Origin of the sequence: Pseudoduganella namucuonensis, from assembly GCF_900116645.1 — a bacterium.
GTDB classification, from domain to species: domain Bacteria; phylum Pseudomonadota; class Gammaproteobacteria; order Burkholderiales; family Burkholderiaceae_D; genus Rugamonas; species Rugamonas namucuonensis.
Window position 1 is genome coordinate 114,576 of sequence record NZ_FPBO01000014.1, and the last position, 43,032, is coordinate 157,607.

The 43,032-nt window shown below is 68.7% G+C and carries 32 protein-coding genes and 1 pseudogene (1 of these 33 cut by a window edge); 9 read left to right on the forward strand and 24 right to left on the reverse strand.

The annotated features are described in order from the left end of the window. Nucleotides 1–1,225, forward strand: partial view of an acetyltransferase domain-containing protein gene (locus tag BM436_RS16350; protein ID WP_093556599.1) — the 3' portion only. The gene continues 5 nt to the left of window position 1, outside the view; the window shows 1,225 of its 1,230 coding nt (coding positions 6–1,230); its start codon lies beyond the left edge, outside the window; the stop codon is at nt 1,223–1,225. Continuing rightward, entirely contained in the window at nt 1,207–1,932 is a 726-nt protein-coding gene (locus tag BM436_RS16355; protein ID WP_143133178.1) for a hypothetical protein, read from the forward strand. Before BM436_RS16350 ends, BM436_RS16355 begins: the two co-directional genes overlap by 19 nt. 6 nt (nt 1,933–1,938) lie before the next feature. Here the strand turns inward: BM436_RS16355 and BM436_RS16360 are convergent, their stop codons facing one another. From BM436_RS16360 to BM436_RS16390, 7 genes are all read right to left on the reverse strand, one after another. Further along, complete coding sequence (locus BM436_RS16360) at nt 1,939–2,514, reverse strand: TerD family protein (protein WP_093556601.1); 576 nt, start codon at nt 2,512–2,514, stop codon at nt 1,939–1,941. A gap of 152 nt (nt 2,515–2,666) precedes the next feature. Further along, entirely contained in the window at nt 2,667–3,620 is a 954-nt protein-coding gene (locus BM436_RS16365; RefSeq protein ID WP_093556602.1) for a M14 family metallopeptidase, read from the reverse strand. Between the two features lie 5 nt (nt 3,621–3,625). Further along, nucleotides 3,626–5,119 (reverse strand): NAD-dependent succinate-semialdehyde dehydrogenase, encoded by a 1,494-nt coding sequence (locus BM436_RS16370; protein WP_093556603.1) that lies wholly within the window; start codon nt 5,117–5,119, stop codon nt 3,626–3,628. 169 nt (nt 5,120–5,288) lie between these two features. Next, complete coding sequence (locus tag BM436_RS16375) at nt 5,289–5,786, reverse strand: Lrp/AsnC family transcriptional regulator (RefSeq protein ID WP_093556604.1); 498 nt, start codon at nt 5,784–5,786, stop codon at nt 5,289–5,291. A gap of 97 nt (nt 5,787–5,883) precedes the next feature. Beyond that, the gene (locus tag BM436_RS16380) at nt 5,884–7,263 is read right to left on the reverse strand and encodes an aspartate aminotransferase family protein (RefSeq protein ID WP_093556643.1); all 1,380 of its coding nucleotides are present in this window, start codon (nt 7,261–7,263) and stop codon (nt 5,884–5,886) included. Nucleotides 7,264–7,413: 150 nt separating this feature from the next. Then, complete coding sequence (locus tag BM436_RS16385) at nt 7,414–8,355, reverse strand: 2-hydroxyacid dehydrogenase (protein ID WP_093556605.1); 942 nt, start codon at nt 8,353–8,355, stop codon at nt 7,414–7,416. A gap of 2 nt (nt 8,356–8,357) precedes the next feature. Next, nucleotides 8,358–9,218 carry a GNAT family N-acetyltransferase gene (locus tag BM436_RS16390; protein ID WP_371859645.1) on the reverse strand — a complete coding sequence of 287 codons (861 nt, stop codon included), beginning with the start codon at nt 9,216–9,218 and terminating at the stop codon, nt 8,358–8,360. Nucleotides 9,219–9,481: 263 nt separating this feature from the next. On the opposite strand from BM436_RS16390, the gene BM436_RS16395 reads away from it, so the two are divergent. Then, a complete protein-coding gene (locus tag BM436_RS16395; RefSeq protein ID WP_229490361.1) occupies nt 9,482–9,853 on the forward strand; it encodes a copper resistance CopC family protein in 372 nt (123 codons plus the stop codon). Continuing rightward, complete coding sequence (locus BM436_RS16400; RefSeq protein ID WP_093556607.1) at nt 9,854–10,774, forward strand: CopD family protein; 921 nt, start codon at nt 9,854–9,856, stop codon at nt 10,772–10,774. It abuts the gene before it with no gap. 48 nt (nt 10,775–10,822) lie between these two features. Here BM436_RS16400 and BM436_RS16405 read toward each other — a convergent pair whose 3' ends face one another. Beyond that, complete coding sequence (locus tag BM436_RS16405; RefSeq protein ID WP_093556608.1) at nt 10,823–12,217, reverse strand: glycoside hydrolase family 88/105 protein; 1,395 nt, start codon at nt 12,215–12,217, stop codon at nt 10,823–10,825. A gap of 469 nt (nt 12,218–12,686) precedes the next feature. On the opposite strand from BM436_RS16405, the gene BM436_RS16410 reads away from it, so the two are divergent. Together BM436_RS16410 and BM436_RS16415 are read left to right on the forward strand one after the other, a co-directional pair. Next, nucleotides 12,687–15,836, forward strand: a complete 3,150-nt coding sequence (locus BM436_RS16410) for a TonB-dependent receptor (RefSeq protein ID WP_093556609.1) — start codon at nt 12,687–12,689, stop codon at nt 15,834–15,836. A 57-nt stretch (nt 15,837–15,893) separates the two neighbouring features. Next, the gene (locus BM436_RS16415) at nt 15,894–17,864 is read left to right on the forward strand and encodes a family 43 glycosylhydrolase (RefSeq protein WP_218164876.1); all 1,971 of its coding nucleotides are present in this window, start codon (nt 15,894–15,896) and stop codon (nt 17,862–17,864) included. 62 nt (nt 17,865–17,926) lie between these two features. Here BM436_RS16415 and BM436_RS16420 read toward each other — a convergent pair whose 3' ends face one another. Beyond that, nucleotides 17,927–18,733 carry a Crp/Fnr family transcriptional regulator gene (locus BM436_RS16420; RefSeq protein ID WP_093556611.1) on the reverse strand — a complete coding sequence of 269 codons (807 nt, stop codon included), beginning with the start codon at nt 18,731–18,733 and terminating at the stop codon, nt 17,927–17,929. A 288-nt stretch (nt 18,734–19,021) separates the two neighbouring features. Between BM436_RS16420 and BM436_RS16425 the strand changes: the two genes are divergently transcribed. Both BM436_RS16425 and BM436_RS37560 read left to right on the forward strand, forming a co-directional pair. After that, a complete protein-coding gene (locus tag BM436_RS16425) occupies nt 19,022–19,774 on the forward strand; it encodes a polysaccharide deacetylase family protein (protein ID WP_093556612.1) in 753 nt (250 codons plus the stop codon). Between the two features lie 465 nt (nt 19,775–20,239). Continuing rightward, the gene (locus tag BM436_RS37560) at nt 20,240–21,682 is read left to right on the forward strand and encodes a hypothetical protein (RefSeq protein WP_143133180.1); all 1,443 of its coding nucleotides are present in this window, start codon (nt 20,240–20,242) and stop codon (nt 21,680–21,682) included. Nucleotides 21,683–21,818: 136 nt separating this feature from the next. On the opposite strand, the gene BM436_RS16435 is transcribed toward BM436_RS37560, so the two are convergent. The 12 genes from BM436_RS16435 to BM436_RS36240 all read right to left on the reverse strand — a co-directional run bounded on the left by BM436_RS16435 (nt 21,819) and on the right by BM436_RS36240 (nt 37,468). Further along, a complete protein-coding gene (locus BM436_RS16435) occupies nt 21,819–22,103 on the reverse strand; it encodes a hypothetical protein (RefSeq protein ID WP_093556614.1) in 285 nt (94 codons plus the stop codon). Next, nucleotides 22,100–22,864, reverse strand: a complete 765-nt coding sequence (locus tag BM436_RS16440) for a WecB/TagA/CpsF family glycosyltransferase (RefSeq protein WP_093556615.1) — start codon at nt 22,862–22,864, stop codon at nt 22,100–22,102. The genes BM436_RS16435 and BM436_RS16440 overlap by 4 nt, the downstream gene beginning before the upstream one ends. Then, a complete protein-coding gene (locus tag BM436_RS37890) occupies nt 22,854–24,194 on the reverse strand; it encodes a glycosyltransferase (protein ID WP_229490363.1) in 1,341 nt (446 codons plus the stop codon). Before BM436_RS37890 ends, BM436_RS16440 begins: the two co-directional genes overlap by 11 nt. Before the next feature lie 84 nt (nt 24,195–24,278). Next, a complete protein-coding gene (locus BM436_RS16450) occupies nt 24,279–26,255 on the reverse strand; it encodes an acyltransferase family protein (protein WP_093556616.1) in 1,977 nt (658 codons plus the stop codon). After that, nucleotides 26,245–27,555 (reverse strand): O-antigen ligase family protein, encoded by a 1,311-nt coding sequence (locus BM436_RS16455; RefSeq protein WP_093556617.1) that lies wholly within the window; start codon nt 27,553–27,555, stop codon nt 26,245–26,247. Before BM436_RS16455 ends, BM436_RS16450 begins: the two co-directional genes overlap by 11 nt. After that, nucleotides 27,536–28,480 (reverse strand): glycosyltransferase family 2 protein, encoded by a 945-nt coding sequence (locus tag BM436_RS16460; protein WP_093556618.1) that lies wholly within the window; start codon nt 28,478–28,480, stop codon nt 27,536–27,538. Before BM436_RS16460 ends, BM436_RS16455 begins: the two co-directional genes overlap by 20 nt. Beyond that, nucleotides 28,431–29,798 carry a polysaccharide biosynthesis protein gene (locus tag BM436_RS16465; protein ID WP_093556619.1) on the reverse strand — a complete coding sequence of 456 codons (1,368 nt, stop codon included), beginning with the start codon at nt 29,796–29,798 and terminating at the stop codon, nt 28,431–28,433. Before BM436_RS16465 ends, BM436_RS16460 begins: the two co-directional genes overlap by 50 nt. A 10-nt stretch (nt 29,799–29,808) precedes the next feature. Then, complete coding sequence (gmd, locus tag BM436_RS16470; protein WP_093556620.1) at nt 29,809–31,095, reverse strand: GDP-mannose 4,6-dehydratase; 1,287 nt, start codon at nt 31,093–31,095, stop codon at nt 29,809–29,811. Between the two features lie 52 nt (nt 31,096–31,147). Beyond that, nucleotides 31,148–32,812, reverse strand: coding sequence for an FAD-dependent oxidoreductase (locus BM436_RS16475; RefSeq protein ID WP_093556621.1), 1,665 nt, complete (start codon nt 32,810–32,812; stop codon nt 31,148–31,150). A gap of 34 nt (nt 32,813–32,846) precedes the next feature. Next, complete coding sequence (locus BM436_RS16480) at nt 32,847–33,968, reverse strand: GNAT family N-acetyltransferase (RefSeq protein WP_093556622.1); 1,122 nt, start codon at nt 33,966–33,968, stop codon at nt 32,847–32,849. 29 nt (nt 33,969–33,997) lie between these two features. Continuing rightward, complete coding sequence (locus BM436_RS16485) at nt 33,998–36,271, reverse strand: polysaccharide biosynthesis tyrosine autokinase (RefSeq protein ID WP_093556623.1); 2,274 nt, start codon at nt 36,269–36,271, stop codon at nt 33,998–34,000. 30 nt (nt 36,272–36,301) lie between these two features. Then, nucleotides 36,302–37,468 (reverse strand): polysaccharide biosynthesis/export family protein, encoded by a 1,167-nt coding sequence (locus BM436_RS36240; RefSeq protein WP_177307261.1) that lies wholly within the window; start codon nt 37,466–37,468, stop codon nt 36,302–36,304. A 238-nt stretch (nt 37,469–37,706) separates the two neighbouring features. Between BM436_RS36240 and BM436_RS16500 the strand changes: the two genes are divergently transcribed. Then, nucleotides 37,707–39,908, forward strand: a complete 2,202-nt coding sequence (locus BM436_RS16500; RefSeq protein WP_177307263.1) for a glycosyltransferase family 4 protein — start codon at nt 37,707–37,709, stop codon at nt 39,906–39,908. 94 nt (nt 39,909–40,002) lie between these two features. Here BM436_RS16500 and BM436_RS16505 read toward each other — a convergent pair whose 3' ends face one another. The 3 genes and pseudogenes from BM436_RS16505 to BM436_RS16515 all read right to left on the reverse strand — a co-directional run. After that, a complete protein-coding gene (locus tag BM436_RS16505) occupies nt 40,003–41,088 on the reverse strand; it encodes a GDP-L-fucose synthase family protein (RefSeq protein ID WP_093556625.1) in 1,086 nt (361 codons plus the stop codon). A gap of 24 nt (nt 41,089–41,112) precedes the next feature. Then, nucleotides 41,113–42,522, reverse strand: a complete 1,410-nt coding sequence (locus BM436_RS16510; protein WP_093556626.1) for an undecaprenyl-phosphate glucose phosphotransferase — start codon at nt 42,520–42,522, stop codon at nt 41,113–41,115. Nucleotides 42,523–42,732: 210 nt separating this feature from the next. Further along, nucleotides 42,733–43,032: pseudogene (locus BM436_RS16515) on the reverse strand (ABC transporter permease); the annotation flags it as partial.

The window sequence follows — 43,032 nt, forward strand, 5'->3', positions numbered from 1 at the left end:
CAATACAAGCATACTTAAGTCGAACCCTTGGCCAGGCAAGAAAAACGCTTCGGCCGCGCCGGCGGCCTCCCTGGACGCGGCCGGCCAGACCATACGCTCGCGCATCGCCGTGATCGATTTCATGCGCGGCTTCGTCATGCTGATCATGTTGTTCGACCACGTGCGCGAGACGCTGTACCTGCACATGCAGGTGACCGATCCCATGACGGTCGCCGAGACGGCGCCGGAGCTGTTCTTCACCCGCATGGCGGCCCATTTCTGCGCGCCGATGTTCGTCTTCCTCACCGGCCTGTCGGCCTGGCTGTACGCCCATCCGGCCGCCGGCCCGCGCGACGCCACCGGCTTCCTCGTCAAGCGCGGCCTGCTGCTGGTGGCGCTGGAACTGGTGGTGGTCAATTTCGCCTGGGCCGGCAAGTTCCCGCCGCCCGTGATCTATCTGCAGGTGATCTGGGTGATCGGCCTGGCCATGATCTTCCTGGCGCTGGTGCACAAGCTGCCCCTCAAACTGCTCGGCGGCGTGGGCCTGGCCATCGTGTTCGGCCACAACGCGCTGACCTGGATCAGCTTCGCCCCGAACGAGACCGGCTACAGCCTGTGGACCATCCTGCTGCATCGCGGCTTCCTGGTCGCCGACGGCGCCGTGAAGTTCAAGGTCACCTATCCGCTGCTGCCATGGATAGGCGTGATCCTGGTGGGCTACGCCGCCGGTCCGCTGTATGGCCGCGCCATGGCGCCCGGGCGCCGCAGGCGCTTGCTGCTGGCGCTGGGCGCGGGCGCGCTGCTGTTGCTGGCCGTGCTGCGCGGCTTCAACATCTACGGCGAGGAATTGCCGTGGGTGTATGGCGAAACCACCGTGCGGACCGTGATGTCCTTCTTTAACTTCACCAAGTACCCGCCGTCGCTGGACTTCCTGCTGATGACCATAGGCTCCAGCCTGTTGCTGATGGCGTGGCTGGAACCGAAGGACAACTGGTTCACCCGCGCCTGCGTCACGTTTGGCGGCGCGCCCATGTTCTACTACCTGCTGCACCTGTATGTCGTGCTGGCCATGCAGCACATCCTGGTTGCGGTGTTCGGCGCCAACCACGGCGAGCGTTTCGGCATCGACGTGTTCTGGCCGATCTGGGTGGTGTCGCTGGCGCTGATGCCGCTGCTGTACGTTCCCTGCCGCGCGTTCGCCAACTACAAGCGCACCTCGGAGCGGGCATGGGTACGTTACTTCTGAAATCGCTGGCCTGCGTGTCGGCGCTGGCCTGCTGCCAGGCGCTCGCCACGGAGGACAGCGGCACGCCGGGTCCGGGCCGCTGGGAAATCAACACCGGCGCGAGCCTGGAGTTGCTCGACGGGGCCGGGACGCTGGCGCTGCCGGACACCGAGGTCAACTATGGCATCGGCGAGGCGCTGCAACTGACGCTGGCCATGCCGCTGGTGCGGCTGCGCGAGGATGGCGCGCGCGCCCGCTCCGGCTGGGGCAGCGCCACGGCGGGCGCCAAATGGCGCTTGCTGGAGGACGAGGGCGGCATGTCGCTGGCCTTGTTCCCGCGCTTCACCTGGAATCCCGCCTCCAGCGCGGCGCGCCGCGGCCTGGCCTCCCCCGGGCACAGCCTGCTGATGCCGGTGATCGTGGGTTTCAGCCATGGCGGCAGCGCCGTGTACGCGGAACTGGGGCGCAATCTGGTCCAGCGCGGCCCGCACGAATGGCAGGCGGGCCTCAAGGCGACCAAGCAGTGCACCGAGACCTTCGAATGCATCGCGGAGCTGGAACACAGCCGCGTCCCGCGCGATGGCAGCCAGACCATGGCCAGCGCGGGCGGCAAATGGCGCTTGAGCGACAGCGTGATCGTCGAGGGCAGCGCCGGCCGGGATATCGGCGGGGGCCGCGAGGGGCGGCGCCGCCTGGTGCTGTACCTGGGCCTGCAGCTCCTGCGCTGAGGCGTCCTACACGTTCACGCCGAACGAGGAGGCCAGCGCGCCCAGGCCGCCCTTGTAGCCCTGGCCGACGGCGCGGAACTTCCAGTCGCCGCCGTAGCGGTAAATCTCGCCGAATATCAGCGCCGTTTCGGTGGAACCGTCCTCGGACAGGTCGTAGCGCGCGATCTCGGTGTTGTCGGCCAGGTTGACGCAGCGGACGAAGGCGCGCTGCACCTGGCCGAAATTCTGGCGGCGCGCGTCGGCCTCGTGGATGGTGACGCAGACGGCGACGCGGTCCACGTCGGCCGGCACCCTGGCCAGGTCGATGGCCACGGTCTCGTCGTCCCCCTCGCCGGCGCCGGTGCGGTTGTCGCCCGAATGGGCGACGGAGCCGTCGGGCGATTTCAGGTTGTTATAGAAGATGAAATCGGTGTCGGCGCGCACCTTGCCGTCCACCTTCAGCAGGAAGGCCGAGCCGTCGATGTCGAAGGCCGCGCCGTCGGTGTTGCGCACATCCCATCCCAATCCCACGACGAGCTTGGACAAGCCGGGCGCTTCCTTGCTCAGGTTGACGTTGCCGCCTTTTTGCAGACTGATAGCCATGATGTGGTTTCCTCAAGATAGTCGATGCCGAAACGTTACCACAAGCGCCGCGGCAAGGAAAACCGGAGGGGATGGCAAGCGGGCCGAGCCCCATTTGGGGCCAGGCCCCAAATGGGGCTCGGCCCGCTTGACGGGGAGCCCGGCCGGGGAGCTCAGTCGAGCAGGCGGCCGAAGCGGACCACGGTGACGCCGGCGCGCAGCTGGCGCAGCGAGGGCATCACCAGCACGCAGTTGGGATAGGGGGTGTACACGGGTTCGACGCCGTTCCAGCCGATCACCGTGCCGGCCTCCTCGAACAATTCCAGGCCGGTGTAGTCGGCGGCGAAGCGGAAGTCCACGCCGTCGGCCACCACGGGCTCCGTCACGCGCACCAGCAGGCAGCGCTCGGGCAGGGGCTTGAGCCAGCCTTCGGGGACGTCGGACAGGTCCAGGTTGCCGCACAGGACCAGGAAGCGCGCGCAGCAGTTCTTGGCCACCGCCACGGCCGAGGCCTCCCAGTGCTGGCCGCATTCGACCAGCAGCGCGTTGCGGGCGCTGGCGGGATCGCCGAAGGCGCCGTAGTCGCGCATCCGGCGGCCCTCCGGGTGGCCCTCGTCGCTGACGATCCAGGCCGGCGTGGCGAGCCGCCGCGCCAGGGCGATGCCCTTGTCCAGCGGGCCGCACACGTTCAGCGGCGCGCTGCGCTCGTGCATGGAATGCAGGTCGAGCAGGAAATCGACCTCGTCGATCAGCGGGCGCATGGCGCGGGCGCGGCGCAGTTCCGACGAGTCCAGTTCCAGATTGTCCAGCGTGGCGGGATGCCACACGCGGTTGAAGTCCTGGTCGACGAAACGCGAGGCGTCCGGCGCGGCGGGGTCGAAACGCCGGTAGGCCTCGACGTTGGCGAAGGCCAGCGTGACGCGTCCGCGGCGTGGACGGACGCGGCCGTCCAGCAGGGCCTTCACGGCGATGGCGCCGCACACCTCGTTGCCGTGCGTGAGCGCGTTGATCATCGTGTGGCTGCCGGGCACGCCGCTGTCGAAACTGTACACGTAGGGCACGCCGGTGTTGCCCTCGGCGTAGGCGCCGATGTCCGGGAAGTCGACCTCGATCGGATAGGGGACCATGTTCGTCACTTCAAGCCTCCGAGGCAGAGATATTTGGTGTGCATGTAGTCGTCCAGGCCGTAGCGCGATCCCTCGCGGCCGTAGCCGGATTCCTTGACTCCGCCGAACGGCGCCACCTCGGCCGCCAGCGCCCCTTCGTTGATGCCGACGATGCCGGTCTCCAGCCGGTCCGCGACGCGCCAGACGCGGGCGATGTCGCGCGTGTAGAAATACGCGGCCAGGCCGAAGGGCGTGTCGTTGGCCAGCGCAACCACGTCCTCCTCGCCGTGGAAGCTGAACAGCGCCACCAGCGGGCCGAAGGTCTCCTCGTGCGCCAGGCGCATGGCCGGCGTGGCCTCGGCCAGCACGGTGGGCGCGAAGTAGCGCGGCTGGCCGTCCGCCATGGCCAGCGGCTTGCCGCCGCACAGCACGCGGGCGCCGTGCGCCAGCGCGTCCTCGACGTGGCTGGCGACCTTGTCGAGCGCGCGGCTGTTGATCAGGGGGCCGATCTGGGAGGCCGGATCGCTGGCCGGGCCGACCTTGAGCGCGGCCACGCGGGCGGCCAGCCTGGCCGAGAAGTCGCCGTACACGCCCTCCTGCACGTAGACGCGGTTGGGCGAGACGCAGGTCTGGCCGCCGTTGCGGAACTTGGCGGCCATCAGGCCGTTGACGGCGGCGTCCAGGTCGGCGTCCTCGAAGACGATGAAGGGCGCGTTGCCGCCCAGTTCCAGCGACAGCTTCTTCAGCGTGGCCGCGCCGTCGCGCGCCAGCGTCTTGCCGACCGCGGTGGAGCCGGTGAAGGTGATTTTGCGCACGCGGGCGTCCTCCATCCACGCGCCGGCCACCAGCGGCGTGTTCTCGCGCGAGGCCACCACGATGTTCAGGACCCCGGGCGGGAAACCGGCCTCGTGGCCCAGCTGGACCAGGGCCAGCGCCGTCAGCGGCGTGTCTTCGGCCGGTTTCGCCACCACGGTGCAGCCGGCGGCCAGCGCGGGGGCGATCTTGCGGGCGATCATGGCGAGCGGGAAGTTCCATGGCGTGATGGCGGCCACCACGCCGACCGGTTCCTTCACCACCATCAGCTTCTTGCCGCGCGCCGGTTCGGGGATCATGTCGCCGTAGGCGCGCACGGCCTCCTCGGCGAACCATTCGACGTAGGAGGCGCCATAGGCCACTTCGCCGCGCGCCTCGGCCAGCGGCTTGCCCTGCTCGCGCGAAATGATGCGCGCCAGGTCCTCCGCGTTGGCCTGGATCAGGGCGTGCCAGCGTTTGAGCAACTGGGCGCGCTCGCGCGCGCTGCGGGCGCGCCAGGCCTCGAAGGCCGCGGCGGCGCTGTCGGCCGCGTCCCGCGCGTCCCGCGCCGCGCTGTCGGGGACGTCGGCGAATCGGGCGCCGGTGGCCGGGTCGCGCACGTCATAGCGCGCGCCACTGGCGCAGGGCAGCCAGGCGCCGCCGATGTAGTTGCCGCTCCGGACCAGCTCTGGACGGTCCAGGCCGGCGAGGTCGTAGGTTTGGGTCATTTGTGTCTGCTCTTGTTGGTGGAGGGGCGGCCAGCGGCCGGTCATGAACAACTGTGTCCATGGTAGTACGGGGGAGGGGGAGGGGGAGGCCGAAATCGGGGCCGGAGAGCGGGGGAAATTGCGATTTTCGGACGGCGGCGGCATTTTCTGCCGCGCCGTCCGCGCCTGGTCAGCAGGGCTGGGTGAACAGCTTTTCGACCGGGTAATAGCCCTTGGTGAAGGGCGATTTGATGACGATGTAGCTGAAGTATTTCTCGATGCCGATGTGCTGGTCGAGCAAGCCTTCCATGATGGTCTGGTAGTGCACCACGCCGGTGGTGACGAACTTCAGCAGGTAGTCGAAGCCGCCGCTGACAAGGTGGCACTCGAGAATCTCGTCGACCTTGCGGATGCTGGCCTCGAACTTGGCGAAGTCCTCGCGGCGATGGTCGGACAGCGTGACCTGGGTGAACACCAGTTGCACGTTGCCGATCTTTTCCAGCTCGATATGGGCGCCGTAGCCCGTCACATAGCCCGCCTTTTCCAGCCGCTTGACGCGGATCAGGCAGGGACTCGGCGACAAGCCGACCGCGTCGGCCAGGTCGACATTGGCGATCCGCCCGCTTTGCTGCAGATGGGACAGGATGCGGATGTCTATCCTGTCCAGTTTGAACGCGCCTTCTAGCATAAATCCCCTGGTTGCGTCTGTGGGTTGCGATCTCGATTGTAGCACGCTGGAAACACTCAGCGGGACCCGTGTTGCGGCGCCGGCGGCGCGCTTCCTCCTACGTCAGCGCGCGCGCGACCTCCGGCTGCGCCAGCACCTGGTCCAGCGTGGCCTTCAGGCGCGTGAACAACAGGCTGAATTCGTCCTCCGTGTAGCACAGCGCGGGCGCGAAGCCGAGGATGTTGTCGCCGAAGGCGCGGAACACCACGTTGTTCTCGTAGGCCGCCTGCGCGATGCGCTCGTGCAGCCGCAGCGCCGGGTCGAACTGGCGCTTGTCCTCCTTGTCGGCCACCAGTTCCAGCGCGCCGAGCAGGCCGCGGCTGCGGGCGTCGCCGACCAGGGGATGGGCGAGCAGGTCGCGCAGCCCCCGCTCGAACTGAGGCGCGCGGGCGACGCCGTTGGCCAGCAGGCCGCCCTCCTGGTACAGGCGCAGCACCTCCAGCCCGATCGCGGCGCTGACCGGGTGCGCCGAATAGGTCTGGCCGTGGCCGACCGCGAGCTCCGGTCCGGCGCCCTCGGCGATGGCCTGGTAGATGGCGTCCGACATCATCAGCGCGCCCATGGGGGCGTAGCCGGCGGTCAGGCCCTTGGCCAGCGTCATCATGTCCGGCGCCACGCCCTCGGCCTCGCAGGCGAACATCGGGCCGGTGCGGCCGAAGCCGGTGATCACCTCGTCCAGCACGAACAGGATGCCCAGCTCGCGGCAGGCGTCCGCCATGGCTTTCAGCCAGCCCTTGGGCGGCACGATGACGCCGCCGGAGCCCTGGATAGGTTCGCAGAAGAAGGCGGCCACCGTGTCCGCGCCCAGTTGCGCGACCTTGGCGCGCAATTCCGCGACGGAGGCGGCGATCAGCGCTTGCGGATCGGCGCCCAGCGGGTTGCGGTAGGGGTAGGGCGAGGAGATGTAGTGCTGGCTGGGCAGCGGCAGGTTGAAGTGGCGCTGGAACAGCGGCAGCGCGGTCAGCCCGGCGCCCACCGACGACGAACCGTGGTAGCCGCGCTGCAGCGAGATGAACTGGGTGCGTCCCGGCTGGCCGATGGCGTTATAGTAGTAGGCGATGTAGCGGATGGCGGCGTCCACCGCGTCCGAGCCGCCCTGGGTGAAGTAGACATGGCTCAGCGACGGGGGCGCCAGCTCCACCAGCCGCGCGGCCAGCCGGATGGCCGGTTCGGAACCGTAGCTGAAGTAGCCGGTGGCGTAGGGCAGGCGGCGCATCTGCTCGGTGGCGGCTTGCACGATGCTCTCCTGGCCGTAGCCGGTGTTGACGCACCACAGGCCGGAGAAGGCGTCCAGCAGTTCGCGGCCGGAGGCGTCGCGCAGGAAGGCGCCGCTGCCCGATTCCAGTATCGTGGCGCCGCGCTTTTCGTGGGCGCGGAAGTTGGTGACGGGGTGGATCAGGTGCTGGCGGTCGAGGTCGAGAAGGGTGGGCTTGGTCATGATGGGGTCCATGTGTGGGTATGTCATCATCTTAGGGCCGGTGGCGCAGCGTGAGCTTGCGAATCGGGGGGGCGGGTTTCGGCGGAAGTTGCGTATTTCGGGTGGCAGCGGCATTTTGTGCCGCGCCCCTTTTCCCCTCCCGCGGGGCCTTCAATAGCCGCGCCGCCGCTCCACCAGGCCCTCCAGCGGCTCGCCGGCCCGGTGCCGCCGCAGGTTCTCCAGCACGGCGCGCACCGCGCTGTCGGGCTGGGTCATGCTGGCGATGTGCGGCGTCAGCATGATGGCGGGATGCTCCCAGTACGGGTGGCCGGGCGGCAGCGGTTCGGGATCGCACACGTCCAGCACGGCCCGCGCCAGTTGGCCGCTGTCCAGCGCGTCCAGCAGATCCTGCTGGACCAGATGGGGGCCGCGGCCGGCATGCACCAGGGCGGCGCCGGCCGGCAGGCGCTCGAACAGGCGGGCGTTCAGGATGCCGCGGGTCTCGTCCGTCAGCGGCAGCAGGCAGACCAGGATGTCGCAGCGGGCGGCGAAGCCGGGCAGCGCGGCGTCGCCGGCGTAGCAGTCCACGCCTTCCACGTCGTGCTGCGAGCGGCTCCAGGCGGAACAGGGGAAGCCCAGGCCGCGAAGCTGCGCCAGCACGGCCCTGCCCAGCACGCCCAGGCCGAGCACCCCCACCCGGCGCGAAGCGGCCGGACGCACCCGCAGCGCGCGCCAGACCTCGCAGCGCTGCTGCGCGGCGTAGGTTTGCCAGTCGCGGTGTATCGACAGCACGGCCAGGGTCGCGTATTCGACCATGCCGCCGACGATGCCCGGTTCGACCATGCGCACCAGCGGCAGGCCGGCCGGCAGCGCCTCCAGGTCGAACTGGTCGATGCCGGCGCCGACCGAGAACAAGAGCTCGAGGCCGGTGTAGGCGGCCAGGTCGGCGGGCGGCTGCCAGGCCGCCAGGAAGCGCACCCGTGCCGGGTCGCCGACGTCGGGCCAGATGCGGAAGTCGACCTCCGGCGCGAGCTCGGCGAACAGGCCGCGCCATTCGGCGCCGCGCACCGGGTCGGCCTTGTAGACGAAAGTGCAAGGCGGGGTGTCGCTCATGGTCAGCCCAGCGCCTGGTTGATGATGGCGAACTGGCGCACGCTGGCGTCGTGCAGCGGCGCCTCGCCGCGCGCCATGGCCAGCACCCTGTCCACCTGCATCAGGCCCAGTTCCGTCAACCAGGGCCCGAGGCCGGAGTCGCCGGCCACGTCGACGCGGATGAAGGCGCCGGCGTAGGTGCCGGTCCAGTGGCTGATCAGCGCCTTGGCGCGCTCGATGTCGGGCGCGATCACGGGGCCGATCACGTAGCCGTGGCCGAAACGGCGCAACAGGGCGCAGCCTATGACCTCGTCGTAACGGTCGATGACCACGCCCTCGCTCACTTCCAGCAACGCCGCCAGCACGGTGGCGCGCGGCATGCCGGCCGCGCGCGCGGCCAGCGCCGCCAGGCGCGGACCGTCGCGGGAGCCCAGCGGCCGTATGCGTTCGCCCGGCCGCAGCGGTATCAAGGGCGAATTGAACACCGTGCCCTGGTGCTGCTCGACCGCGCCGATGGTTTCGAAGCCCATGCTCTCGTACAGCGCCTTGCCGGCCTCGGTGGCGTGCAGCAGCACCGTGCGTTCGCCCAGTTCGGCCATCACCAGCGCCATCAGCTTGCGTCCGATGCCGTTGCCTTGCCAGGCCTCGGCCACGATCACCATGCCCAGCGAAGCGAATTCCTGGCCATGGCTCCAGCACATCACGGTGCCCACCAGGCCTGTCTCGTCCTCCGCCACGTAGCCGGTGCCGAGCCGGTGTATCAACTGCCAGTCCTCCAGGCGGTGCGGCCAGCGCACCGACAGCGATAATCGCTGCGCCGCGTCGAGATCGTCCTCCGTCATGCGGCGATAACGCAGCGCCGCTGCTGCTTTTTTGGTTGTCACGTTCTTCCTCCAGTTCGAGCCGTGTTCCAGGCACGGCATGCGACCATGCTACCGCGGCCCGCGCGGCCCGCGCCAGCGCTGAAAACAGAACGCAAGTAAGTCCCGGGGAGGCCCGCCGTTTCAGCACTTTGTGCCGAAACGGACGGTGTTTTTTCCCATCCCTGTCAAGTGTGCGCGCGGCGGCGAAAAGGGCTTGACCTTACCATGGGGGAAGGGATTATCGTGTCTCCTGCGTACACTTCCCGACACGACAAGGAACCATCATGATGAAACGATTGCATACCCTCTCGCTGGCCGCCATGCTGGCCGCCGGCGCGCTGGCCAGCCCCCTGGCCGCCGCCCACGCCGCGCTGAAGAATTCCAACCCGGCCGCCAATGCGGTGCTGGAGCAGGCGCCGCGCGAGATCGTCCTCACCTTCAACGAGAAGGTGGAGCCGGCGTTCAGCTCCATCGCCGTGCTGGAGGCGGGCGGCAAGGATATCGCGGCCGGCAAGGCGCAGGTGGACGCCGCCAATCCGCTGCTGATGAAGCTGGAGTTGCCCGCGCTGGCGGCGGGCGCCTACAGCGTGCGCTGGGTGGCGGTCGGTCCCGACGGGCATCGCCGCACCGGGCAGTTCGGCTTCACGGTGAAGTGATTGGACACGCCCGCGCTGTTGCAGTGCCTTGCCACTTTCGCGCTGAACCTGGCGCTGGCCTGGATGGTGGGCGCGCTGACGGCCCGCTGGTGGCTGCGGCGGCATGACGGCTGGGGCGCGGCGGCCGGCGCCCGCTTGCTGGCGTCGCTGCGCTGGGCGGCGCCGCTGTGCATGGTGGCCGCCGCCGCCGCGCTGTGGGCCGCCGCGGCGGCCATGGCGGGCGCGCCGCTGCTGGAATCCGGTGAAGCCTTGCGCCTGCTGCTGACGCAGACGGCGTTCGGCAAGGCGGGGCAGGCGGGATTGGCGGCGCTGGCGGTGCTGGCCGCGCTGGCGTGGCTGGCGCCGTCGTGGCGCGGCTTCGACGGCGCTGCGTCGGCGCTGTTGCTGGCCTATGCCGCCAGCCGCGTCGCCAACAGCCACGCGGCCGAGCAGGGCCTGTTCAGCCTGGGCATCCTGGTGGAATACGTGCATCTGCTGCTGATCGCGCAGTGGACGGGCAGCGTGGCGGTGGCGGCCTGGGTGGTGCTGCCGCGGGCGGCCGCCGCGCGCGGCCAGGCGGGCCTCGCCACGGTCGCGCCGAACCGGCCGCTGTGCCGCTATCTGTGGCCCTTGTCCGACACGGCCGCCGCGGCGCTGGTGGGCATCGTCGCCACCGGCCTGTACAACGCCTGGCACGCGCTGGGCGCGCCGTCCGCCGCCATCGGCAATCCCTATGGCACGGCGCTGATCGTCAAACTGGTGCTGGTCGGGGTGGCGATCGCGCTGGGCGGCTACAACAAGATGGCTGGATTCCCCGCCGCCGCGCGCGGCGACAGCCCGGGACCGGCGATGGCGGTGCTGCGGATCGAATCGGCGGTGCTGATCGGCGCGATGCTGGCCGCCGCCGCCCTGGTCGGACAGCAGCCGCCGGCCGCCGGGTGAGGAGACGCCGCCGCGCCCGCGCGGCGGGCGCCGGGACCGTGGCGGAGCTTACTGGCGCGGTCCCTGGTACATGAAGCCGCTGTCGTTCAGGCCGAACTTGTGGTTCTTCGTCAGCGTCGTGATTTCCGCGCCGGCCAGCAGCACCGGGCCGTAGCCGTGGGCGGCCAGCGTGCTGACCGGGCGGTAGTAGTAGAACGCCGGGTCGAAGGCCATGCCGGTGCCGACGCAGATGTCCTCGACCTGTCCCTTCGCGTTGACCTTGTTGGCCACGGCGTTCCAGGCCAGGATGGCCATCGGGCCGTACATCTCCTTGTCCACATAGCCGCGGTTCACCGAGCGCGCGATGGCGTAGGCGTAGATGGCGGTGGCCGAGGTTTCCAGGTAGGAGTCGTTGCGGTCCAGCAGCTGGTGCCAGGAGCCGATCCTGGACTGGTAGGAGCCCAGGCCCTTGATGTGCGCGCGCAGTTGCGCCAGCACCTTAGGATAGCCCGGGTGGTCCTTGGGCAGCACCTCCAGTACTTCGACCATGGCCATCACGGCCCAGCCGTTGGCGCGCGCCCAGTGCATCTCGGGGTGGTCCTTCATGCCCTCGACCCAGCCGTGCATGTAGATGCCCAGCTGCGGATTGAACATGCGCTTGGAGATCTGCAGCACCTGCTTGACGGCGTCGTCATAGTACTTGCGCTCGCCGGTGGTCTTGCCCAGGTAGGCCATGGTGGGCACGCCCATGAACATGTCGTCCAGCCAGACGGTGTTGAGCAGCGGACGCTTGCGCGCCAAGGTGCCGTCGGCCAGGCGGTATTCCTTCTTGGTGACGAAGGTGCCGCAGATGTCGAGCATGGTGCTGAAGTCGGTGGTGGAACCGGCCAGCTTGGCCTGCATGAAGCTGGCGCACAGCGCGCCCGCGTCGTCCAGCGCGTGCGGATTGAGGAAGCTCTTGATCGGCGCGGCGCTGTTCTGGCGGTCCGCCTTGACGCGCGGGTAGTACACCTTGGTGAGGTCGGACAGCAGCTGCATGCGCTTGAAGGCGTAGTCGGTGTAGCGCTTGTCGCCAGTGGCGGCCCCGGCGGCCAGCATGCCGCTGTAGGTGACGCCCCACTCGTAGCTGGTGAGGCGGAAGTCGCCCGGCATCAGCACCGCGTCAGGATCGCCGGCGGCGATGTCGGTGATCTCGGCGTGGGTGGTCTTGTTGATAACCTTGGCCGGGGTCACGCTGTCCAGATAGTTGAACACGCGGTCCAGCACCGCCTTGACGTCGGCCGCCTCGGGCGCCTGGTAGGGGGTCGGGTATTGCACAACCAGTTCGTGCAGCAGGCTGTCCTTGGCGGCCGGGCCTTTTTCCTGCGCGGTGGGCGCGCGCTGCGCCGATGCGTTGAACGCGACCGGCAACAGGCAGGCTATGAGCATGCCGATCATGGAACGGCGTGGCATCGTAAACTTCATCAACGTGTCTCCTTCGTTTGGGGATGGTGCAAGGCTCACATTGTGGAGCCACTTGCGCGCTCAAACCAATCAATATGTTGAATATTTCGCTCACCGGCGGTTCAGCCGGGATACCGCATCGGGTATCGGTCGATAACTTAATGTGATTGTACGTATTGGCCGGGAATGAGCATCATATGGCCTCGGCACGCGCGCGCCCTCGGGGCGGCGTGCTTTATGTGTATGGGGAATAACGTTATAAACGGTTTATATTATTCTTCGTCGTTCCGGCTTTTATTATGCCGCACCGCGGCGAGCCTTGTCCAGGTTGGGTTTCTTTCGGAAAGTGGTTTGAGCGGCAACTGATCATCATTGTGATTCTTTCGGCGGACGCGAAAAAATCCGATCATCGCTCACATAGAATGCAATCTGAAAGTTGGTCAAAAAATGGACAGGCCGATCAAAGGCCGACACACGGAGGAGTTTGAAAATGAGTGAACGTTTTAACGCCGCCCGCTCGGGCATACGTCTGAATAGCGGTGCGCTGCTGGTGATCGCGTCGCTGCTCGCCGCGCAGGGCGCCGCCGCCCAGGAAACCCAGGCCCAGGCCGCCCAGGAGGCCAAACCGGCCGCCGCGGCGCCGGCCTCGCAGGACAACGTGGTGATGGTGGTGGGCACCCGCAAATCGGTCGCCTCGGCGATCGACCGCAAGATCCGCAACGCCACCGTCTCGGACTCGCTGGTGGCCGAGGATATCAATCAATTCCCCGACAAGAACGTCGGCGAGGCGCTGTCCCGGATCACCGGCGTGCAGCTGTCGCGCGAGTTCGGCGAGGGCTCGCAGGTTTCCATCCGCGGCGTGGAGCCGGACCTGAACCGCATCGAGATCAACGGCATGTCGGTGCTGGGCACCAACGGCGGCGCCGGCCGCGGCGCCGAGCTGCGCGAGCTGGCCTCGGAGCTGATCGCGTCGATCGACGTGTACAAGGGCGTGACCGCCGACATGACCGAGGGCGGCGTGGGCGGCACCGTCAGCATCAAGACGCGCAAGCCGCTGGACTTCAAGAAGCCGACCGTCGCCACCACCGTCTCGGCCGAGCAATCGTCCAGCCGCGGCGGCGTGCAGCCGCGCGTCAGCCTGTTGCTGGCCGACAAATACCTGGACGGCAAGCTGGGCCTGATGGCCAACATCGTCTACGACAAGGTCTTCACCCGCAACGACTACGCCCGCAACACCTCGTGGCGCTTCCTGCGCGACTGGGACGGTTCGGCCGAGAAGACCATCACCAGCCGCGATCCGGTGGCGGCGGCCATCACCAGCCAGGCCGGCTGCGGCGCCAGCACGCTGACCGCGGCGCAGCGCACCGCCTGCCAGCAGCAGTGGTTCGACTACAACCCCGGCATTTCGCGCTACGGCATCTGGACCCGCGACCACGAGCGCTCGTCGGCCGAATTGACGGCGCAGTATAAATTCAGCAACGAGTTGAGCGCCTGGGCCAGCTACCAGGCCAACACACAAGACCAGCGCCTCAACGACCGCAACTTCGGCACGTCCTTCGAGAACGTCAACCGTCTGGCCAACGCGGGCAACGCCCCGGTGTACAACCAGGCCACCGCCGTGCAGAGCGCCGCGGGCACCTGCGTCGCCGCGCCGACCACCGGCCTGCCGGCCGGCATGGTGGTGGAGAACCATTACGTGACCCAGTTCACCGCGGGCAATTGCCTGAACCTGGCGGGGCAGGGCGGACAGGGCGCGTTCAGCACCCAGGCGCGCGACTTCGCGCTGAACATCGAATCGAAGTACGCTTCCGGCGGCTTCAACTACAAGAAGGACAACCTGGAACTGGAAGGCTTGCTGGTCAAGTCCAGTTCGGACTACAGCAGCAACAGCAACAGTGTGGTGGCGACGCAGAACGCGCCCGGGCTGGTGGTCAACCTGGACAAGCAGGGGCTGCCGCACTTCACCTTCCCGAGCGCCTACTCGCCGGACAGCCCGAGCTCCTACACCCAGGTCCAACTGCAGTACCGCCCCTCCGAAACCAAGAACACGGAAGACCAGTTCAAGCTGGACGGCAAATACCGCGTGGACCAGGGCATCCTGACCAAGCTGTGGTTCGGCGGCCAGATGCGCAAGTCCACCGCCAAGCAGTACAACGGCGGCGGCTACCTGGCCAGCAACGGCGCCAACCTGGCCTCGACGGCGGACGACGTCAGCGTGCTGACCGCGAACGTCAACCAGACGCTGGTCTACGATCCGCTGTACACCGGCGGCGCCCAGCGCGCGGCGGACGGACAGTCCTACCTGAACTCCAGCTTCTCGACCAAGTACACCAACGCGGCCGGCATGGCGCAGTTGATCTCGGCCATCAGCGGCCGCTCGCCCGGCACCTTCTTCGACGGCTACGACAAGGTCAGCGGCATGCCGGCCGGCTGGATGTCGCCGAGCTACGCGGCCGCCGCGCCGTTCTTCGACACGTCCAAGTTCAACCACGACAGCCTGTACCAGGCGCTGGGCAGCGACGGCAAGATGTACCAGCAACTGCCGGCCTTCGCCGCCGACGAGCGCGTGCGCTCGGGCTACGCCCGCCTGGACTGGGAGAGCGAGGTGTTCGGCCTGGGCGTCAGCGGCAACGTCGGCGCGCGCTACACCAACACCCGCAACACCGCCACCGGTTCGTACCGCAACCAGGTGCGGGTGGCGAACCAGCCGGGTTCGTCGACGTTCACCGACTACATCATCTCCAACGAGGTGCTGAGCCTGAACAACAGCTACCACGACGTGCTGCCGAGCGCGAACGCGATGATGTGGGTGGTGCCGGACGCCTTGCTGGTGCGGGTGGGCTGGGCCAAGGTGATGGCGCGTCCGCGCATCGACCTGCTGGCGCCCAACGCGACCTGCACGCTCAACAGTGGCAGCGTGCAGTTCGGCGGCGACGGCTCCGACGATTGCACGGCCGGCAATCCCGACCTGAAACCGTTCCGCGCCACCAACACCGACCTGAGCGTGGAATACTATCCAAGCCAGGATTCCCAGATCAGCATGGCGCTGTTCGGCAAGGACATCTCCAGCTACATCCTGGAGCGCACGCTGGTCAAGGGCGTGAACCTGTTCAAGGACGGCCGCCTGTGGGACGTGACGCAGCCGATCAACGGCCGCGGCGCCAAGACCAAGGGCATCGAGCTGACGGCGCGCACCGCCTTCACCTTCCTGCCCGGCTGGCTGGGCGGCTTCGGCGGCGACGTCAACTACACCCGCATGACTTACAAATACGCGCCGGGCACGGAGCGGCTGAACATCCTGGACGGTTCGGTGCTGCCATACCCGGGCCTGTCGAAGAACAGCTACAACGTGGGCCTGTGGTACGACCTGGACAAGGTGAACGCGCGGATCGCCTACAATTACCGTGACCGCTATTACACCGGCGGCAACGACGTGAGCGGCAATCCGAACTTCACCGAAAAGACCGGTTTCCTGGACGCGAAGTTCCAGTACCGTCTTGACAAGAACTGGACCTTCTCGATCGAGGGCAAGAACCTGACCGACCAGGCCCAGATCACCGACGCCGGCGACCTGTTCCGTGTGAACGAACTCGCATGGTCCGGACGCCGGTATTTCCTGAGTGTTTCCTACAAAAACTGATAAACGATGACGACACGCCTCTCCGCCCCCTTGGTTTCCCTGTCCGCAGGGCTATTGATGACTTTGTTCGCGGGGGCGGCGTGGGCCGCGCCGGCGGCGCCCGATTCGGGCGCCCCGGTGTTCGGCAACCCGCTGGTGTTGAAGCGGGCCGATCCGCACGTGACCCTGCACAGCGACGGTTATTACTATTACACCGCCACCGCGCCGGAGTACGACAGGATCGAATTGCGCCGCGTCCGCTCGCTCAACGAGCTGGGCAAGGCGAAGGCCGAGGTGGTGTGGCGCAAGCACGCCTCGGGCCCCATGAGCTACCACATCTGGGCGCCGGAGATGCATCACATCGACGGCAAGTGGTACATCTATTTCACGGCGGGCCGCGCCGACGCGCACTGGGACATCCGGCTGTACGTGCTGGAAAACAGCGCGGCCAATCCGCTGGAGGGCCAGTGGATCGAGCGCGGCCAGTTGAAGACCGGCTGGGAAAGCTTCTCGCTGGACGCCACCACCTTCGCGCTGGACGGCAAGCGCTACCTCTCGTGGACGCAGGTCGCCCCACCGCCGAACGAGCACGGCACCAACATCTACCTGGCGCAAATGGACACGCCGCTGTCCATCAAGGGGCCGGTCGCGCTGCTTAGCCGTCCCGAATACGGCTGGGAAAAGGTCAAACACGCGGTCAACGAGGCGCCTTCGGTGCTGGTGCGCAACGGCCGCGTGTTCCTGACGTACTCGGCCAGCGCCACCGACGCCAACTACGCGCTCGGCATGCTGACCGCGAAGGCGGACGCCAACCTGCTGGACGCGGCCTCCTGGCGCAAGTCGCCGGTGCCGGTGTTCAAGAGCAGCGAGGCCAACGGCCAGTACGGCCCCGGCCACAATTCCTTCACCACCACGCCGGACGGCAAGACCGACATCCTGGTCTACCACGCGCGCGATTACCGCGACATCGTCGGCGACTCGCTGCTGGACCAGAACCGCCACACGCGCGCCCAGGTGATCAACTGGCGCGCGGACGGCACGCCCGATTTCGGCGAGCCGGTCGCGGACCGCGGCCAGGCGGCGTCCAAGCCACTGTTCCGCGACCCGGTGGAGGACGGCGCGGCCGACCCGGTGGTGGTGTGGAACGCCGAGCGCGGCCGCTGGTGGATGTTCTACACCAACCGCCGCGCGAAAACCCAGGGTTTGCCCGGCGTCTCGTGGGTGCACGGCACCCGGCTGGGCATCGCCGAGTCCGCCGACGGGGGCGCGAGCTGGACCTACTCCGGCGTCGCGGACATCGCGCTGCCGCCCGAGCTGGGCGGCAAGGACGCGACGCACTGGGCGCCCGAGATCATCCGCGGCGACGACGGCGTCTATCATATGTACCTGACGGTGGTGCCCGGCGTGTACACGGACTGGGACCATCCGCGCCACATGGTGCACCTGACCAGCCGCGACCTGCGCAACTGGGGCGGGGCGAAGCTGGTCAAGCTGGCGTCCGAGCGCGTGATCGACGCCTGCGTCGCGCGGCTGCCGAACGGCCTCTGGCGCATGTGGTACAACAACGAGGCCGACAAGAAATCGATCTATTACGCCGACAGCGCCAACCTGACGGACTGGACCGATCGCGGCCGCGCCGTGGCCGACCAGGGCGGCGAAGGTCCCAAGGTGTTCCAGTGGCGCGGGCTGTGGTGGATGATCACCGACGTGTGGCAGGGCCTGGCTGTCTACAAGTCCAGCGACGCGGTCAACTGGCAGCGCCAGGCCGGCAACCTGCTGCAGGCGCCCGGCCAGGGCGAGGACGACCAGGTGATCGGCGGCCATGCCGACGTGGTGGTGAGCGGCGGCAGGGCCTGGCTGTTCTACTTCACGCATCCGGGCCGGCGCGGCGAGCAGGCCAAGCTGGACGGTCCGGAACAGCGCCGCAGTTCCATCCAGGTGGTGGAGTTGACGGAGTCCGGCGGCTGGCTGCGCGCCGAGCGCGACGCGACCACGCTGGTGCGCCTGAAGGGCGATGCGCCCGCCATGACTTCCCGTCTCCCGGACTGATTTCGCAGGACTCCCTTCGCGGCCCGGCGCGCGAGCGCCGGCGCCGCGTTTTTTCGCGGGAGCTATCCGCGCCGGGCGCGCTTCTTCTCGGGCTGCGCGCGTGGCAGGTGCTTCAGCGTGCGCAAGGCGGCCGGGGCCTTGATCCACACCGTGCGCCGGTTGATGCCGATCAGGCCGCGCGCGGCCAGCGTGCTCAAGGTGCGGCTCACGGTTTCCATCGCCATGCTGAGGTAATTGGCGATGTCGGCGCGCTGCATGCGCAGCGTGAAGCTGTTGGCGCTGTAGCCGCTGGCCGCGTGGCGCTCCGCCAGGTACAGCAGGAAGCGCGCCATGCGCGCGTGCGCGTTCAGTCCGGCCCGCATGCCGATCACCAGCTGGTTGCGGGCCAGCCCGCGCGCCATCACGCTGCACACGGCGATGTGCAGGCCGGCGTGGGCACGGCCCAGCGCGCTCAGCGTCGACAGCGGCACCACGATCAGTTCGCAATCGGACAGGGCCACGGCTTCCAGCGTGTGGCGGCTGCTGGCCAGGCCGTCGACGCCGATCAGGTCGCCCCGCATGGGGAAGCTCATGATCTGTTCCTTGCCCTGTTCATCGATGGCGGCCGTCTTCAGGAAGCCGGCCTGGACCGCGTAAAGCCGGTCGCAGACCTGGCCGATCAGGTGCACGCGCTGGCCGGTATGCACTTGCAGATGGCCGAAGCGGGTCTCCTCGCCGTCGTGTTCCAGTTGGTCGGCGATACGCAGTAGTTCGCACAGTTCCGTGAAACTGGAACTGTGGCGGCCATGGTGATGTCCATGGGGATCGGCAAAGCGGGGCGCGTACGCCGATGTGGTCGAGCTCGCGGATAAGAGGGTCGGGGTGGACATGCATTTCTCCAGCAAAATTGTCGGTGTGGCGATCGGAATGGACCGGACGGAGGAGGGGGCAGTTAACAAGGTAGCATCGCTTTCACGTAGCCCTTTACTCAATGTCAATATTGCTAACATTTGCATAAAAATCACATTTGACGAGATAAGCCGTCGGTGCTGGTCGCGCGGCACGCTTTGACATTCGTGCCCCCGGCCGATGTCGCCCGTCATTCCGGCGCGAGCGAGCCTTGCTAGCGTAGTGATCAGGCGCGCGCGGGCGCGCGATACCGAGAGGAGGGCCGCCACATGGGCGCCATATTCACTTGCTCCATCGATGACGGCCATCCCTCCGACATGCGGCTGGCGGATCTGCTGGAGCGCTACGGGCTGAACGGCACCTTCTACGTGCCCATCGTCAACCGGGAGGGCTCGCCGGTGATGGCGCCAGCCGCGCTCCGGGAGCTCGCGGGCCGCTTCGAGATCGGTTCGCACACTTATAGCCACCAATTCCTGACCCGGGTCGACGCCACGCGGGCGGCGCAGGAAATCTTCTGGGGCAAGCATGCGCTGGAGGACATGCTGGGCCGGCCGGTGTCGGGCTTTTGCTATCCCGGCGGGCGCTACCGGCGCGTGCACCTGCGGATGGTGCGCGCCGCCGGCTTCGCCTATGCGCGCACCACGGTCAATCTGTGCCTGGACGCCGGGCCGGGCCGCTACGAGATGGCGACCAGCTGCCAGTTCTATCCGCACGGACGGGATGTATACATGCGCAATTTCGCCAGCGGGGGACGGTGGCTGCATCGCCGTCGCTGCCTGGCGGCGTTTTTACGCTCATCGGATTGGCGAGCTCGGCTGTATAAATGCTTTGAAATCGCCGAAACACATAATCGGGTGTTTCATTTGTGGGCGCATACAGCCGACCTCGACAGCAATAACTCGTGGTCGGAGATGGAAAATTTCCTTTCCCACGTGTCGGGGTCCGTAAAAACTTCAAACAGACTCAGCAATAGGGAATTGGCGGAAAGATACTTTATTGAAAATATGAAAGGAGTTTTGTAATTCTTTAAAGATCGCGCTTCGTTATTCAATTTAATTACAAATTACGTCAAAAGAAGCCAAATTTTGCGAATGAAAGTTCTTGAAGTAAATATTTGTGGTAGCCAATACAAGAAAATAACGGCAGTGTCCGCCTTGTATTAATTCCATGGATATTTCACAATGTGAAATTTTTCTTGTAATCACCAAAGAAATGCCCTTAATATTGACCCGCATCAAAATTACTCCGCGTAATTTTTTATGCAAATCAATTTTATTAGGGGAATTACTTTGGTTGAACGTAAACTAACTTCTTGGGCTGCCACCGCAGCGATTTCGATTAACGCCGGTATTCTGTTGGTTGGCTGTGGCGGCGAGGCGCCTGGCGCTTCAGGCGCCACCGATCCTGTGCTGCTGGCCAAGATGGGCGGGACGACGGAAATGGCGGCGTCCTGCAGTTTTCCGAAATGGGTTGGAGGAACGAAGTATGTGACCGGCAACATCGTCACCTATCCGACCAACGGCAAATACTACATAGCCGAACATGACAATCCAGGCTGGGATCCGACCATCAGCACGTATTTCTGGAATCCGTACTCTTGCACGCCGACCGTGCCGGCGCCGACCACCCCCACGAAGGGTTGCGACTTCCCAACCTGGACGTGGAGCAAGCAGTACGCCGTGGGCGACGTCGTGGTCTATCCGACCAACGGCAAGTATTACATCGCCGAGCACGCGAATCCAGGCTGGGATCCAACCATCAGCACCTACTTCTGGAACCCGTATGAATGCAGTGAGCCCACGCCCACTCCGACGCCGACTCCAACGCCAACGCCGACGCCAACCCCGACGCCAACCCCAACACCGACGCCCACGCCGGTTCCCTCGGGGCCGACCGTGAGCGCCACCAGCTGCAGCTACGCGGCCGTGGCGGCGGCGGTGGCGGCCGCTGGCGCGGGCACGACCGTTACGATTCCGGCCGGCGACTGCAACTGGGGCACCCGCCAGTTGACCGTACCGGGCGGCATTTCGCTGCGCGGCGCGGGCCAGGACAAGACCATCATCCGCCGAGTCGGCGCGGTGTCGAACACCGCCTACCTGGTGGCGTTCAACTGCTCGAACGGCCAGGCCGTGGGCTTCTCGGGCATGACCATGGTGGGCAACGGCAATGGCGGCATCCAGGACAAGGGCCTGGGCCTGCTGAACGGCTGCCGCGACTTCCGCGTGTCGGACTCGAAGTTCACCAAGTTCGTGTTCAGCGCGGTGTACGTGGGCGACGCGCCCAACCAGCGCGGCGTGATCTACAAGAACAACTTCATCAACAACTACAGCCCCGAACTGCGCAACCTCGGCTATGGCGTGGTGGTGTACGGCGGCGGCGCGTGGCCCGCGCTCAGCCTGGGTTCGGCGAACGCGGTCTTCGTGGAGGACAACTACTTCTCGGGCAACCGCCACAACATCGCGTCGAACAACGGCTCGGTTTATGTGTTCCGTCACAACAAGGTGGTGGGCACGGACCCGGCCAAGGACTACGCGATGGCCGACGTGCACGGGCTGTCGTCCTCGCCACGCGGGTCGCGCAGCTACGAGATCTACAACAACGAGTTCTCCACGAATATCTCCGGCGGCTTGCAGCGCACCGCGGTGGGTATTCGCGGCGGCGATGGCGTGATCTTCAATAACACGGCCCCCGCGACGATCAGCCGCACGATCGAACTGATGACCGAGGGCTTCGGCTGCGGAACCTACCCTGGCCGCGACCAGATCCGTTCCGCGTACATCTGGAACAACTCGGCCAACCCGCAGAACGGCTACACGAGCAACGGCATCTCCAACTCGTGCCCGGCCTCGGTGCAGCAGGGCCGCGACTACTTCCTGTCGCCCAAGCCCGGCTACGTGCCGTACAAGTACCCGCACCCGATGCGTGGCTGATGCGCGGCTGATGTAGTGCCGATGCAGGGCTGATCCAACACCGTGGCCTCGTGGCGCGGTGACCGCCGCCCCGCCCGTCTCGTTCGCGAGACCGGCGGGGCGCTTCCGTTGGGGACGTAGGGGACGTTGGGACGCGCTAGACGCGCAGGCGGCGGCGCCGGTCGCCCATCAGTTCACGCAGTTCCTGGATGCTCAGGTTGCTGACCTCGTGCAGGCGCAGCAGCATGCCCGCGCCCACGCGCAGCTTGCGGTGCCGGATCTTGCTGATGGTGGGCGCCTCCACTTGCAGTAGCCGAGATAACGCGGCGTCGTTTTTCAGCTGCAACTTTTCCACGATGTGATCGAGCAGGCGGTTGGGATCGTAGTCGCCGTTGCGCTTGCCGTTGTCGTCGCCATTCCGGCTGTGCGGCTCGCCGTTCATGGCGGCCCGTCCACCCGCCCCGCGAACAGTTGGCGCGCCATGCCCACGATGAACAGGGTGTTGGTGACCAGGTAGCGCCGCGCCAGCCGCCGCGGTTCCTGGCCCAGGCGGTGCAGCCATTCCAGTCCGTGCCTGCGCCACCATGGCGGCGCCCGCTTCAGCAGGCCGGCGTGGTAGTCGAAGGCCGCGCCCACGCCGGCCATCGGCGCGGCGATGCGGCCGCAGTGCGCGCCCATCCACAATTCCTGCTTCGGACATCCCAGGCCCACGAACACCATGTTGGCGCCGGAGTCGTTGATGGCGTCCACCGCCGCCTGGTCCTCCTCGGCGCTCAGGGCGCGGAACGGCGGCGCGTGCGCGCCGGCGATGCGCAGGCGGGGGTAGCGCCGCCGTATCGTCTGCTGCAGCGCGGCCAGCGTCGCCTCGCTGCCGCCATACAGGTAAATGCTCTGGCCGCATTCCTGCGCCGCTTCCATGTAGCGTTCCATCAGGTCCGGGCCGTTGATGCGCTCCTGGCGGCGGCCGGCCAGGCGCCCGACCGCCCAGGCCACCGGCGCGCCGTCGGGCGCGGCCAGATCGGCGTTGTTGATGACGGAGCGGAACTGCGGATTGCGCGAACTGGTGACGACCGAATGCACATTGCACAGGCATATATAGCGCATGGCGCGCCGGGCGCCCCAGTCCAGCAGCTGTGCAATCGCCTGGTCCCAGCCCAGCACGCTGATGCGGGCGCCCAGTACGGGCTGGCAATCATGCTTCATGACGCTCTCCTTGTTGTGCCGACAGCGCGGCGTGGTAGATCCTTAACAGCGTGGCGAGGTTGCGTTCCGGCGTGTAGTGGGCGAGGTAGCGCGCGTAGGCCGTCCGGCCCATGCGCAGCATGGCCTCGGGGTTGGCGCAGGCCCAGGCGATCTTGGCGGCCAGGTCGGCCGCGCAGCCCGGCTTGACATGCAGCCCCGTGACCCCGTCCTCGACCAGTTCGCCCAGCCCGCCGTGCGCGCTGGCGATGACGGGCGTGCCGCAGGAGAAGGCCTCCACCGCCGAGAGGCCGAAGGTCTCCAGGCAGATGCTCGGGGCGACCAGGAACAGGCTGCCGTGCAGCAGCGCGCGGACCTGTTCGGGCGTCTGCCGGCCCAGCATGGCGCCGGGCCAGGCCCGCGCCAGTTCGGGCGCCAACGGCCCGTCGCCGGCGATGCGGAGCAGGGGCCCGCCGAGAGCGCTGGCTTCCCCGCGCCCGGCGCCTGGCGATGCGGCGGGCACCGGCTGTACGGCCGCAGCCGGTGGCGAGGCCGTCGCCAGTGCGTCGGCAACGCCGCACGCATATGCGTCCACTCCCGCGGCATGGACGTTCGCGGCGCGCAGCAGCGGGGCGGCGGCGGCCAGGACGCGCGCTCCTTTTTCCTCGGCCAGCCTGCCCACATAGAGGCCGCCCGCGCGGTGGCGCCAGTCGGGCGCGCCGGCCGGGGTCACGAAATTCGGCTTGACGTGCAGGCGCGACGCGGGCAGGCCCCCGGCGATGAATTGATCGCGGCTGAAGCGGCTGGGCGCGATGAAGTGCAGCCGCGGATGGCGGTAGCTGCCCGCCAGCCGGTGCGCGGCCAGCGCGCCCGCGACGGCCGCCGACTGCGGCAGCGAGTCGTGATAGCAGGAGCGCGCGACGGCCCGCCAGGGCAGCCGGCCGACGCAGTCGCGGCATATCTTCCCGTCGCGCAGCAGCATGGCCTGGGGACAGAGCAGACGGAAATTATGCAGGGTTTGCACCACGGGGATGCCGCGGCGCCTGGCCGCCCAGTGCGGCGCGGCGGCGATCAGCGGGAAGGTGTTGTGGACGTGGATCAGGTCGGGCCGGACGATGTCGCACATGCCGGCCAGCTCGCGCGCCGCGCGCCGAGGCCACAGGGCGGACAGGCCGGCAGCCAGCGGCGGCATGGATTTCAGTTCGTCGTTGTGGCGCTGGTACAGGAAAACCTCGTGGCCGGCGGCGCGCAGCAGCTCGGCCTCGGCCTCGGCGACGACGTCCTCGCCGCCGCGCTGCTGGTAGTTGTTGTGAACGAGCAGGATGGTCAATCCGGGCTGGCTGGCGAGATCCATGTCGGCGGTCTCCATATCCCTGGTTGCTGGCGCGGGCGCGCACCTTCATTTGACGCTTGCCGGTGCGCGCGGGCTTGCGTGCCGTCACGGCGCCGTGTGACGGGCGCTGGCGTCGTCGGGGAGCGCCGTGAAGGGATTGCCCTGCGCCCGCAGGTACAGGCGCGCCAGCAGCTCCGAGGCTTGCAGGTTGATGTGGTTGATGTCCTTGAACAGGGCCACGTTGCCGATCGACGTCACGCATTCGCGCGTGTCGCACATGAGGCGCTTGGGATCGATGACGATGGTTTGCGGGTAGCGCAGCCGCAGCGCGTCGATGACCGCGTCCATCGAACCCTGGCGCGCCCGCACCTGGTCGGCCGGCATGTTGCAGTTGGTGGACGGCGCGACCCAGCCACGCTGCCGGAACAACACGCAGCGCGACATGTCGACCTGCAGCGACGGCGTGTCCTTGAACACCACGGGAATGGCGCCCGCGGCGGCGATGCGGGACAGGGCGACGTCCAGGTCGCGCGCGAAGTCGGCCTCGCGCCCCTTGTATTTCCAGTAGGTGGCCAGCGCCACGTAGCGGAAATGCGGCGCGAGCGCCAGCAGGTCGGCGTTGCGCCGCTGGCAGGTGGTGGCCGCCGCCGGGTTCGGCGCGTTGGGGCGCAGGTCGATGGCGGAGCAACTGCCCTCGAAATGGTAGGCCATGGCCAGGCCGCCGTCCCGCGCCAGCGTGGCCAGGAAGGGCTTGACGTGGTTGGCGTGCGAATCCCCGAACAGCAGTATCGCCGGCCTGGCGGCGTGCGGGTCGCCGGCCACGCAGTGCTGGCGCAGATACGCCAGCGTGACGCCGTGGTAGGCGCCCGCCTGGATGGCGCAGGCGCCGGTGAGGTCGCGCTCGAAGGAATAGCTGGCGATCAACTGGCGGGCCTCGGGCGAAAAGCGGGAGGGCGCGCCCTCGGTGGCGTAGGAGTACAGGCCCACCGCCAGGCAGCACGCCGCCGGCAGGGCGTAATAGCGGGGCAGCGTGGCGCGCAGGCGCAGGTGGTGCTGGCGGCGCAACGGCTGCTCGATGTAGCGCCAGGACAGGTAGGCCAGCGCGAAGGACAGGGCGATGACGGCAGTGCCGGTGGCCAGGTCCAGTTCGATGCGGCGGTAGCGCAGGAAGGAGAACAAGGGCCAGTGCCACAGGTACAGCGAATACGAGATCCGGCCGACGGCCACCAGCGGGGACGCGGTCAGCAGGGCGGACACGGGATTGGCGCGCGCGCCGGCGTACAGCAGCAGGGCCGCGCCCAGGCAGGGATAGAGCGAGTTCAGGCCGGGAAACGGCGAGCCGCGCCGCAGCAGCGCCAGCGGCGCCAGCGCCAGGCACAGGCCCAGCGCCGCCAGCACGGCGGCGACACGCGGCGGCGGCGGGGCGCGGCGCAGCAGCGCGCAGGCGGCCAGCGCGCCCAGTAGCAGCTCATGCGCCCGGTAGGGCAGCAGGAAGTAGGCGCCGGCCGAGGCGCCCGGGCCCGTGGCCCGCCATTCGGACAGCAGCAGCGCGGCCAGCGCCAGCACGGACAGGATCGCGGGCAGATGCCGCCGGCAGCGGCGGTGCAGCAGGATCAGCAAGAGCGGATAGCCGAAGTAGAACTGCTCCTCCAGCGACAGCGACCATGTGTGCAGCAGCGGGAATTCCTCGGTGCGCTGGCCGAAATAGCCCCAGCTCAGCAGCGAGAAGAACACGTTCGACACGAAGGCCCAGGAGGCCGCCAGCGACGTGGTGTAGAACACGTAGTCGTTGGGGATCATCAGGTAGCTGGCCATGGCCAGTGTGAACACGGTGACCGCGCAGTAGGCCGGCAGCAGGCGCTTGACGCGCCGGTTGTAGAATTCGGCCAGGCTGAAGTCGTCCTGTTCCAGGGCGCGCAGGATCAGGCCCGTGATCAGGAAGCCGGAAATGGCGAAGAAGATGTCGACGCCGGCGTAGCCGCCACCCAGCGTGGCGGGGCTGGCGTGGAAGGCGATCACCGCCAGCACGGCCAGCGCGCGCAGGCCGTCGATGTCGGGACGGTAGGAGGAATCAGGTGGCATGGCCGCTCCATTCCGGTGACCTTGGCTGTTGCCGGGTGCAGGCGCCCAGCAGCAGCAGGACCAGGAAGATCACCCATAATTGGCCGCGCGGCGCCAGCAGCGAGGCCTCGGTCAGGTTGTGCATCATGTAGGTCAGCACGTACGCGACGCCGAACGGGGCGATCGTGCGCCCCACGCGCCCCGGACGCAGATAGCCGCAGGCCCAGCTCAACATCAGCGCCGCCAGCAGCGCGACGGCGACGGCGCCGCCGTTGACGGCCAGGTCGAGCACGCCGTTGTGGTAGCTGGAGTACGGCATGCCGGCCGAGGCGATCAGGTAGGCGTGGTCGTCGAAGCTCCAGCCCAGCAGGGGCTTGGCGCCGATCGCCTTCCAGGCGTCCGCCCACACGGCGGAGCGGCCCGTCAATTCGCTGTCGCGTCCCAGCAGGTCGAACAGCCATTTGAGGTCGACCGCGCTCTCCAGCAGTTTGAACAGGGCCAGCGAGGCGGCCGCCAGCGCCACGCCGGCCAGGTAGACGCCGGGCCCGGCGCGGCGCTTGTGCAGGCCGCGCAACAGCAGCAGCAGGGTCAGCGCCACCAGCGAGGTGAGTTTGGAGGTCACGCTGTCGGCGCCGATCATGGCGGACACTGCCAGCAGGCAGGCGCACAGGTGCCACCGGCGCCGCGCCGCGTGCGGCAGGCAGACCAGCACGCCGGCGTTGGCCCAGAAGGTGGTGAAGGCCAGCGCCCCCAGCGTGTTCGGATGCGGCGTCATCCCCTGCCAGCGCGCCTGCCAGTCGATGGCGTAGGCCGGGATCAGGATCACGGCGGCCACGTGCAGCGCCATGTTCAGTCCCAGCACATTGCCCAGGTCGACGGGCAGGCGCCACGGGTCGCAACGGTAGTGGCGGGCGGCGGCCAGCGCGATCAGGATCACGCCGACATGGTGGACGAAGTTGAGCAACACCTTGGCGGGCTGGTAGCTCCACAGGGCGCTGCAGCCCAGCAGCAGAATCAGCGCCGGCAGCGGCCAGTGGCGTTTGACGAGCAGGGCCGCGTCGCGCGGGTGGCGCAGCAGCACCGCGCCCGAGGCGCCGTACAGCACGGCCAGCAGCACCATGTTGAACAGGGAGTTCAGGGAGTTGCCGCTGGCCGCGGCGGCGTAGGTCATGTCGGCCACGTCGGACACCAGCATGGGCCGCGAGGGGACCAGGCTATAGGTCAGCGGCATGCCGGAGCAGGCCATGAAGACCAGGAAGGGCCAGGCCATCCAGCGCTGGCGGGCCGGGGCCGGACCGTGTTCAGCGGGCGTGGCGGACATGGTATTCCTCGACGTCGCGGCGCGACAGCCAGCGCGCCAGTTGGCCGGCCGCGCCGGCCGCCCGCAGGGTCAGTGCGACATACGCGCGCCGGTGCAGCAGCAGTAGCAGCGGCGCGGCCGCCAGCGCCGCCAGCAGTTGGGCGGATTTGACCGCGCACCACAGCGCCGTGCGCGCGCCCGAGTAGCGCCGCACGCACACCCGGTAGTAGGTCTGGCCGCCGCGGAAGGCGCGCCGCCTGGCCCAGGACAAGCGCAGCCGCGCGGCCGGCACGGCCTCGCTGGCCTGGGCCTCGGCGCACCACACCATGCGCCGGCCGGCCAGGTGCAGGCGATAGAACCAGTCGGTGTCCTCGCCGCCGGTGAGGCCGAAGTCCGGGTCGAAGGGATCGCTGCGTCCCAGCAGCACCTCGCGCCGGAACAGCACGTTGCCGGCGCCGCCCATGCGCACCGGCGTGCCGGTGGCCAGCGCGGGCTTGCTGAAGCAGTCGCGCGCCCACGGGGGCGCGTCGGGCGGCAGGCTGCTGTCGACCGGGCCGAAGACGACATCGGCCTGGTAGCGCGCCTGGCTGTCGAGCAGGGCCGCCAGCCAGCCGGCGCAGGGCAGTTCGTCGTCGTCGATGAAGGCAATGCATTCGGCGTCGCAGTGCGCCAGCGCGCGGTTGCGCGCCAGCGCGATGTTCTGGCGCGGCTCGGCGTCGTACACCAGCGGCACGGCGCTGCGCGCGCGCCAGGCCTGGGCCACCGGTTCGGCGCTGCGTTGCGCGTCGTTGTCCGCGACCACGATGCGCAGCCGCCAGCCGGGCGGCGCCTGGCGCTCGAGCGCCGCCAGCAGCCCGGCCAGCTGGTCCGGACGGCGGAAAGTGGCGATGCACACGTCAATCGTGCGCGGAATGTCCATGTTCGGCATGTGCGGCGAGTTGGCCATGGCGGATGTCCCTCCATATCAGCAGTGTCAGTGTCAGTTCGCCGGCCAGCAGGCCGAGCAGGGCGCCCTGGGCGCCGGCCAGGCCGGCCAGCAGCGGCGTGGCCAGCACGGTGACGGCCGCGCTGGGCAGCGTGTACAGGGTCAGCACGCGGAAGCGCAGCTGGATTTGCAGCAGGATGGAGCCGCCGCTGCGCATGACCTGGAACACCAGCACGACGCACCAGATCGCCGCCAGCGGCCCCAGTCCCGGCACTGCGCGGCCCAGCAGCGCCTGCTCGGCCAGGCCGAAGCAGCCGTACAGCAGCGCGGAGTACAGCAGGGCCAGCGTGGTCAAGGCGGCCGTCAGCCGCAGCGACAGCCTGCGCATGCGCGCGGGATCGCTCAGTCTCAGCTCGGCCAGCCGCGGAACGGCCACCTTGTTCACCGCCGGCAGCAGGAACGAGAACGGCGATATGAACAGGCGGGCCAGGTTGGCCAGGCCGGCGCCCGCCGGACCCAGCAGCAGGGCCAGCGCGTAGGTGTAGGTCTGCGTTTGCAGCCAGGTGGTGGCCACGCCGCCCAGCGCCCAGCGGCCGTCGCGCCAGGCGGGGCGCCAGTCCGCGCGCAGCGCGTCCAGGCTGCCGCGCAACACGAGCGGGGCGGACGAGTACGCGGCGCAAGCCGCCAGCGCCGCGCCCAGGGCGTACAGCGACAGCACGGCTTCCGGCGTGGGCGGGATGCGCGCCGCATGGAGCGCGGCCAGACCCGCGGCCAGCACCAGCATGGTGATGGCGTTGACCGCCAGCGCGCCGCCCTCGCGCCGGCGCAGGTAGGCGTAGGCGATGAAGAATTCCGTGCACAGGAACAGGGCGGCGGCCAGCGCCACCAGCGGCAGCGGGCGCAGCGTACCCAGCAGGGCTGCGGCCCGCGGCGGCAGCCATGACAGGCCCGGCGCCAGCGCCTGGGCCGCCGCGAGCAACGCCGCCGGCGCCAGTAGCAGCGAGCCCAGCAGCAACACCGCCACCAGCATGCGGGCGGCCTGGCTGTCGCGCGTGGCGGCCGGCAGGCCGGACAGGACCACGCTCATGCGCGTGAGGATCAGCGCGTTGCCGATCCCGACATACAACAGGCAGGCCGCGTAGCACATGCCGTACAGGCCGAAATCGGCCAGCGGCATGGCGCGCGCCAGATAGATGCCGAGGACGAAATTGCCGCCGCTGCTGAGCGCCTGGTTCCCCAGGCTGACCAGCAGCGGCAGGCGCAGATGGCCTGTCCGGCCCGCGAGGTTGGCGCGCAGGCGGTCGGCGGGCCAGCGCAACCAGGTGCTGGAAGTGCGCATGGCGGCGCCGTCAAGAGCCGGCCCGGCGTCCGCCGGCCCGCTTGCCGGGGGACGGGACCGCGACGGCGCCGTCATGCGCGGCGGAAGCCGGCTGGGCGGACTCCGTGAATGCGAGCGGCGTGGCCCGCCCCGCATGCGCGGTTTCCAGCGGCGCCGCGGCGAGCAGCGCGCGCTGCACCGATTGCAGATCGGCTTGCACCATTTCGTCGACCAGCTCGTCGAAGCCGCAGCGGGGCTGCCAGCCCAGCGCGCGCCTGGCCTTGCCGGCGTCGCCCAGCAGCGTGTCGACCTCGTTGGGCCGGAAGAACCGCGGGTCGACCTGCACCACCAGCTGGCCCGGCACGCAGTGCCGCGCGGCGACATGGTCGGGCCGCACGCTGCGGACGACGGCGGTTTCCCGCAGTCCCGCGCCGTGCCAGTCCAACGAGATGCCCAGCCTGGCGGCGGCCGCCGTCACGAAGTCGCGCACGCTGCGCTGGCTGCCGCTGGCGATCACGTAGTCGTCCGGCTGCGCCTGCTGCAGCATCAGCCATTGCATCTCGACATAGTCGCGGGCATGGCCCCAGTCGCGCAGGGAGTCCAGGTTGCCGAGGCTGAGCGGCTGCCGCTCTCCGCAGGCGATGCGGGCCAGCGCCCGCGTGATCTTGCGCGTGACGAAGTTCTCGCCCCGGCGCGGCGATTCATGGTTGAACAGGATGCCGTTGCATGCATACATGCCATAGGCTTCACGATAGTTGACGGTGATCCAGTACGCGTACAGCTTGGCGGCGGCGTAGGGGCTGCAGGGCGCGAACGGCGTGCTTTCGCGTTGCGGCGTCTCGCGCACGCGGCCGAACAGCTCGGAGGTGGAGGCCTGGTAGTAGCGGGTGCGCGCGCCCATGCCCAGCGCCCTTATCGCCTCCAGCAGCCGCAGCGGCCCCAGCGCGCCGGCGTCGGCCGTGTACTCGGGCTCGGCGAACGAGATCGCGACGTCGCTCTGCGCCGCCAGGTTGTAGACCTCGTCCGGCGCGGTGGCGGCCACGATGCGCATCAGCGACGAGGCGTCGGTCATGTCGCCGTCGTGCAGGGTCAGGCCGGCGCCGTCCCAGGGCCCCTCGGCCAGCAGGTGGTCGATGCGGGCGGTGTTGGGCAGCGAGCTGCGCCGCCGGATGCCGTGCACCCGGTAGCCCTTGGACAGCAGCAGTTCGGCGAGGTAGGCGCCGTCCTGGCCGGTGACGCCGGTGATGAGCGCGACCTTGGCGGGCGATTTGCCGGCGGCGGCCGGTCGGGACTGGGGAAGGGCGGGATCGGTATGCATGCGGGCTCCAGTGGTGGTTGGACGTGACAGTTGGACGTGACAATCGGACGAATCAGGCCGGCAGCGCCGCGCCGTCGCCGTGCGCCATCACGGCCTCGGCTTGCCGCAGCGTGTCGGCCAGGCGGTCGGCCAGGCGCAGCGCCAGCGCGGTCAGCGTAATGGTGGGGAAGTTGGCCCCGGCGGTGGGGAACACGGAACTGCCCGCGATGTAGAGGTTGCCCATGCCGTGCACGCGGCAGTGGCGGTCGACCACGCCCAGGCGCGGGGACTCGTGCATGCGGGTGGTGCCCATGTGGTGCCAGGTGCCCTCCGGTTCCAGGCTGGACGGCCAGGGCCCGCCCTCCAGCGCCGGCCCCTGCGCCACGTGGGCGACCCCGGCCATGCGCAACTCGTCGCCGATGATCGCCAGCGTGCGGTCGAAGGTGCGCTGCACGTTGCGTCCCAGGCGCCAGTCCACGCGCACGCGCGGCATGCCCAGGCTGTCGCGGCTGTCGGACGACAGCGTGACCCGGCTGTCGGGGTCCGGTTCCGGCTCCACGATGGCCTGGAACCGCACCTCCTTGATCAGCCAGCGGGGCTGCATGATGCGGGTGAAACCGTAGCCCAGCGTGTCCAGCGGGTGCGCCGCCATCGTGGCCAGGTCGCTGCCCAGGCGCCAGCCGGGCTGTTCCTTGTGCAGCGTGGCCTGTTTGCAGCGGTACAGCGCCCCGGCGGCGGCGCTGCCCTCGCCGGGAAAGGCCGAGTTGAACCAGACCCGGGCGTTGAGCAGGCGCTCCTGCGCCAGCACCTCGGGGGCCAGCGCCAATTGGGCCGCCACGTGCACGCCGCGCGCCGCCACCGCCCGGTTCATATAGTGGTACTTGATGTCGAACAGCTTGTTGCGCGCCCAGGGCCTGGAAAAGACCACGCGGCCCGACTGCATGCGCGGATGGTCCATGAAATAGCGTCCGACCACGTCGTGGCCGTTGCCGACGCCGGCCGGCTCGACCCGGTTCGAGGCCAGCAGCAGCCGCGCGTTCTCGATGCCGCCGCAGGCCAGCACGTACTGGCTGGCCTGCACGGCCAGCCCGCGCCCGCTCAGCGTGGCCAGCGCGACGCGCCGCACCCGCGTGGCAGGCTGGTCGGTCTCGATGTTGACCGCGTTGGCGTGCAGGTAGACGCGCACGTGGCGCGCACGCGCCAGGTCGGCGCGGTACAGTTTGCCGAAGCGCACCGGCGGGCTGAACTGCGACACCGTGTCGCGCACCTTGCCGCTGGGCAGCGGCAGGCGCCGGCAATCGGCGCGGCCGATGGCCGCCTCCCAGTATTGCGGCGAGAAGTTGTCCGGTCCCAGCTTGAGCACGGATTGGGCGCGCCGGTAATAGGCGGCCAGTTCCCGCAGGCCGAACGGCCAGCCGCTGTGCGGTATCCAGTCGCGCGCCTCGAAGTCCCACGGATCCAGGGGCCGGCACCAGCCGCCCCAGCAGTTGCTGCTGCCGCCCAGGTAGCGGCTGCGGCAGCCGTCGGCGAAGCGGTAGGGCAGGCCGATGTCCTGGCCGCGATAGAGGTCGCGCGTGGCGTCGTCGGGGTCGAAGCCGCCGCTCTCCAACACGCAGCAGTCGATGCCGAGGTTGTCGAGTTCGAGGGCGATGGCCAGGCCGGCGACACCGCCGCCTATGATGCAAACGGTGGCGCGGATCACGTGGTCTTGTTCCAGGGTGCGGGCGTCGATGAACATGGGGCCTCGGGGTCTAGGGGGTGAGAGGGGCGCTTCAAGGCATGAGGGAACGCTGGCGCCACTGGTGCCGCCAGCCGCGCAGGCGCTGCAGCACCGCGAACGCCATGGAGAACAGCGGCGTTGGCTCATGGCTGCGCTCGCGCAGCCACAGCATCAGCCGGCGCTGGCGCGCCTGGCGCCAAGCCCGCCAGGCCAGGCCGGCGTGGCGCAGCGCCGCCCAGCGCGAGCGGTACAGCAGCACGCGGTCCAGGTTGCGCCACTGCCCCAGGAAGGAACGCTTGTAGTCGTAGCGGCCCCACAGGAAGTGCAACTCGTTGCCGCCGCGCTCTATGCAGGCGCAGATGGTGTGGTAGCAGCACAGGAAGCCGATGCCGTACTGGTTGTAGGCGTTGCGGTGGGCCAGCACCAGCAGGAAGTAGTTGTCGCCGGCGCGGCAGGCCAGCGTCCCGGCGCACACCTTGCCGTCCACCGTGATCACGCCCAGCAGGCCGCTGGCGCGCGCCAGCGCGACGAGGCGCCGCTCGGCCGCGTCGTCGAAGCCGGACTGCTTGTTCTTGCCCGCCATGCGCTCGTGGTTTAGGCCGATGACCTCGCGCACCTGCTCGTCGGTGAAGTGCTCGGGGTCCAGCGCCTGGAAGGCGTAGCCCTGCAGCTCGTTTTGCGCGTCGCGCTCCTGGCGCTTGATGCTGCGGCGCGTGTTCTTGCTCAGGCTCTCGGAATAGGCGGCGACGCTGGACGGCAGCATCAGCATCGAATCCTCCAGGTAGTCGTACTGCTGGCAGGGATACGGTCCCCGGTAGCGCGGCGTCTCGACCGCGCGGCAAGCCACCACGTCCACCTCGGCGCAATGGGCGAACACGTGGCGCGCGAAGGCGTCGATCTCCTCGGTGCCGAGGGCGATGACCTCGTTGAGCACCTCGGCGCGGCGCTTGCGCAGGCGGAACACGAGCAGGGTCAGCAGTTCCTCGCCGCGCCGCACCGTGTAGGTGTAGCAGTCGTCGAGGCCGGACTCGAGCGTGAAGTTGTGCACCGTGGCGTAGACGTTGCCGTACAGGCGCTCCAGGGCCGGTCCGACCCGGTCGGTGTCCACCCCGCGTTCGCAGGTGGTGACGATGGCGGCGCCGGCCGGCTGGACGGACGGGGATGGGTTGGGCATGGCTATCCTTTCGTGGTCGGGGCGTCCCGCTAGCGGGCGTGGGCCAGCAGCGACGGGCGCGTGCTACGGTGGTCCTGGACTTGCCGTCCAAAGGGCTTGTGGCCGTTGAACAGCACGCCCTGGGGCGCGATGCCGGCCTGGTTCAATCGCTTGATCGACTCGTTGATCTCCTCCTCGGTGGTGGCGCCGGCGCGCGTCAGCAGGAACATGGCGCCGGCGTGGCCCGCCGTCACCAGCGCGTCCGACACGCTCAGCAGCGGCGCCGAGTCGATCAGCACGTAGTCGTACTGCTGGGACAGCGTTTGCAGCAGCGCGGCGAAGCGCGGATGCAGCAGGAATTCGGACGGATTCGGCGGCAGCGGCCCGGTGGCGATGAAGTGCAGCCCGGGGATGATGTCCGGGTGGATCGCCAGCTCCAGCGCGATGGTGCCGGCGATCGCCGACGTCAGGCCGTTCTCCGCCGGGCACTCGAACACGCGGTGCAACTGGCCGCCGCGCAGGTCGGCGTCGATCAGCACCACGCGCTTGCCGCTCATGGCCAGCACGGCGGCCAGGTTCGAGACGACGAAGGACTGTCCCAGCCTTTCGGTCGGCCCGCTGATCTGGATGATGTTGTTGTGGCAGTGCGCCATGGCGCTGTGCAGGCTGGTGCGGAAGCAGCGCAGCACCTCGATGGCGGGATCCTCCGGCTCCACGCAGGCCAGCAGGCCGGGCGTGCCGGCGCCTTGCAGCACGCCCTTGTCCAGCGTTTCCTGGCCCTGGCTGTGCGGAATGGTGGCGTAGACCACACGGGCGCCCAGCATGCGTTCGATGCTGGCGGGGTTGTCGATGCCCTTGTTGAGCATGCTGCGCACGACCGCCAGCGCCAGGCCCAGCACCAGGCCGGCCACCAGCGAGATGGCGACGATCTTGCCGCGGTCGGGACGCGCCGGCTGTTGCGGCATCATGGGTGGATCGATCATGCGCACGTTGCTGACCTTGCCGGCCTTGACCAGGCGCAGCTGCTGCGCCGAGTTCTGCAGCGTGCTGTACAGGTCGCTGTTGATCTTGACCTCTCGGCTCAGGTGCAACAGGTCGCGCTCGAGCATCGGCAACTGCCGGATGTGGGCCTCGGTGCGCGCGATCTCGGCGCTGATGTGCGCGATCTGGGTGTCGACCGCCCGCACCACCGGGTGCTGCTCGGTGAAACTGCCCAGCAGCTCCTGGCGCTTCTGCTGCAGCTCGATGCGGCGCGCCTTGGCGGCCGACGACTGCTGCAGGCTCAGTTTGGCCTCCTCGGTCAGGTCGATGGTGCCGTTGCCGTTGCGGAAGTCGTAGTATTCATGCTCGGACTGGTCCAGGCGGCGCTTGATGTCGGGCAGCTGGCGGTCGAGGAAGGCCAGCGACTTCTCGGCCTCCTCCAGCTTGCGGGCCACGTTCTGGCGCAGGTATTCGCGGCCGATGGCGCTCAGGATGTCGTAGGCCGCCTTCGGGTCTGAGGCCTCCATGGTCACGCTGATCAGGCCGGACTGCTTGCCGATCTCCACCACCGTCATGGCCTTCTGCACGTGCTCGATGGCGTCCAGCTTGGGCAGGTAGCGCAGGTGGAAGGCGGCGCCGGCCCGGGCGTGCAACTGGTTGACGCGCAGGGTCAGCCTGCCGTTGGGCACGGCCAGCGTCAGCGTCGCGCCGACCCGGCCCGTCACGTCGATGCGGTGCTGCGGCTGGCGCAGCCGGTATTGGCCGCCACCCAGCGCGGTCACCATGAACGACGTGCTCTGCAGGGCGGGCGGGACGTAGAAATCGGCGATGTCGATCTTCTCGTTGCCCCAGGCGTAGCCGCCGTAGCCGAACAGGCCGGGCTCCGACAGGCCGGGATTGAAGCGGGCGATGGCCCGTCCGATCAGCGGCAGGTATTCCGGGCCGGCGTCGACATACAGGCCGAGATGGTCCACCGCCTGCGCGACGACCATGCGCGACTTGATCAGCTCCATTTCCGAGATGGCCGCCGCCTTGACGTCGAACAGCGCCGAGATCTCGCCGATCATGTTTTTCGAATTGTTCGGCTTGTCCTCCTCCACGTGGATCAGCATGGTCGCCTCGTACACCGGCCGCGCGACCAGCGCGTACGCCAGGCCGAGCAGCAGGCAAACCAGTGTGGCCGACAGGATCAGCCAGCGGCTGGCCGCCAGCATGGCCGCGTAGCTGGACAGTTCCATGGCCTCCTCGTAGGGGGGCGCCGGCGGCGTGGGTTGCAGGATGGGCGGCGGTCGCGGCACCGGGTGCTGCGACACGGACTGGAGGGGACGGTCGTGGTGCGTCATGGCGTGGGTTCCAGGATGGGATGCGGGCCGCTACTGGCGGCCGGCGGTGATGGCCGACGGCAGCGCGCCCGGGATCAGCAGGCTGAGCGTGCGGTGCCAATTGGCCAGGCCCGTTTGCGCGACGTACACGGTGTCGCGCGGCGTCAGTTCGAAGTGCTCGGCGATGGCCATGGCGCCCGGCGATTCCGCGTCCAGCCTGAACACCTGCGACACGGCGCCCGCGCGGCGCACCACGTAGACCTGGCGGGCGTCGCCGGTGACGGTGTTGATGCCGCCCGCCTCGCCGATCGCCTCGTTCAGCGTCAGCCGCCCGTTGTGCATCAGCAGGGCCTTGGGCGCCACCACCTCGCCGGTGACGAACACCTTGCCCTCGTCGGCCGCGTGCACGCGCACCGCGTCGCCGTGGCGCAGCTGGATGGTGGCCGGGTCCACGCCCTGGCGCACCAGGTCCGGCAGGCTGACCAGGTAGCTCGCGCCGCCACGCACGATGGCGATGCGGCTCTGGTCGCCGGTGGGCAGGACGCCGCCGGCGCGGTTCAGGGCCTCGACCAGGTGCATGGGAATGTCGTTGATGGCCTGCAGCCCCGGCATGCGCACCTCGCCGTCGACGTAGATGCGCTGGCTGCGGTAGGACTGCACGCGCAGCGTGATGTTGGGTTGCTGGATCATGTGGGCGATGCGGTTCCTGAGCAGGTCGCGCGCCTCGATCTCGGTCAATCCGGCCAGCTTCACGCTGCCGGCGAATGGAAATTGCAGCAGCCCCTGGGCGCTGACGACGAAGCCCTGCGCGGCGGCCGCCGCCGCGGCCTGTTCGATCGGCGTCGCCAGCGAGGTCGGCGCGTTCGGCTGCGCCACCGCCAGTTCGGGGTGGCCCCACACGGTGATGGACAGCACGTCGCCGGGGCCGATGGTGTAGGGCGCGGGCGGGGCGATGAAGCGGCTGATGTCCTGCGCGCCCTGGCGCAGGCGCTGGGCGCGCTGTTCGGCCACCAGCTCGGGCGTGATCAGCGTCGGCGTGACGGGCGGTCCGTCCCCCCGCTCGGTCGCGGTGGACGGCAGGCCCCCCGCGCATGCGGCCAGCAACAGCGCGCAAGGCAGCGGCGCCAGCAGGCGATAGAGCCCATGCAGGCGGGCGTGTGGGCGATGAGGGCGCAAGCGATGGGCGGGCGGATGGGCGGGAGGCTGGGGAGGCAACATGGGTGACGGCTCCTTGTCGAACGGCGCCCGCGACCGTGCAGGCATATTCAGCTTAGAGCGGACCCGGGCGCACCGCTTGATGGCAGTCACTGCAAACAATGACGCGTGGCGGGGCCCGCCGGCCGGACCGCGGCGGAGCCGGCCGCGGCTGACGGATATCAAACAGCAAGGCCGCGGCAGGTATCCAATGGACCGTGGCCACTCTGTCATGCAGCACCACCCATCCCGAAGGAGCATCATGCTTAAAATTGCCATCGTCACCCATACGCTCGCCGCGGACCGCATGCCGGTACTTGCCGCGCTGGCCGGCATGCCCGGCGTCACCGTCTGCCTGATCGCGGCCGCGCCCGCGAGCGAGCCAGCCGCCCAGCCCGCCGCCGGCCCGTTGCCGCGGGTGCGCCATCTGCGCCGCAACATCGACGTGCTGGACGCGCTGCGCGACAGCGCGCCCGACGTGGTGCTGACGGACGGCTTCAAGGCCATCCACCTGTACGCCTTCGCCTATGCCCGCCGCAACGGCGTGGCGCACGTGACGCTGACCGGCGACGACGCCGGCCCGCCGCGCAAGGAGGGCGCGCTGCGGCGCATGCTGCGGCGCTACGTGTACGCGCACACGCAGAGCTACGTCGCCGCCGGCGGCGACGGCATGGCCGAGCTCGAACGCTACCGGCTGCCGCCGGCGCTGCGCTTCCTGTCCCCGCCCTGCGTGGACAACGCGGCCTACGCGCTGGCGCCGCAAGCGGAGGCGCCGTTCGACCTGCTGTTCTGCGGCCACATGGAACAGGGCAGGAACCCCATGTTCGCGCTGGACCTGGCGGTCGAACTGGCCAAGCGGCTGCGGCGCCGCATGCGCATCCTGTTCGTCGGATCCGGCTCGCAGGAGGCGCTGGTGCGGCAGTCCGCGTCCCTCTACCCCGGCCTGGTGGACGCCACCTTCGCCGGCCTCGTGGCGCCGCGCGGCCTGCCCGCGCTGTACGCGTCGGCCCGGCTGTTCGTGTTTCCCGCCAGCGGCGGCCAACGGGGCGTGGCCGTCAACCAGGCCTGCGCGGCCGGGCTGCCGGTGCTGGCGTCGCCCGGCGCGGGGACACTGGTGCGCGACGGCGAGAACGGCTTCGTCTGCGAACTGGACCTGGCGAAGTGGGCCGACCGCGCGGAGATGCTGCTGACCTGCGAGGCGGCCAGGTGCGCCTACGCCGCCTGCAGCCGCGCCCTGGTGGCCAGCCACACGCTGAGCGAGGCCGCCACGGCCATGGCGCAGGCGTGTTCGCTGGCCGTGACGCGGCAGCGGCGCGAATCGGCGGCCGGCCGCAAGTACGCGTCGCGGCCGCGCGTGGTCGTCGTCGAGCGGCAACTGCTGCAATACCGCGTGGGCGTGTACACGCGGCTGCGCGAGTTGCTGGAGGGGGCGGGCATCGAGCTGCAATTGCTGGTGGGAGAGGGGACGCCGGAGGAGAAAATGAAGCGCAACGAGGCGCACCTGCCCTGGGCCGAGGTGATACCGACGCGCTATCTGCTGCAGCAGATGTTGTGCTGGCAGCCCTTCGGGCGCCAGGCGCGCGACGCCGACCTGGTGATCGTCATGCACGAGAACAAAATCCTGTACAACCTGTGGCTGATGTTCTGGGCCCGGCCCAAGCGCCTGGCGTTCTGGGGCCACGGCGCCAACCTGCAGTCGGACCGCCCGCAGGGCTGGAAGGAGCGCTTCAAACGCTGGACCGTCAAGAAGGCCGACTGGTGGTTCGCCTACACCGAGCTCAGCGCCGACCTGATCGCGGCGGCCGGCTTCCCCGTCGAGCGCACCACGGTGGTGGAGAACGCGGTGGACACGGACGAGATGATCGCCCTGTGCGCGCAGGTCGGCGAGGCCGAGCTGGCCGAGCGGCGCCGGCAATTGAACCTGGGCGAGGGTCCGGTGGGCCTGTATCTGGGCTCGCTGTACAAGGAAAAGCGGCTGGGCTTCCTGCTCGAGTCCGCGCAGCGCATACGCGAGCGCCTGCCCGGCTTCCAGTTGCTGGTCGTGGGCGCGGGGCCGGACGAGGCGCTGATGGCCGAGGCGGCGGCGCGCCAGCCCTGGATCCACGTGCTGGGACCGCTGCAGGGGCGCGACAAGTGCGTGGCGATGCTGCTGGCGGACGTGATGCTCAATCCCGGCCTGGTGGGTCTGGGCATCCTGGATTCCTTCGCCAGCGGCAGGCCCATGTTCACCACCGACTGCGGCCTGCACTCGCCGGAAATCGCCTACCTGCACAGCGGCGAGAACGGTGTGATGACCGCCGACGGCGTGGCGCCCTTCGCCGACGCCGTCACGGAAGTGTTGCGGTCACCCTCCGAACTGGCGCGCCTGGCCGGCGGGGCGCGCGCCAGCGCCTCGCGCTACACGGTCGATAATATGGCGCAGCGCCTGAGTTCCGGCATAGGCGACGCGCTGGCGGTGCACTGATGGAATTCCGCCCCGCCGGCTCGCGCCGGCGGGGCGGGGAAGGAAGTGAAGGAAAGAAGGGAAGGAAGGGGAACGGAGGCGGCGGAACGCGGTGTCAGCTGGGCGCCCGCATGTCCTGGTACGCGTGGTAGTGCGCACTGTCCCTCATGAAGGCCCGGCGGCATTGCATGGACAGGGGATCGAGGCCGCGCGCGGGCGCGTGGCGGTCGCCGTCGTTGCCCGCGCGCCGATAGCTGTGATAGGCCTCGCGCAGGCCTTGTTCCAGCGTCACCTGGGGCGACCAACCCAGCCGCCGCAGGGCCGACGATTCCAGCAGCTTGCGCGGCGTGCCGTCCGGCTTGCTGGTGTCGTAGACCAGGCGGCCCTGGTAGCCCACCACCTCGGCGATCATGCCGGCCAGTTGCGCGATCGACACATCGCTGCCGCTGCCCACGTTCAGGTGCGACATGGTCTCGCTGGTGGCCGACCGGTAGGCGGCGCTGCTCAATCCCATCACATGCAGGCAGGCGTCGGCCAGGTCGTCGACGTACAGGAACTCGCGCAGCGCCTTGCCGCTGCCCCAGATCGCCACCTCGCTCTCGCCGGTCGTCTTGGCGTGGTGCAGGCGCTGTATCAGCGCCGGGATCACGTGGCTGTTCTCGGGATGGTAGTAGTCGCCCGGTCCGTACAGGTTGGTGGGCATCACGCTGCGGAAATTGGTGCCGTACTGGCGGTTGTAGCTCTCGCAGCACTTGATGCCGGCGATCTTGGCGATGGCGTAGGGTTCGTTGGTGGGTTCCAGCGGCCCGCTCAGCAGTGCCTGTTCGGTGATGGGCTGGCCGGCCAGCCGCGGGTAGATGCAGGACGAGCCCAGGAACAGCAGTTGCTTGATGCCGTGCCGCCACGCCTCGTGGATCACGTTGGACTGGATGACGAGGTTGGAGTAGATGAACTGCGCCGGATAGATGTTGTTGGCGTGGATGCCGCCGACGGTGGCCGCGGCCAGGTAGATCTCGTCTATGCTCTCGGCCTGGAAGAAGGCGCGCACCTGCGCCTGTTCCGTCAGGTCCAGGCGCGCGCGCGGGCGCGTGATGATGTTGGTGTAGCCGCGCCGCTTCAACGCGCGCACGATGGCCGATCCGACCAGGCCGTTGTGGCCGGCCACATAGACACGCTTGCTGGTGTTGCCGTTTCCGTTCATGGTTTCCCCTTGTAGCGTTGATCCTCAATAGGCGTTCCTGCCGGTCCAACCCTTGAATGCGGTCCACAGCACGATGCGCACATCCATCCACAGCGACCAGTGCTGGATGTAGTACAGGTCGAACTGCACCCGTTTGATCATCTTGTCGACGGTGTCGGTCTCGCCCCGGTAACCGTTGATTTGCGCCCAGCCGGTGATGCCCGGCTTGGCGCGGTGGCGCACCATGTAGACGTCCAGCAAGTCCCGGTACATCTCGGTGTGCTGCACCGCGTGCGGCCTGGGACCGACGATGGACATGTCGCCCAGCAGCACGTTGAGGAACTGCGGCAGCTCGTCCAGGCTGGTGCGGCGCAGGAAGGCCCCGAACGGCGTCACGCGCGGATCGTTGGCGCTGGCCTGGACCACCGCGCCGCCGGGCTCCTGGTGCAGCCGCATGCTGCGGAACTTGAACACCTTGAATTCCACGCCGTTCAGGCCGACGCGCCGCTGCACGAAGCAGGCCGGCCCCGGCGACGACAGCTTCACCCCCAGGCAGATCGCCAGGAACAGCGGCGACAGCAGGATCAGGGCGGCGGCCGACACCACCTTGTCGAACAAGTACTTGCCGACGCGGTCGCAGAGGCCCGTGTCCGGACAGTTCAGGTGGATGGACGGATAGCCGAGGAAGAGCTCCATGTTCCCGCGCAGGATCTGCAACTGTTGCGTATCCATGATCCAGCGGATGTCCACGAAGTGGTTGCGCAGCAGGTACTGCAGCCGCGTGACGAGCTCCACCTGGTTCATCGGCAGCGCGATCCAGATTTCATCGATGCCCTTGCCGGCCACGTAGTCCGGTATAGTCTCCACGCCCTCCAGCAAATCCAGGTCCGCCACTCGCGCCGGCGCGTGGCCGTCCGGCGCGGGGCACAGCGCGCGGACCTCGTAATCGGGCTGCTCCTGCTGGCGCACGCGGCGGCACAGTTCGGCGCTGGTGGCGGCGCCGCCCACCACCAGCACTTGCGGGCCGCGCACGCCGTGCATGCGCGCGTAGCGCACGCCCCAGCGCGCCGCGATCCGCGCCAGCACGAGCAGCGCCGCGCCGATGCCGAACCAGTACGCCAGCCATAGCCGCGACAGCTCGCCCACGTGCCGTATCAGCACGCTGAACACGACGGCGGCCAGCAGCGTGCACGCCCATGCCCCGCAGAGCTGCAGCACCAGCATGCCGGCGGGCCGGTTGTGCCAGGCGCTGTACATGCCGAGGCGGGGGAACAGCGCGAACGCCATGCCGCAGCAGAACAATTGCAGGATGGTGTAAATGGGAGGCAGCTCCACGGCCATCGATCCATAGCGCAGCGCGATCGCGATCTGGGCGGCCAGCAACACGCCCAGCAAATCGCCTATTCGGATGGCCAGGACCAGGCGGGCGGGATCATTGATGAACGGAGTTTTCATGGGCCGCACCTTATTGCATGAGAACCGCAACGCTGGGTGGCGATGCAGGCAAATAAATGGTAGCGGATAAGCCGTGCGGGATTTTCGGGAATGGGCCGCTTTTGATAGCGGTCACTTCAATGGCTGGATGCAAGGCGCGCGCGAACGCGGCGCGGTGGGGGAAGACGAAACCCGTCACGCCGGGGCGTGACGGGCCTCATCAGGCATGGCCTACTTCGCTATCTTCTTGCCGCGCAGGAGGCGCGGTACCGCGATCGTGACGAGCAGCAGCACGCCGACGATGATGGTCATGTAAATGCCCGGCACGTTGGCCAGGGACAGGCCGTAGGTGACGGTGCCCAGCGTCAGCACCGCCAGCAGCACGCCGCCGATGGTGCCGGCGCCGCCGGCGATGCTCACGCCGCCCAGGATCACCATGGTGATCACCTCCAGCTCCCAGCCCATCGCGATGTTGGGACGGGTGCTGCCGATGCGGCCGGTCAGGAACCAGGCCGCCAGGCCGGCCATGGC

What these genes read in the sequence shown, in the direction of transcription:
- BM436_RS16355 (WP_143133178.1), top strand. Translation starts at nt 1,207, where the DNA reads ATGGGTACGTTACTTCTGAAATCGCTGGCCTGCGTGTCGGCGCTGGCC.
- BM436_RS16360 (WP_093556601.1), bottom strand. Translation starts at nt 2,514, where the DNA reads ATGGCTATCAGTCTGCAAAAAGGCGGCAACGTCAACCTGAGCAAGGAA.
- BM436_RS16365 (WP_093556602.1), bottom strand. Translation starts at nt 3,620, where the DNA reads ATGGTCCCCTATCCGATCGAGGTCGACTTCCCGGACATCGGCGCCTAC.
- BM436_RS16370 (WP_093556603.1), bottom strand. Translation starts at nt 5,119, where the DNA reads ATGACCCAAACCTACGACCTCGCCGGCCTGGACCGTCCAGAGCTGGTC.
- BM436_RS16375 (WP_093556604.1), bottom strand. Translation starts at nt 5,786, where the DNA reads ATGCTAGAAGGCGCGTTCAAACTGGACAGGATAGACATCCGCATCCTG.
- BM436_RS16380 (WP_093556643.1), bottom strand. Translation starts at nt 7,263, where the DNA reads ATGACCAAGCCCACCCTTCTCGACCTCGACCGCCAGCACCTGATCCAC.
- BM436_RS16385 (WP_093556605.1), bottom strand. Translation starts at nt 8,355, where the DNA reads ATGAGCGACACCCCGCCTTGCACTTTCGTCTACAAGGCCGACCCGGTG.
- BM436_RS16395 (WP_229490361.1), top strand. Translation starts at nt 9,482, where the DNA reads ATGATGAAACGATTGCATACCCTCTCGCTGGCCGCCATGCTGGCCGCC.
- BM436_RS16405 (WP_093556608.1), bottom strand. Translation starts at nt 12,217, where the DNA reads ATGAAGTTTACGATGCCACGCCGTTCCATGATCGGCATGCTCATAGCC.
- BM436_RS16410 (WP_093556609.1), top strand. Translation starts at nt 12,687, where the DNA reads ATGAGTGAACGTTTTAACGCCGCCCGCTCGGGCATACGTCTGAATAGC.
- BM436_RS16415 (WP_218164876.1), top strand. Translation starts at nt 15,894, where the DNA reads ATGACTTTGTTCGCGGGGGCGGCGTGGGCCGCGCCGGCGGCGCCCGAT.
- BM436_RS16420 (WP_093556611.1), bottom strand. Translation starts at nt 18,733, where the DNA reads ATGTCCACCCCGACCCTCTTATCCGCGAGCTCGACCACATCGGCGTAC.
- BM436_RS16425 (WP_093556612.1), top strand. Translation starts at nt 19,022, where the DNA reads ATGGGCGCCATATTCACTTGCTCCATCGATGACGGCCATCCCTCCGAC.
- BM436_RS16435 (WP_093556614.1), bottom strand. Translation starts at nt 22,103, where the DNA reads ATGAACGGCGAGCCGCACAGCCGGAATGGCGACGACAACGGCAAGCGC.
- BM436_RS16440 (WP_093556615.1), bottom strand. Translation starts at nt 22,864, where the DNA reads ATGAAGCATGATTGCCAGCCCGTACTGGGCGCCCGCATCAGCGTGCTG.
- BM436_RS37890 (WP_229490363.1), bottom strand. Translation starts at nt 24,194, where the DNA reads ATGGATCTCGCCAGCCAGCCCGGATTGACCATCCTGCTCGTTCACAAC.
- BM436_RS16450 (WP_093556616.1), bottom strand. Translation starts at nt 26,255, where the DNA reads ATGCCACCTGATTCCTCCTACCGTCCCGACATCGACGGCCTGCGCGCG.
- BM436_RS16455 (WP_093556617.1), bottom strand. Translation starts at nt 27,555, where the DNA reads ATGTCCGCCACGCCCGCTGAACACGGTCCGGCCCCGGCCCGCCAGCGC.
- BM436_RS16460 (WP_093556618.1), bottom strand. Translation starts at nt 28,480, where the DNA reads ATGGCCAACTCGCCGCACATGCCGAACATGGACATTCCGCGCACGATT.
- BM436_RS16465 (WP_093556619.1), bottom strand. Translation starts at nt 29,798, where the DNA reads ATGCGCACTTCCAGCACCTGGTTGCGCTGGCCCGCCGACCGCCTGCGC.
- gmd (WP_093556620.1), bottom strand. Translation starts at nt 31,095, where the DNA reads ATGCATACCGATCCCGCCCTTCCCCAGTCCCGACCGGCCGCCGCCGGC.
- BM436_RS16475 (WP_093556621.1), bottom strand. Translation starts at nt 32,812, where the DNA reads ATGTTCATCGACGCCCGCACCCTGGAACAAGACCACGTGATCCGCGCC.
- BM436_RS16480 (WP_093556622.1), bottom strand. Translation starts at nt 33,968, where the DNA reads ATGCCCAACCCATCCCCGTCCGTCCAGCCGGCCGGCGCCGCCATCGTC.
- BM436_RS16485 (WP_093556623.1), bottom strand. Translation starts at nt 36,271, where the DNA reads ATGACGCACCACGACCGTCCCCTCCAGTCCGTGTCGCAGCACCCGGTG.
- BM436_RS36240 (WP_177307261.1), bottom strand. Translation starts at nt 37,468, where the DNA reads ATGTTGCCTCCCCAGCCTCCCGCCCATCCGCCCGCCCATCGCTTGCGC.
- BM436_RS16500 (WP_177307263.1), top strand. Translation starts at nt 37,707, where the DNA reads ATGCTTAAAATTGCCATCGTCACCCATACGCTCGCCGCGGACCGCATG.
- BM436_RS16505 (WP_093556625.1), bottom strand. Translation starts at nt 41,088, where the DNA reads ATGAACGGAAACGGCAACACCAGCAAGCGTGTCTATGTGGCCGGCCAC.
- BM436_RS16510 (WP_093556626.1), bottom strand. Translation starts at nt 42,522, where the DNA reads ATGAAAACTCCGTTCATCAATGATCCCGCCCGCCTGGTCCTGGCCATC.